The organism is Amorphus sp. MBR-141, from assembly GCF_053628695.1.
On sequence record NZ_JBRJGW010000002.1, the window covers coordinates 1 to 53,544 of the forward strand.

General features: G+C 67.6%; 60 protein-coding genes (1 of these 60 only partly in view). 18 read left to right on the plus strand and 42 right to left on the minus strand.

Annotated elements, in window-relative coordinates; genetic code table 11:
• Window positions 1-290 precede the first annotated feature (290 nt).
• Window positions 291-2,549, minus strand: a complete 2,259-nt coding sequence (locus ACSSVZ_RS02385) for a xanthine dehydrogenase family protein molybdopterin-binding subunit (protein ID WP_453968028.1) — start codon at window positions 2,547-2,549, stop codon at window positions 291-293.
• Window positions 2,550-3,133: 584 nt separating this feature from the next.
• Between ACSSVZ_RS02385 and ACSSVZ_RS02390 the strand changes: the two genes are divergently transcribed.
• On the plus strand, window positions 3,134-3,376 hold the full coding sequence (locus ACSSVZ_RS02390) for a putative hemolysin (protein ID WP_453968029.1): 243 nt from the start codon (window positions 3,134-3,136) through the stop codon (window positions 3,374-3,376).
• A gap of 91 nt (window positions 3,377-3,467) precedes the next feature.
• On the opposite strand, the gene ACSSVZ_RS02395 is transcribed toward ACSSVZ_RS02390, so the two are convergent.
• Window positions 3,468-5,795, minus strand: a complete 2,328-nt coding sequence (locus ACSSVZ_RS02395; RefSeq protein ID WP_453968648.1) for a transketolase-like TK C-terminal-containing protein — start codon at window positions 5,793-5,795, stop codon at window positions 3,468-3,470.
• A 128-nt stretch (window positions 5,796-5,923) separates the two neighbouring features.
• The gene (locus tag ACSSVZ_RS02400; protein ID WP_453968030.1) at window positions 5,924-6,943 is read right to left on the minus strand and encodes a 1-aminocyclopropane-1-carboxylate deaminase; all 1,020 of its coding nucleotides are present in this window, start codon (window positions 6,941-6,943) and stop codon (window positions 5,924-5,926) included.
• 155 nt (window positions 6,944-7,098) lie between these two features.
• Between ACSSVZ_RS02400 and ACSSVZ_RS02405 the strand changes: the two genes are divergently transcribed.
• The 3 genes from ACSSVZ_RS02405 (at window position 7,099) to ACSSVZ_RS02415 (ending at window position 9,668) form a co-directional block, all read left to right on the plus strand.
• On the plus strand, window positions 7,099-7,560 hold the full coding sequence (locus ACSSVZ_RS02405; protein ID WP_453968031.1) for an Lrp/AsnC family transcriptional regulator: 462 nt from the start codon (window positions 7,099-7,101) through the stop codon (window positions 7,558-7,560).
• A 216-nt stretch (window positions 7,561-7,776) separates the two neighbouring features.
• Window positions 7,777-8,235, plus strand: coding sequence for a GNAT family N-acetyltransferase (locus ACSSVZ_RS02410; protein ID WP_453968033.1), 459 nt, complete (start codon window positions 7,777-7,779; stop codon window positions 8,233-8,235).
• A 137-nt stretch (window positions 8,236-8,372) separates the two neighbouring features.
• A complete protein-coding gene (locus ACSSVZ_RS02415) occupies window positions 8,373-9,668 on the plus strand; it encodes an MFS transporter (protein ID WP_453968034.1) in 1,296 nt (431 codons plus the stop codon).
• Between the two features lie 67 nt (window positions 9,669-9,735).
• Here ACSSVZ_RS02415 and ACSSVZ_RS02420 read toward each other — a convergent pair whose 3' ends face one another.
• Window positions 9,736-10,632, minus strand: coding sequence for a LysR family transcriptional regulator (locus ACSSVZ_RS02420; RefSeq protein WP_453968035.1), 897 nt, complete (start codon window positions 10,630-10,632; stop codon window positions 9,736-9,738).
• A gap of 97 nt (window positions 10,633-10,729) precedes the next feature.
• Between ACSSVZ_RS02420 and ACSSVZ_RS02425 the strand changes: the two genes are divergently transcribed.
• The gene (locus ACSSVZ_RS02425) at window positions 10,730-11,605 is read left to right on the plus strand and encodes an aldo/keto reductase family oxidoreductase (RefSeq protein WP_453968036.1); all 876 of its coding nucleotides are present in this window, start codon (window positions 10,730-10,732) and stop codon (window positions 11,603-11,605) included.
• 30 nt (window positions 11,606-11,635) lie between these two features.
• Here the strand turns inward: ACSSVZ_RS02425 and ACSSVZ_RS02430 are convergent, their stop codons facing one another.
• Window positions 11,636-12,064 carry a helix-turn-helix domain-containing protein gene (locus ACSSVZ_RS02430; protein WP_453968038.1) on the minus strand — a complete coding sequence of 143 codons (429 nt, stop codon included), beginning with the start codon at window positions 12,062-12,064 and terminating at the stop codon, window positions 11,636-11,638.
• 120 nt (window positions 12,065-12,184) lie between these two features.
• Between ACSSVZ_RS02430 and ACSSVZ_RS02435 the strand changes: the two genes are divergently transcribed.
• Entirely contained in the window at window positions 12,185-12,922 is a 738-nt protein-coding gene (locus ACSSVZ_RS02435; protein WP_453968039.1) for a class I SAM-dependent methyltransferase, read from the plus strand.
• On the plus strand, window positions 12,880-13,047 hold the full coding sequence (locus ACSSVZ_RS02440) for a hypothetical protein (protein WP_453968041.1): 168 nt from the start codon (window positions 12,880-12,882) through the stop codon (window positions 13,045-13,047). The genes ACSSVZ_RS02435 and ACSSVZ_RS02440 overlap by 43 nt, the downstream gene beginning before the upstream one ends.
• A gap of 7 nt (window positions 13,048-13,054) precedes the next feature.
• Here the strand turns inward: ACSSVZ_RS02440 and ACSSVZ_RS02445 are convergent, their stop codons facing one another.
• The 9 genes from ACSSVZ_RS02445 to ACSSVZ_RS02485 all read right to left on the minus strand — a co-directional run bounded on the left by ACSSVZ_RS02445 (window position 13,055) and on the right by ACSSVZ_RS02485 (window position 22,429).
• The gene (locus ACSSVZ_RS02445; protein WP_453968042.1) at window positions 13,055-14,395 is read right to left on the minus strand and encodes a TRAP transporter large permease; all 1,341 of its coding nucleotides are present in this window, start codon (window positions 14,393-14,395) and stop codon (window positions 13,055-13,057) included.
• Window positions 14,392-14,961, minus strand: coding sequence for a TRAP transporter small permease subunit (locus tag ACSSVZ_RS02450; protein WP_453968044.1), 570 nt, complete (start codon window positions 14,959-14,961; stop codon window positions 14,392-14,394). The genes ACSSVZ_RS02445 and ACSSVZ_RS02450 overlap by 4 nt, the downstream gene beginning before the upstream one ends.
• 88 nt (window positions 14,962-15,049) lie before the next feature.
• On the minus strand, window positions 15,050-16,084 hold the full coding sequence (locus ACSSVZ_RS02455; protein WP_453968047.1) for a TRAP transporter substrate-binding protein: 1,035 nt from the start codon (window positions 16,082-16,084) through the stop codon (window positions 15,050-15,052).
• 118 nt (window positions 16,085-16,202) lie between these two features.
• Window positions 16,203-17,153: a DMT family transporter gene (locus tag ACSSVZ_RS02460; protein ID WP_453968048.1), complete on the minus strand. Its 951-nt coding sequence runs from the start codon at window positions 17,151-17,153 to the stop codon at window positions 16,203-16,205.
• Entirely contained in the window at window positions 17,150-18,850 is a 1,701-nt protein-coding gene (locus ACSSVZ_RS02465; RefSeq protein ID WP_453968050.1) for an FAD-dependent oxidoreductase, read from the minus strand. The genes ACSSVZ_RS02460 and ACSSVZ_RS02465 overlap by 4 nt, the downstream gene beginning before the upstream one ends.
• A gap of 28 nt (window positions 18,851-18,878) precedes the next feature.
• Window positions 18,879-19,631: an SDR family NAD(P)-dependent oxidoreductase gene (locus ACSSVZ_RS02470; protein ID WP_453968052.1), complete on the minus strand. Its 753-nt coding sequence runs from the start codon at window positions 19,629-19,631 to the stop codon at window positions 18,879-18,881.
• Window positions 19,632-19,756: 125 nt separating this feature from the next.
• Entirely contained in the window at window positions 19,757-20,542 is a 786-nt protein-coding gene (locus tag ACSSVZ_RS02475; RefSeq protein WP_453968055.1) for an IclR family transcriptional regulator, read from the minus strand.
• The gene (locus ACSSVZ_RS02480; RefSeq protein ID WP_453968057.1) at window positions 20,543-21,343 is read right to left on the minus strand and encodes an IclR family transcriptional regulator; all 801 of its coding nucleotides are present in this window, start codon (window positions 21,341-21,343) and stop codon (window positions 20,543-20,545) included.
• Window positions 21,344-21,481: 138 nt separating this feature from the next.
• A complete protein-coding gene (locus ACSSVZ_RS02485) occupies window positions 21,482-22,429 on the minus strand; it encodes a LysR family transcriptional regulator (RefSeq protein ID WP_453968059.1) in 948 nt (315 codons plus the stop codon).
• 94 nt (window positions 22,430-22,523) lie between these two features.
• On the opposite strand from ACSSVZ_RS02485, the gene ACSSVZ_RS02490 reads away from it, so the two are divergent.
• The 8 genes from ACSSVZ_RS02490 (at window position 22,524) to ACSSVZ_RS02525 (ending at window position 30,007) form a co-directional block, all read left to right on the plus strand.
• Window positions 22,524-23,546 carry a D-cysteine desulfhydrase gene (locus ACSSVZ_RS02490; RefSeq protein ID WP_453968061.1) on the plus strand — a complete coding sequence of 341 codons (1,023 nt, stop codon included), beginning with the start codon at window positions 22,524-22,526 and terminating at the stop codon, window positions 23,544-23,546.
• Between the two features lie 26 nt (window positions 23,547-23,572).
• Entirely contained in the window at window positions 23,573-24,781 is a 1,209-nt protein-coding gene (locus ACSSVZ_RS02495) for a DegT/DnrJ/EryC1/StrS family aminotransferase (RefSeq protein ID WP_453968062.1), read from the plus strand.
• Complete coding sequence (locus ACSSVZ_RS02500; RefSeq protein ID WP_453968063.1) at window positions 24,781-25,503, plus strand: aspartate/glutamate racemase family protein; 723 nt, start codon at window positions 24,781-24,783, stop codon at window positions 25,501-25,503. The genes ACSSVZ_RS02495 and ACSSVZ_RS02500 overlap by 1 nt, the downstream gene beginning before the upstream one ends.
• A gap of 117 nt (window positions 25,504-25,620) precedes the next feature.
• The gene (gene tauA, locus ACSSVZ_RS02505; protein ID WP_453968065.1) at window positions 25,621-26,619 is read left to right on the plus strand and encodes a taurine ABC transporter substrate-binding protein; all 999 of its coding nucleotides are present in this window, start codon (window positions 25,621-25,623) and stop codon (window positions 26,617-26,619) included.
• A 64-nt stretch (window positions 26,620-26,683) separates the two neighbouring features.
• On the plus strand, window positions 26,684-27,469 hold the full coding sequence (locus ACSSVZ_RS02510) for a taurine ABC transporter ATP-binding protein (RefSeq protein ID WP_453968067.1): 786 nt from the start codon (window positions 26,684-26,686) through the stop codon (window positions 27,467-27,469).
• Entirely contained in the window at window positions 27,466-28,356 is an 891-nt protein-coding gene (locus tag ACSSVZ_RS02515) for an ABC transporter permease subunit (protein ID WP_453968068.1), read from the plus strand. The genes ACSSVZ_RS02510 and ACSSVZ_RS02515 overlap by 4 nt, the downstream gene beginning before the upstream one ends.
• Before the next feature lie 11 nt (window positions 28,357-28,367).
• A complete protein-coding gene (locus ACSSVZ_RS02520; protein WP_453968069.1) occupies window positions 28,368-29,162 on the plus strand; it encodes an alpha/beta fold hydrolase in 795 nt (264 codons plus the stop codon).
• Window positions 29,163-29,218: 56 nt separating this feature from the next.
• Window positions 29,219-30,007 (plus strand): SDR family NAD(P)-dependent oxidoreductase, encoded by a 789-nt coding sequence (locus ACSSVZ_RS02525; protein WP_453968070.1) that lies wholly within the window; start codon window positions 29,219-29,221, stop codon window positions 30,005-30,007.
• Window positions 30,008-30,333: 326 nt separating this feature from the next.
• On the opposite strand, the gene ACSSVZ_RS02530 is transcribed toward ACSSVZ_RS02525, so the two are convergent.
• The 5 genes from ACSSVZ_RS02530 to ACSSVZ_RS02550 form a co-directional block, all read right to left on the minus strand.
• On the minus strand, window positions 30,334-30,792 hold the full coding sequence (locus tag ACSSVZ_RS02530) for a hypothetical protein (RefSeq protein WP_453968072.1): 459 nt from the start codon (window positions 30,790-30,792) through the stop codon (window positions 30,334-30,336).
• The gene (locus ACSSVZ_RS02535) at window positions 30,777-31,073 is read right to left on the minus strand and encodes a hypothetical protein (RefSeq protein ID WP_453968074.1); all 297 of its coding nucleotides are present in this window, start codon (window positions 31,071-31,073) and stop codon (window positions 30,777-30,779) included. Before ACSSVZ_RS02535 ends, ACSSVZ_RS02530 begins: the two co-directional genes overlap by 16 nt.
• A gap of 120 nt (window positions 31,074-31,193) precedes the next feature.
• Complete coding sequence (locus ACSSVZ_RS02540; protein WP_453968075.1) at window positions 31,194-31,466, minus strand: hypothetical protein; 273 nt, start codon at window positions 31,464-31,466, stop codon at window positions 31,194-31,196.
• Entirely contained in the window at window positions 31,463-31,699 is a 237-nt protein-coding gene (locus tag ACSSVZ_RS02545; protein WP_453968077.1) for a hypothetical protein, read from the minus strand. Before ACSSVZ_RS02545 ends, ACSSVZ_RS02540 begins: the two co-directional genes overlap by 4 nt.
• Window positions 31,700-31,708: 9 nt before the next feature.
• Window positions 31,709-32,413, minus strand: a complete 705-nt coding sequence (locus tag ACSSVZ_RS02550; RefSeq protein WP_453968078.1) for a glycoside hydrolase family 19 protein — start codon at window positions 32,411-32,413, stop codon at window positions 31,709-31,711.
• Window positions 32,414-32,672: 259 nt separating this feature from the next.
• On the opposite strand from ACSSVZ_RS02550, the gene ACSSVZ_RS02555 reads away from it, so the two are divergent.
• Window positions 32,673-33,302, plus strand: a complete 630-nt coding sequence (locus ACSSVZ_RS02555; RefSeq protein WP_453968649.1) for a GDSL-type esterase/lipase family protein — start codon at window positions 32,673-32,675, stop codon at window positions 33,300-33,302.
• Here ACSSVZ_RS02555 and ACSSVZ_RS02560 read toward each other — a convergent pair.
• From ACSSVZ_RS02560 to ACSSVZ_RS02600, 9 genes are all read right to left on the minus strand, one after another.
• A complete protein-coding gene (locus ACSSVZ_RS02560; RefSeq protein WP_453968080.1) occupies window positions 33,295-34,047 on the minus strand; it encodes a hypothetical protein in 753 nt (250 codons plus the stop codon). The two genes, ACSSVZ_RS02555 and ACSSVZ_RS02560, sit on opposite strands and share 8 nt — an antisense overlap.
• 3 nt (window positions 34,048-34,050) lie before the next feature.
• Window positions 34,051-36,198, minus strand: a complete 2,148-nt coding sequence (locus tag ACSSVZ_RS02565) for a hypothetical protein (protein WP_453968081.1) — start codon at window positions 36,196-36,198, stop codon at window positions 34,051-34,053.
• 3 nt (window positions 36,199-36,201) lie between these two features.
• Window positions 36,202-36,570 carry a hypothetical protein gene (locus tag ACSSVZ_RS02570; protein ID WP_453968083.1) on the minus strand — a complete coding sequence of 123 codons (369 nt, stop codon included), beginning with the start codon at window positions 36,568-36,570 and terminating at the stop codon, window positions 36,202-36,204.
• 11 nt (window positions 36,571-36,581) lie between these two features.
• Window positions 36,582-38,546 (minus strand): hypothetical protein, encoded by a 1,965-nt coding sequence (locus ACSSVZ_RS02575; RefSeq protein WP_453968085.1) that lies wholly within the window; start codon window positions 38,544-38,546, stop codon window positions 36,582-36,584.
• A gap of 74 nt (window positions 38,547-38,620) precedes the next feature.
• Window positions 38,621-40,738 (minus strand): fibronectin type III domain-containing protein, encoded by a 2,118-nt coding sequence (locus ACSSVZ_RS02580; protein ID WP_453968086.1) that lies wholly within the window; start codon window positions 40,736-40,738, stop codon window positions 38,621-38,623.
• 1 nt (window position 40,739) lies between these two features.
• Window positions 40,740-41,117: a DUF6950 family protein gene (locus ACSSVZ_RS02585; RefSeq protein WP_453968088.1), complete on the minus strand. Its 378-nt coding sequence runs from the start codon at window positions 41,115-41,117 to the stop codon at window positions 40,740-40,742.
• 3 nt (window positions 41,118-41,120) lie between these two features.
• On the minus strand, window positions 41,121-41,717 hold the full coding sequence (locus ACSSVZ_RS02590; protein ID WP_453968089.1) for a hypothetical protein: 597 nt from the start codon (window positions 41,715-41,717) through the stop codon (window positions 41,121-41,123).
• A complete protein-coding gene (locus ACSSVZ_RS02595) occupies window positions 41,717-42,349 on the minus strand; it encodes a hypothetical protein (RefSeq protein ID WP_453968090.1) in 633 nt (210 codons plus the stop codon). The genes ACSSVZ_RS02590 and ACSSVZ_RS02595 overlap by 1 nt, the downstream gene beginning before the upstream one ends.
• Window positions 42,346-44,898 (minus strand): hypothetical protein, encoded by a 2,553-nt coding sequence (locus ACSSVZ_RS02600; RefSeq protein WP_453968091.1) that lies wholly within the window; start codon window positions 44,896-44,898, stop codon window positions 42,346-42,348. Before ACSSVZ_RS02600 ends, ACSSVZ_RS02595 begins: the two co-directional genes overlap by 4 nt.
• A gap of 54 nt (window positions 44,899-44,952) precedes the next feature.
• Between ACSSVZ_RS02600 and ACSSVZ_RS02605 the strand changes: the two genes are divergently transcribed.
• Window positions 44,953-45,336, plus strand: coding sequence for a hypothetical protein (locus ACSSVZ_RS02605; protein ID WP_453968093.1), 384 nt, complete (start codon window positions 44,953-44,955; stop codon window positions 45,334-45,336).
• On the opposite strand, the gene ACSSVZ_RS02610 is transcribed toward ACSSVZ_RS02605, so the two are convergent.
• The 5 genes from ACSSVZ_RS02610 to ACSSVZ_RS02630 are packed head-to-tail and all read right to left on the minus strand — an operon-like array spanning window position 45,329 to window position 47,425.
• Window positions 45,329-45,613 carry a phage tail assembly chaperone gene (locus ACSSVZ_RS02610; protein ID WP_453968095.1) on the minus strand — a complete coding sequence of 95 codons (285 nt, stop codon included), beginning with the start codon at window positions 45,611-45,613 and terminating at the stop codon, window positions 45,329-45,331. The genes ACSSVZ_RS02605 and ACSSVZ_RS02610 overlap by 8 nt on opposite strands.
• A gap of 53 nt (window positions 45,614-45,666) precedes the next feature.
• On the minus strand, window positions 45,667-46,101 hold the full coding sequence (locus ACSSVZ_RS02615; protein ID WP_453968096.1) for a hypothetical protein: 435 nt from the start codon (window positions 46,099-46,101) through the stop codon (window positions 45,667-45,669).
• Between the two features lie 4 nt (window positions 46,102-46,105).
• Window positions 46,106-46,519 (minus strand): hypothetical protein, encoded by a 414-nt coding sequence (locus tag ACSSVZ_RS02620; RefSeq protein ID WP_453968097.1) that lies wholly within the window; start codon window positions 46,517-46,519, stop codon window positions 46,106-46,108.
• A 13-nt stretch (window positions 46,520-46,532) separates the two neighbouring features.
• Window positions 46,533-46,991 (minus strand): hypothetical protein, encoded by a 459-nt coding sequence (locus ACSSVZ_RS02625; protein ID WP_453968098.1) that lies wholly within the window; start codon window positions 46,989-46,991, stop codon window positions 46,533-46,535.
• A gap of 14 nt (window positions 46,992-47,005) precedes the next feature.
• Window positions 47,006-47,425 (minus strand): phage tail terminator-like protein, encoded by a 420-nt coding sequence (locus ACSSVZ_RS02630; protein WP_453968100.1) that lies wholly within the window; start codon window positions 47,423-47,425, stop codon window positions 47,006-47,008.
• Between the two features lie 20 nt (window positions 47,426-47,445).
• On the opposite strand from ACSSVZ_RS02630, the gene ACSSVZ_RS02635 reads away from it, so the two are divergent.
• A complete protein-coding gene (locus ACSSVZ_RS02635; protein WP_453968102.1) occupies window positions 47,446-47,655 on the plus strand; it encodes a hypothetical protein in 210 nt (69 codons plus the stop codon).
• Here the strand turns inward: ACSSVZ_RS02635 and ACSSVZ_RS02640 are convergent.
• The 9 genes from ACSSVZ_RS02640 to ACSSVZ_RS02680 all read right to left on the minus strand — a co-directional run.
• Window positions 47,652-48,134, minus strand: coding sequence for an HK97 gp10 family phage protein (locus tag ACSSVZ_RS02640; RefSeq protein WP_453968104.1), 483 nt, complete (start codon window positions 48,132-48,134; stop codon window positions 47,652-47,654). The genes ACSSVZ_RS02635 and ACSSVZ_RS02640 overlap by 4 nt on opposite strands.
• Before the next feature lies 1 nt (window position 48,135).
• Window positions 48,136-49,194 carry a head morphogenesis protein gene (locus ACSSVZ_RS02645; protein WP_453968106.1) on the minus strand — a complete coding sequence of 353 codons (1,059 nt, stop codon included), beginning with the start codon at window positions 49,192-49,194 and terminating at the stop codon, window positions 48,136-48,138.
• A gap of 3 nt (window positions 49,195-49,197) precedes the next feature.
• Window positions 49,198-49,605 carry a hypothetical protein gene (locus ACSSVZ_RS02650; protein WP_453968107.1) on the minus strand — a complete coding sequence of 136 codons (408 nt, stop codon included), beginning with the start codon at window positions 49,603-49,605 and terminating at the stop codon, window positions 49,198-49,200.
• Complete coding sequence (locus ACSSVZ_RS02655) at window positions 49,602-50,051, minus strand: hypothetical protein (RefSeq protein WP_453968108.1); 450 nt, start codon at window positions 50,049-50,051, stop codon at window positions 49,602-49,604. The genes ACSSVZ_RS02650 and ACSSVZ_RS02655 overlap by 4 nt, the downstream gene beginning before the upstream one ends.
• Before the next feature lie 4 nt (window positions 50,052-50,055).
• On the minus strand, window positions 50,056-50,400 hold the full coding sequence (locus tag ACSSVZ_RS02660) for a hypothetical protein (RefSeq protein ID WP_453968111.1): 345 nt from the start codon (window positions 50,398-50,400) through the stop codon (window positions 50,056-50,058).
• Window positions 50,401-50,458: 58 nt separating this feature from the next.
• Window positions 50,459-51,448: a major capsid protein gene (locus tag ACSSVZ_RS02665; protein ID WP_453968113.1), complete on the minus strand. Its 990-nt coding sequence runs from the start codon at window positions 51,446-51,448 to the stop codon at window positions 50,459-50,461.
• A gap of 11 nt (window positions 51,449-51,459) precedes the next feature.
• Window positions 51,460-51,909, minus strand: a complete 450-nt coding sequence (locus ACSSVZ_RS02670; RefSeq protein ID WP_453968114.1) for a hypothetical protein — start codon at window positions 51,907-51,909, stop codon at window positions 51,460-51,462.
• Window positions 51,910-53,052, minus strand: coding sequence for a hypothetical protein (locus tag ACSSVZ_RS02675; protein ID WP_453968115.1), 1,143 nt, complete (start codon window positions 53,050-53,052; stop codon window positions 51,910-51,912). It abuts the gene before it with no gap.
• Between the two features lie 103 nt (window positions 53,053-53,155).
• On the minus strand, window positions 53,156-53,544 hold the 3' portion of the coding sequence (locus tag ACSSVZ_RS02680; RefSeq protein WP_453968116.1) for an anti-CBASS protein Acb1 family protein. It continues 223 nt past the right edge of the window; the window shows 389 of its 612 coding nt (coding positions 224-612); the start codon falls outside the window, past its right edge; it ends in the stop codon at window positions 53,156-53,158.

Below are 53,544 nucleotides of genomic sequence, written 5' to 3' on the forward strand. Positions count from 1 at the left end.
GTGAAGGAGATGCCGCTGCGCATACGTCAGACTCGCACGGCCGCGCCGTCAGAGGAATCCCCAAGCGGACTCCTTTGATCCGATCAATCCACTAGATCATAGCGAAACGCCACAAACTACCCGGCCTCATGAGCGTCCACTTAATGGATTCGGGACCGTATGGCGCATTTCCGCCGTTCATCGAGATGAGCCCGAATGTCCGTTTCTGGGTAGGGCCAAATCGGGCCTGAACGACCGCAATGTATCCAATTGCATCCTCAGCCGAGCCACGGCCCCCGCCCCATCACGCATCAACCCACGCCGTCCCCCCGCCCCACCCTTAGCTCCTCCCACACCGCCAGCGGCGTCGCGGGCAGGCTTGTGATCGGCCCTGCCCCCGCCTCCGCCAGCGCGGCGTTGACGGCGTTGAGGATGGCGGCGGGGGCGGCGATGGCGCCGGCCTGGCCCACCCCCTTGGTGCCGAGCGGCGTATTGCGGCAGGGGTGGTCCTCGGTCAGCAGCAGCGTCGGCGCGCCCATGTCGGCGGCGCGCGGCAGGCCGTAGTCCATCAGGCTGCCGGTGACGAGCTGGGCGTCGGCGGCGGCGAACACCACGCGTTCGTGCAGCGCCTGCCCCAGCCCCTGGGCGATGCCGCCCTGAAGCTGGCCGGCGAGGCCGTCGCGGTCGAGGATGGCGCCGTAGTCGTCGGCCGCGACATAGGCGGCGATCGCCACCTCGCCCGTCTCCGGATCGATCTCCACCTCGCAGGCGTGGCAGCCGTTCGGGTAGGTGGTGGCGCCGCCGCCCTTCGCCTCGGCGGCAAGCCCGCCCGCCGCGCGCGCCAGCGCCGCCAGCTCGAGGCGGTGGTTGGTGCCGGGCACGACCAGGGCGCCGCCCTCGAGGCGGACCGCCTCGGGCGCCACCTGGAAGCGCTCCGCCGCCCGCGCCCGCGCCGCCGCCACCAGCGCGTCGCAGGCGTTGGCCACCGCCGAGCCCATCACCGCCATGGTCTTCGCGCCGTAGCTGCCGCCGCCTTCGGGCGCCGCATCGGAATCGCCCTGGGCGAGGCCGGCCACCGCGAGCCCGGTCCGCTCGGAGACGATGCGGGCGAAGGCGGCCGCGTGGCCCTGGCCGGTGTCCTGGCTGCCGGCCGTCACCGTCGCGCGTCCCTCGGTGTCGACGCTGAGCCGCGCCGTGTCGATGGGGCCGCCGCTGGTGGTGTCGAGCCAGCACGACAGGCCCCGCCCGAACAGCCGGCCGCGCCCCGTGGCGGCGGCGCGGCGCGCGGCCGAGCCGGGCTCGATCGCAGCCAGGGCGGCGGCCAGCCGGTCCGGAAAGTCGCCGCTGTCGTAGGTCTCGCCGGCCGGCGTCGCGTGCGGCAGCGCGGCCGCGCCGATCAGGTTGCGGCGGCGGATCTCGGCCGGGTCGAGGCCCGAGACCCGCGCCGCCTCGTCGACCAGCGCCTCCAGCACGAGAATCCCCTCGGGCTTGCCGGCGCCCCGGTAGGCGTCGGTCCACACCGTGGTGGAGAGACGGCCGGTCATCGCCACGTCGGCGTCGGGGATGGCGTAGAGGCCGGTGGCGACGCTCGTCGGGCCGTAGGTCATGGTGTGCGGCGCGTAGGTGGAGACATAGGCGCCGAAGTCGGCCTGGTGGCGCACCCGGACGGCGAGGAAGCGGCCGCGGGCGTCGAGCGCCATCTCGGCCTCCGAGCGCATCTCGCGGCCCTGGGTGTCGCTCTGCAGCGCCTCCGCCCGGCTGGCGATCCAGCGCACCGTGCGGCCGGTGGCGATCGCCGCCACCGCCAGCGCCACGTGTTCCGGATAGGGGTAGATCTTCATGCCGAACGAGCCGCCGACGTCGCGGGTGATCACCCGGACGCTGGCCGGGTCGCGCCCCAGCGAGGCGGCGATGGCGCCCGCCACCGCGGCGGCCCCCTGCGTCGGCAGCTCCAGCGTCAGCCGGCCGGTGGCGGGGTCGTGGGAGACCACCGCGCCGCGGGTCTCCAGCGGCGTCGGCGCCACCCGGGACTGGTCGAGGGTGATGCGGGCGATCCGGTGGGCGGCGGCGAACGCCGCGTCGGTGCGGCCGGGCGGGCGGCTCGCGAAGGTGAGCGCGACGTTGCCCGGCGCGGCCGGGTCGATCTCGGCATCGCCCGCCCGGTCGCCGGCGCCGGCCGTCACCGAGGCGACCGCCGGCAGCATCTCGTAGTCGACGGCGACCAGCTCGGCCGCATCCAGCGCCTCGGCTTCCGAGGCCGCCAGCACCACCGCCACCGGGTCGCCCACGTGCCGCACCGTGTCGGCGCAGAGGATCGGCCGGCCGATCGCCGCCAGCCGGTTGCCGGCGCCGCCGACGCGCACCGGCGAGACCAGCGGGGCGACCGGACCCAGGTCGGCCGCCGTCAGCACCGCGGCGACGCCTGGCGCACTGAGTGCGTCGATGGTGTCGATGGCCCGGATGCGGGCGTGGGCGAGCGGGGCGCGGACGAACACCGCGTGCAGGGCGCCCGGGTGGGCGACGTCGGCGACGAAGGTTCCGCGTCCGAGAAGGAGATCGTCCACACCCATGCCGGCGCTCACCCGCCTCCGCTTCGACTGTTGGTGCGCGCCGCGTGCGCAGCCGGCGTGCGCAGGCCGAAAGCGCAAAATAGCGCAGTTTGGACCCCCGATAGCGCAGATCCGTCCACCCGGATGCGACCACGCGCACGCCTGCGCGTAAACCCCTCATGGCGCGCATCGGCGCCCGCATCCGGCCGGTTTCCCGGCGCGCGGACCAGCGCGGCCCGGTGCGCCGCCCCGCCACCCGCAGCCCGGCAGGCCGGCCTCACCGCGCCTTCGAAGTCACTTCAACCGAGCGGAATTTCGCTCTCACAAATGAGATTAAACCTCATGCATAATGCACTGTTAACCATAAGCTTTTATCAAAAACATAAGACACTGATCGATGTCATTTAGCGGAAATTCCGCATCTCCAGGACGAGCGCCTTCGGGCGGAACATCGCAGCGGTCCGGGCCCCCGCCGTCGCGGCCGACAAGCCGGGCAAAGGCTCGCCACGATGCGCGAAAAGCCTTTAGATCGGGATAACGCGCGCACGCGCCGACCAGCTGCGCTGCGCACCAGCGCGCCCCCCGCCCGACGAAGGACAGCCCCCATGAAAATCTGCGCACCCGCCGGCCTCGCCCTGCTCGCCCTCGCGGCCTGCACGCCTACCCAGAACGCCCCGAAACCGGCCGCCGCCGTCGGCCTGGCCAACCCGGCCTCGGTCTATTGCGGGGACCAGGGCGGCCGCCTCGTGGCGGTAAAGACGGCCGCCGGCGTCGCCAACGACTGCCTGCTGCCGAGCGGCGAGCGCATCGACGAATGGGCGCTCTACCGGCGCGATCACAGCTCGTAGCGATCACGCCCAAGCCGTTCTGGCACCAGCCGAAATCGCTCCGGATTCAGGCGTCGCACAAGCCCGGCGCGCCGGCGACCGGGCGCACCACTCAGGCGTGCGCCGCCAGAATGCCGAGACTGGCGTGCCGGCCGGCCGTCAGCCCGCCGACGGTCTCCACGATCGCCGCCGCGTCGATGCCGTAGTGGGCGTAGAGGTCGCCGATGGTGCCGGTCTGGCCGAAGTGCTCGACGCCCAGCGGGATGGTCTGATGGCCGGCAACGCTGCCCAGCCACGACAGGGTGGCCGGATGGCCGTCGACCACGGTGACGAGGGTGCAGTGGCGCGGCAGCCCGCGCATCAGCTGCTCGACATGCGCCTCGGCGCCGCGGTTGCCGCGCGCCCGCGCCCGCTGCGCCGCCGTCCAGCCGGCGTTCAGCCGGTCGGCCGAGGTCACCGCCAGGACGCCGATGTCGCGCCGGCTTTCCGCCAGCATCCCGGCCGCCCGGATCGCTTCCGGCGCCACCGCGCCCTGGTAGGCGATCACCACCTCCGCGTTCGGGCCGGGCTTGCGCAGCCAGTAGCCGCCGTCGATGGCGCCCTGGCGGAAGGCGTCGTCGGAGCGCTGGCCGGGCTGCTCGATCGGGTTGGTGGTGAGCCGCAGGTAGAGCGATCCGCCGGTCTCGTCGCGCAGCCAGGTGCGCTCGTCCGGATCGGCCTCGCCGTCCCGCTGCAGGTAGTCGAAGGCCCACGCCATGATCACCGCCAGCTCATCGGCGAACGCCGGCTCGAACGCCGCCAGCCCATCCTGGGACATGCCGATGAGCGGCGTGCCGATCGACTGGTGCGCCCCGCCCTCCGGCGCCAGCGTGACGCCCGACGGCGTGCCGACGATCAGGAAGCGGGCGTCCTGGTAGCAGGCGTAGTTCAGCGCATCGAGGCCGCGGTTCACGAACGGATCGTAGACCGTGCCGATGGGGATCAGCCGCTTGCCGAACAGGCTGTGCGACAGCCCGGCCGCCCCCAGCAGCAGGAACAGGTTCATCTCGGCGATGCCCAGCTCGATGTGCTGGCCCTCGGGATCGAACTCCCATTTGGCGGTCGAGGGAATGCGGTGGCTGATGAAGGCGTCGGACTGGGCGGCGCGGGCGAACAGCCGGCGCCGGTTCACCCAGGGGCCGAGGCTCGTCGTGCCGGTCACGTCCGGCGAGGTGGTGACGATGCGCGCGGCGAGATCGCTGTCGCCCTTGGCGAGCTCGTCCAGGATCTTGCCGAATGCCGCCTGGGTGGAGATCTCGCGCTCGCCCGGCGCAGGGATCGGCGGCACCTCGAGGCGGGCATCGGCGAAGCGCCGCGGGCCGCTTTGGAAGAACGGCACCCGGCCGAGGAAGGCCTGCAGGCCGGCCACGTCCTCGACGGTGGCGAACGGCTGCCACTCCGCGCCCTCGGGCACGCCCATGTGGCGCTGCCAGGCGGCCATCTGGGTCTTGGTCATCAGGCCGCCGTGATTGTCCTTGTGGCCGGCGATCGGCGTGCCCCAGCCCTTGATGGTGTAGGCGAGGAAGCAGGTGGGGCGGTCGTGGTCGATCGCGGCGAAGGTCTCCGCCATGGTCGCCACGCAGTTGCCGCCGAGGTTCTCCATCAGCGCGGCCAGCTCGGCATCGCTGCGCCGGTCGATCAGCGCGGAGACGTCGCCCTGGTCGCCGAGATCGTCCATCAGCCGCTTGCGCCAGACGGCGCCGCCCATGAACGTCAGCGCCGCGTATTCCTGGTTGGAACAGCCGTCGATCCAGTCGCGCAGGCGGGCACCGCCCGGCTCCTCGAAGGCGGCGCGCTGCAGCGCGCCGTACTTCACCCGCACCACGTCCCAGCCGAACGCGTCGAAGATCTTCTCGATGCGCCCAAACAGGCCCTCGCGCACGATCCCGTCGAGGGACTGGCGGTTGTAGTCGATGATCCACCAGGTGTTGCGCAGGCCGTTCTTCCAGCCCTCCTGCAGGCATTCGTAGACGTTGCCCTCGTCGAGCTCCGCATCGCCCACCAGCGCCACCATGCGGCCGAGCGGGGCGTCGCCGCCCCACGCCTTGGCGTGGATGTAGTCCTGGATGATCGAGGCGAACGAGGTGATGGCGACGCCCAGCCCGACCGAGCCGGTGGAGAAGTCGACGTCGTCCACGTCCTTGGTGCGGCTCGGATAGCTCTGCACGCCGCCGAAGCCGCGGAACGCCTCCATCTTCTCGCGCGTCTGGTTGCCCATCAGGTACTGGATCGCGTGGAAGATCGGCGAGGCGTGCGGCTTCACCGCCACCCGGTCCTCGGGCCTGAGCGCCTGGAAATAGAGCGCCGTCAGGATCGACACCATCGAGGCCGAGCTCGCCTGGTGGCCGCCGACCTTGATGCCGTCCGCCTTCGGGCGGATGTGGTTGGCGTGATGGATCATCCAGTGCGACAGCCAGAGAAGGCGCTGCTCGATGGTCTTCAGGTGGGCGTTGGACAACGGGATCACTCCGCAAGCCTTGGAGAGCAAGAGGCCACCGCCGAGCGGCCCCTTCGGTGTCGGACGGACGCTCAGCCGTCCTTGTAATAGTAGCTGTAGCCGTTGAGCGCCGGCGCGCCGCCCAGATGCGCATAGAGCACGCGCGACCCGTCGGGGAAGAAGCCCTTCTTCGTCAGGTCGATCATGCCCTGCATCGATTTCCCCTCGTAGACCGGATCGGTGATCATCGCCTCGGTGCGGGCGGCAAGACGGATCGCCGCGTTGGTTTCCTCCGAAGGTACACCGTAAGCGGGATAGGCATAGTCCGGATTGATGACGATCTCGTCCTCTCGAACGGTGCGGCCGAGGCCGACGAGATCCGCCGCGTTGTCGACGATGGCGCGCACCTGGGCGCGGGTCTGGTCGAGCGTCCCCGACGCGTCGATGCCGATCACCCGGTCGGCGCGGTCCTGGGCGGCGAACCCGACGATCATGCCGGCCTGGGTCGAGCCGGTCACCACGCAGACGACGATGTAGTCGAACGTGAAGCCGAGGTCGGCTTCCTGCGCGGCGACTTCCTCCGCGAAGCCGATGTAGCCGAGCGCGCCGTACTTGTGCACCGAGGCGCCGGCCGGGATCGCATACGGCGTGCCGCCGGCCTGGCGCACCGACTCGATCGCGTTTTCCCAGCTCTTGCGGATGCCGATGTCGAAGCCGTCGTCGACGAGGCGCGAGTCCGCCCCCATCAGCCGGGTCATCAGGATGTTGCCTACACGGTCGTAGACCGCGTCGTAGTGGGGCACCCACTTCTCCTGGACGACCACGCACTTCATGCCGATCTTGGCGGCTGTCGCCGCGACCATGCGGGTGTGGTTCGACTGCACCCCGCCGATGGAGACCAGCGTATCGGCGCCGGAGGCGATCGCGTCCGGCACGATGTATTCCAGCTTGCGCAGCTTGTTGCCGCCCATGGCGAGGCCGGAATTGCAGTCCTCGCGTTTGGCGTAGATCTCCACCTTGCCGCCGAGGGCCTGAGTGAGCCGGGGCAGATGCTCGATCGGGGTGGGGCCGAAGGTGAGCGGGTAGCGGTCGAATTTCTCCAGCAGCGACATCGGCGGTTCTCCTCGTTGTCCTGCCGATCAGGCTAGCTCACGGCACCGGAAAGGTGCTTTCAAAGTTCGCCGCCATCTCAGGCGTTCTGGACATAAGGAAAGCGCTCAGGCCACAATCCTCCGCATCTGATGCCATCCAGACGGAAGATTCTTTCATGGCCGAGCTCGACCGCATCGACCGGAGCATCCTGCGCCATTTGCAGGCGGACGGACGCCTCACCAACGCCGAGATCGCCAAGGCCGTGAACGTCAGCGCCGCCACCTGCCACCGTCGCACCCAGAGGCTCTTCGACGAAGGCCACATCGCCGGGGTGCACGCTCGGGTCAATCCGAACTCCGTCGGGCTCGGCACGCTCGTCATGGTCGGCGTGGTCCTCGACCGCTCGACGCCGGAAAGCTTCGCCGAGCTGGAGGCCGCCGTCGCCGGCATGAAGGAGCTTCTGGAATGCCAGCTGGTGGCCGGCGACTTCGACTACCTGCTGAAGATCCGCGTCCGCGACATGCGCGACTTCAACACCCTGCACGGCAAGATGCTGATCGCGCTCCCGGGCGTCCGCCAGATCCGGACCTTCTTCGTGCTGAAGGAGGTGAAGGAGGCCACGCCCCTGCCGTTCTGACCGCCGGTGCCACCCCGGGGCCCGCATGTCCGGACAGGCTTTCCGGCCGCCGGGGGTGGCCAAGCGCCCGCCCCGCTTGCTAGAGGTTGCCCGCGCCCCGGGACCGCTGGCCATCGCCGCCCTCCGCGCCGCGCCGCCGATGGGGTCTCCGCCACCGGCAGGTTGCGCCAGCGCGCCCCGGCACCGGCAACAACCGATCACCGGGACCCCGCTCTCATGACCGACCTCCGCGTCCGGCCCAACGTGCCGTTCGAACTCGCGCCGCTGGCGCGCCTGCTCGCCGACGAAGCCGACCTCGCCCTCGTCAATCCCAACGCCAAGTTCCCGTTCGACCAGCTCGAATGGCGCGAGAAGTGGCTGAACGAGCCCGACGACGCCTCCTTTTATCTCGTCGACGAGACGGGCCGCGAGGTCGGTTTCTTCGCCCTCAGGGTCGGCATCGGCCCGGAGGTGCGCCACCTCGTCTACGTGTTCATCGAGGAGGCGGCGCGCGGCGGCGCCGGCAGGCAGCTGACCGAGATGGCCGAGGCGGCCGCCCGCGACCTCGGCGCCCTGTCGATCACGCTGAAGGCCGAGACCGACAACGAGGCCGCTATGCGGCTCTACGACGGAGCCGGCTATGAGGAGCTCGGCCGCCGCCGTGGCATGGCCACCATGCGCAAGGACGTGGCCTGACTCGCCCGGAACCGCAAGGCCGGGTGCCCGCGTCGCAAACAGTCGGGCATACGGCGCTGCAGCAAGGACAGACGTGACCGGCGCGTGCGAAGCCGGATGATGCACCGGGAGACGGCCGCACCCGAAAAGGACGCCTCATGATCCAGGTATTGTCGAGCGTCTGGGCCCTGCTGCTCGGTATCGTCCTCATCATGCTGGGCAACGGCATGCAGTTCACCCTCATCGGCCTGCGCGGCGGGATCGAGGGCTTCTCCGCGACGGCACTGGCGATCGTGACGTCGAGCTATTTCGTGGGCTTCCTGTGGGGCGCGCGGATGAGCCCGAAGCTCATCAAGCGGGTCGGGCATGTGCGGGTCTTCGCCTCGCTGGGCAGCTTCATGTCGGCCGGGTTGATCGCCTTTCCGCTGATCACCGACCCCCTGGCCTGGGCGCTGCTCCGGGTGCTTCTCGGCTTCTGCATGTCGGGCATCTACGTGGCCGCCGAAAGCTGGCTGAACGACGCCGCGACCAACGAAACGCGCGGCAAGCTGCTGTCGGCCTACATGATAGCCCAGACCCTCGGGATCATCGGCGCGCAGGGTCTGCTGACACTGGGCGATGCCGGGACCTCCGTGCTGTTCATCGGGGCCTCGATCCTCGTTTCGGTCTCGTTCGCGCCTATCCTGCTGTCCGTGTCCCCGGCCCCGGTCACCAGGGTCGCGCGCCCGATGCCCCTGAGGTCCCTGTTCAAGGGCTCCCCGCTCGGCACCATCGGCATCTTCCTGCTGGGGGGCGTCTACGCCACCCAGTCCGGCATGGGGGCGGTTTTCGGCACCCAGATCGGCATGACGACGGCGCAGATCGCGCTGTTCATCGCGATGCTGTTCGCCGGCGCGCTGGTGCTGCAATACCCGATCGGGTGGCTCTCCGACCGGGTGGACCGGCGCCGGCTGATCTTCTTCGTGTCCTCGATCGGCGCCGCATCCTGCGTCCTGGCATGGCTCACGGGCGGCGGTCTCTGGCCCCTGATGGCGTCCGCCTTTCTCGCCGGCGGGATGACGACGCCGCTCTATGCCCTCTTTCTCGCCTACACCAACGACTTCCTGTCGACGGAAGACATGCCGGCCGCATCGGGCGGGCTGATCTTCACCTTCGGGCTTGGCGCCATCGCCGGTCCGCTGGCCGCCGGCCAGGCGATGCAGACCTTCGGCCCCTTCGCGTTCTGGCTCGTTCTTGCGACGACCTTTGCAGCCATCGCGCTCTATGCGCTCTACCGCATGACACGGCGTTCGACCCCGCCGGTGGAGCAGACCGAAAGCTATCTGGGCGTGCTGCCCTCCGCCTCGCCCGTGGCGGTGGAGGCGGCGGGCGCATGGGCGGCGGACCATGCCGAGGCCGAACGCGAGTCTGTGCCGGAAGCCGAAGCGGAGGACGCGGCAGAAGCCCGGCCGTAGCGGCGCCCGTCGCATGGGTCGTCCCGGGCGGCCCACAGCGGCCGCGCGCTGCCAGACGCCCCGCCCCTCACCCCCGCACGAAGTCGACGAAGGCGCGCAGCGGCGCCGGCAGGTGGCGGCGGCCGGGGAAATAGAGGAACGGTCCGGAGAACGACTGCCACCAGGCCTCCAGCACCGGCTCCAGCGCGCCGCTTTCGAAATCCGGGCGCAGCCAGTCCTCGAACAGTGCGACCACGCCGAGCCCCGCCCGGGCCGCCTCGACGGCAAACTCCGTCCCCGTGCCGGCGGTCACCACCAGCGGGCCCTTCGGATCGACGACCACGGTCTCGCCATCGCGCTCGAATTCCCAGGCGGGATTGGCACCGCTCGGAAAGCGGCTGCGCAGGCAGGCATGCTCCAGCAGGTCGCGGGGATGCTCGGGCCGTCCGCGGGCATCGAGATAGGCCGGGGAAGCGCCAACCGCGAAGCGCTGGACGCGCGGCCCAATCGGCACCGCGATCATGTCCTGCTCGAGCCGCTCCTCGTAGCGGATGCCGGCGTCGCACCCGGCCGCCAGCACGTCGACGAAGCCCTCGTCGACGATCAGCTCCAGGCGGATGTCCGGATAGGCCTTCAGGAAGGCCGGCACGATCGCCGGCAGCACCAGACGCACGACACTGCCCGGCACGTTGAGCTTCAGCGTGCCGCGCGGCCGGTCGCGGAACGCGTTGACCAGATCCAGCGCCTCACCGATCTCGCCCAGCGAGGGGGCGAGGCGCTCGGCAAGTTGCACCCCCGCCTCCGTCGGCGCGACGCTGCGCGTCGTCCGGTTGAGGAGCCGCACGCCCAGCCGCGTTTCCAGCCGGCGCACCGCCGCGCTGAGGCTGGAGGCCGAGCCGCCGCTGGCGCGCGCGGCCTCGCGAAAGCCGCCGGCCTGCACGACGGCGACGAAGGCGGAGAGATCCTGAAGGTCCGGACTGCTCATTGTGCACGATCCTGCACAATCCTGTGCGCGACGTCACGGATTATCACGCATCCTCGGTGGCCCTATCTCCGGACCCGGCATTCAGAGGAGACTGGACATGACCGATCTTTCCCGGGCCGGGACGTTTTCCCTCGGCACCCGCACCGTGAAGCGCCTCGGCTACGGCGCCATGCAGCTCGCCGGCCCCGGCGTCTTCGGACCGCCGAAGGACAGGGCCGCCGCGGTTGCCGTGCTGCGCGAGGCGGTCGCCGCCGGCGTCGACCACATCGACACCAGCGACTTCTACGGCCCGCATGTGACCAACGAGATCATCCGCGAGGCGCTGGCCCCCTACCCCGACGACCTCGTCATCGTCACCAAGATCGGCGCCGTACGCGGTGCCGACGGCTCCTGGAACGCAGCCTATTCGCCGGACCAGCTCCGCAGCGCCGTCCACGACAACCTCCGCAACCTCGGCCTGGAGGCCATGGACGTGGTGAACCTCCGGATCATGGGCGAGAACCACGGCTTCAGTTCCGACCCCATCGCCGAACCCCTGTCCGTCCTCGTCGACCTGCAGCGCGAGGGGCTGGTCCGCCACATCGGCCTCAGCACGGTGACGCCCGCCCAGATCGCGGAAGCGCGCGAGATGGCCGACATCGTCTGCGTGCAGAACGAGTACAACCTCGCCCACCGCGGCGACGACGCGCTGATCGACGACCTGGCGGCGAAAGGCATCGCCTACGTGCCCTATTTCCCGCTCGGGGGCTTCTCGCCGCTACAGTCGTCCACGCTGTCCGACGTGGCGGCGGAGCTGGGCGCGACGCCCATGCAGGTGGCGCTTGCCTGGCTGCTCCAGCGCAGCCCCAACCTCCTGCTCATCCCCGGCACGTCCTCGACGGCGCACCTGCGCGAGAACCTCGCGGCCGCCGCCCTCGAGCTGCCGGCCGAGGCGATCGCCCGCCTCGACACCATCGCGTCGGCGGAGGCCTGACAGAAAGGGATCGGATCGCAGCCGGCCCGGTCATCCGCCCAGACGCGCCGGGGCCTTGCGCTCCGGCGCCCCGAACCCGCCTGAGGCGGCCTTCTTCAGGATGCGGCGGAAGGTGGGGCATTCCATGTGGCTCGGCGCGCCGCAGGCGGCCGCGTGGCGCAGGCCGTCGCGCATGGCGGCGAGGCGCCGGATGGTCCGGTCGAGATCGTCGGCCTTGGCCGCCAGCACCGTCCGGTCGAGGCTCGGTCGGCCGTCGGCGCCGAACATGCCGGCGATCTCGTCGAGCGAGAAGCCGGCGGCGCGCCCGAGCGCGATCATCGCCAGCCGCTCCAGCACGTCGTCGTCGAAGACGCGCCTCAGGCCACGGCGCCCGACGGAGGCGATCAGCCCCTTCTCCTCGTAGTATCGCAGCGTCGAGGCCGGAACGCCCGACCGCTTCGCCGCATCGGAAATGTCCATCTGCGGCGGTTCCCTCACTGCCCTTGACCTCAAGTCGGCTTGAAGTGGCACAGTGCGCGTTCCGCCCGGTTCGGGCAAGCGCCCGATCGCCTTGCGGCGGGCACATGGAGCCCCACGACGATGACCACCGCACCAGATCCCGCCCCCGCCACACCCGCCGCCGTGGACCAGGCGGCGCTTTGGAACGGCCCGGCCGGGCACGCCTGGGTCGACGCCCAGGACACCCTCGACCGCATGTTCCAGGGCTTCGAGACGCGGATCGCCGAAGCGGTTCAGCAGGGACGCGGCGCGCATGTGCTGGATGTCGGCTGCGGCACCGGCGCGACCACGCTCGCCGTTGCGCGCCAGGTGGGCGAGCGAGGAGCGGCCGTGGGCGTCGACCTCTCCGCCCCCATGCTCGCCCGCGCCCGTGAGCGCGCCGCCGCAGCCGGCCTGCCGGCGACCTTCGAGCAGGCCGATGCCGGCACCCACGCCTTCCCGCCAGCCCGCTTCGACCGGATCGTCTCGCGCTTCGGGGTGATGTTCTTCGCCGACCCGGCGGCGGCCTTCGCCAACCTGCGCGCCGCCGCCCGCCCCGGAGCCGCGCTGGACGCGTTCGCCTGGCGCGCGCCGGCCGACAACCCGTTCATGACCGCGGCGGAACGCGCCGCGGCCCCGTTCCTGGCCTCTATGCCGGCCCGCGACCCGCACGCGCGCCCGGCCAGTTCGCCTTCGCCGACCCTGACCGGGTCGCCCGCATCCTGTCGGAGAGCGGCTGGAGCGGGATCGAGCTTGAGCCCGTCGACGTGGCGTGCCGGTTCCCGGAAGCCGGACTGGTGGGCTACCTCACCCGGCTCGGACCCGTCGGCCTCGCCCTGAAGGACGCCGACGAGGCCACCCGCGCCCGCGTCGTCGACACGGTGCGCGCTGCCTTCGACCCGTTCGTGGAGGGCGACGAGGTCCGCTACGTCGCCGCCTGCTGGCGCCTGCGCGCCCGGGCGTAATGCCGCCTCAGCGCGACAGGTATTCCGGCAGCCACAGGGTCAGCTGCGGGAAGGCGATCACCGAGATCAGCGCCAGCAGCTGCAGCAGCACGAACGGGATCACGCCCTTGTAGATCGTCGAGATGGAGATCTCCGGTGGCGCGATGCCGCGCAGGTAGAACAGCGCGTAGCCGAACGGCGGCGTCAGGAACGAGGTCTGCAGGTTCACCGACAGCGCGATGGCGAACCAGATCAGCGTCTGGTCGTGGTTGAGCCCGAAGTCGAGCCCGGCCACCACCGGCGCCACGATCGGCACCACCACCAGGGTGATCTCGACCCACTCCAGGAAGAAGCCGAGGATGAACACCAGCCCCATGATCATGGCGAGGACCAGGTAGGGGTTGCCCTCGTGGACGGCGAAGGCGTCCTCGATCATGTCGTCGCCGCCGAGCTTGCGGAAGATGACGGAGAACACCGTGGCGCCGATCATCACGAAGATGATCATGGCGGTGGTCTTGGTGGTGTCGCGCAGCGCGGTCCCGATCGTCCTGAGGTCCAGCCGTCCGGAGATCAGCGCCAGCAGCGTCGCGCCGAGCGCACCGATGGCGGCCGATTCCGTCGGCGTGGCGATGCCGGCGACGATGGTGCCGAGCACGGCGGCGATCAGGATCACCGGTGCCAGCAGATCGAGGAGCAGCCGCATGAGGCTGGCGCCGAAGCTGCCGGCCGACTCGATCTCCGCGGGCGGCATCTTGTGGGGCTGGAAGATCGCGATCGCGGCGATGTAGAGGATGTAGAGGACGCCGAGGAACAGGCCCGGCCCGACGGCGCCCATGAACAGGTCGCCGACCGAGATCCGCATCTGGTCGCCCAGCACGATCAGCATGATCGACGGCGGGATCAGGATGCCCAGCGTGCCGCTGGCGGCGATCAGGCCGCTGGAGACCTTCGGGTCGTAGTTGTTCTTCAGCATGGTCGGCAGCGCCATCATGCCCATCAGCACCACCGAGGCGCCGATGATGCCCGTCGAGGCCGCCATCACCACGCCGATGATGGCCACCGCGAAGGCGTAGCCGCCCGGCATGCCGCGGAAGATCGCCGCCAGCGAGCGCAGCAGGCGTTCGGCGATGCCGGAGCGCTCCAGCATCAGCCCCATGAAGACGAACAGCGGGATGGCGATCAGCAGCCAGTTGGTCAGGATGCCGGAATAGATGCGCGAGACCGACGTGGACAGGAACAGGATCGGCACGCCGGCCACGAAGGCGGTCAGGATGCCGACGCCGGCCAGCACGAACGCCACGGGATAGCCGGCGAAGATGCCGGCCATCAGGGCCAGCAGCATCAGGCTCGGCCAGAGAACCTCGCTCATCGCTCGGAGCCCCTTTCGTCGGTTGCGGGGCTGATCAGGTCGAGGATCGTCAGCAGGGCCCGGCAGAGGCCGAAGATGCCGAGCATGGCGAAGGCTATGGGCACGCAGGCCTTGACCATCCACCGGTCCATCAGCCCGCCGTAGGTCGAGCTCTCGCCGCTGGCGAACGACGACAGGGCGAACCTGGTGCCGAACCAGACGATGATGACGGTAAACGGCACCAGCAGGACCAGATCGCCGATGGTGCGGATGATCAGGCGGGTGCGCGGGGAGAAGCCGGCGGAGAGAAAGTCGACGCTGACGTGCTGGTCGTCGCGCAGGGCGTAGACGCCGCCGAAGAGCACGACGAGCGCGAAGATCGACCATTGCAGGTCGAGCAGCGTGTTCACCGTCAGCGCGTCGCCGAGCAGCGGCAGCGGCTGGCTCCAGCTGGCGATCTGGTTGATGCCGAAGTGGGCCGCCACCACCGCACCGCAGACGAACACCACCAGCGGCAGGATCAGCCAGCCGACGTGGCTGCCGATCACGCAGCAGGCATCGATGAGAAACTGGAGCAGGCGTCGCATCGTCGTCCGTCCGGAATGGGAAGGACCGGCGCGCCGATGGCGGGCCGGTCCTGTCGCAAGCGGGATGCGCTCGAGGGAGCGCGGCTGACTAGTTCCGCGGGAGGGCCTGCAGGGTGTCCCACTCGCCGACGCGGTCGATATAGGCCGTCAGCGACTCGTAGGCTTCCTTGAAGATCGGATCCTTCGCCGCTTCCTCGTCGAGCACCTCCTTGGAGGCGGCGCGCAGCGCATCGAGCACCGGCTCGGGGAAGCGCTCCACCGTCACGCCCGCTTCGCGGATGGTGGCGATGGCGTCAGCCTGGGCGTTGATCTGGTCGGCCAGGTTGTCGGAGATGTTGGCCATGCAGGCCTCGACCATCTTCGACTGCTGGTCCTCCGAGAAGGCCTTCCACACATCCATGTTGATGATGATGGAGTCCCAGCTCGACGGCTGGTGCCAGCCCGGGAAGTAGTAGTGCTTGGCGACCTTCTGGAAGCCGAAGCCGAGATCGAGCTGCGGCGCGGAGAACTCGGTGGCGTCGATGCGGCCGGTCTCCAGCGACACGAAGATCTCGCCGGCCGGCACCAGCTGGGTGTTGGCGCCGAGCTTGGCCAGCGCCTTGCCGCCGAGGCCGGCGATGCGCATGTTGAGGCCCTTGAAGTCGTCCGGGCTGGTGATCTCCTTGTTGAACCAGCCGCCGGCTTCCGGCACCACCAGGTGGCACGGGATGACCTTCACGCCGAACGGATCGTAGGCCTTCTGGATGATCTCCAGGCCGCCGCCCTTGAACATCCAGGCGAGCGCCACGTCCGGGGTCGGGCCGAACGGCATCGAGCCGACCAGGTTCGCCACCGGGATCTTCTCCGCCCAGTAGCCGATCCAGTCGAAGCCCATCGGGATCGCCCCGGAGGAGACCGCGTCGAACACCTCGAACGGCGGCACGAACTCGCCGGCGCCGTGCACGTCGATCTCGACGTCGCCATCGGTCATCAGCTCGACCCGCTTGGCCCACTTCTGGGGGCTCGGGCCGATGGAGGGAACCTGCAGGCCGAACACGCTCTGCAGGTCGAATTTTTCCGCCGAGGCGGTCTGGACGCTGGCCACCAGCGCGACCACGCCGGCCGCCAAAAGATACTTCTTCATGTTTCCTCCCGTCCTTCCGGACGCTTATTCATTCTCGATGGACTAATTTATTCGGCATATACGAATTGCACCGGTCCATCAACCTCCACCCCCCTTCAAGAGGGCCGGAAATCCACGGCTAGCGCGGTCTTTTTCCCCGACCCAGCAACCTGCGTGCAAGATCGAGCGACGTCAGCAACCCGAGCGTGGCAAGCGCGATCCCCACCCACTGGGCGAACGTCGGCAGGCTGCCCGCAAGCGGGATCGCGAGCAGCACCGCCAGCGGCGGCACCAGCGCCGGAAACAGCCCGCCGAGGCCCGGCCCGATGGTGGCGATCGCCGCCGCGTAGAAGATGATGGCGAGGCAACCGCCAAGCCCGCCCTGGTAGACCACCTGCAGCGCCCAGTCGCTCAGCGGCAGGTCGGTCAGGCCGAACCAGATCAGGTAGACCGGCAGGAAGGTGAGCGTGGCGAGCAGCCCGACCGCTGCCGTCGTGTCGATTGGATCGAGCCGCCAGCGCCCGAGCAGGTAGGTGAACAGGCCCCACAGGAAGCCCGAGCAGACGAAACAGAGATCGCCGAGCCAGGTGGCCGTCGTCGGATCCTTCGGCGCCGGCTGGTCGAACGCGATGGCGGCAAGCCCGCCGATGAGGATGAGGATGCCGACCTGTCGGTGCAGCGGCAGCGGCCGGCGGTCGATGAGGACCGACAGCGCGTTGGCGGTGATCATCGTCATGCCCGGGCTGATGACCACCGCGTGGGCGAGCGGCGCGATGCCGTAGCCGGTGTTGAAGACGAACGCGAACAGCGGGCCGATCGCCACCGTCAGCGCCAAGGCCTTGGCGAAGCCGAGCCGGGCCGCGACCTGGCGCCGGCGGGCGATCAGCAGCGGCAGCAGCACCACCGCTGGCACGATGTAGCGCAGCAGCGTCAGGTCGGCGCTGGAGAAGCCCTGCTTGCGGCCGACCTCAACGCCAACGTTGTAGATCGCCCAGCCGAGCGCCGCCGCCAGCCCGAAGCCGATGCCCTTCAGCAGGACGGCCGTCGACAGCTCCGCCGCCGGTCCGGCCGGCGGCGAAAGCGGGCTCAATCGTTCGCTCCGGCCATGTGCCGCGCGGCGATGTAGCCGAAGGTGATCGCCGGGCCGAGCGTGATGCCACCGCCCGGATAGTTGCCGCCCATGATGCTGGCGGCGTCGTTGCCCGCCGCATAGAGGCCGGGGATCGGCTGGCGCTCGCCGTCGAGGACGCGGGCGTTGGCGTCGCAGCGCAGGCCCGCGAAGGTGCCGAGATCGCCGACCACCAGCTTCACCGCGTAGAACGGCCCCTTCTCAATCGGCGCGAGGCAGGGGTTCGGCCCGTGTTCGGGATCGCCGAGCGAGAGGTTGTAGGCGGTCGAGCCCTTGTGGAATTCCGGGTCCTCGCCCTTGCGCGCCGGCCCGTTGAAGCGCTCCACCGTCTTCTCGAGCTCCTCCGGATCGGCGCCGATCTTGTCCGCCAGGTCGGCCAGCGTCTGGCCGCGGATCAGGTAGCCTGACTTGATCTGCCCCTCGTAAGGCACCGGCGCCGGCTTGGCGTAGCCGAGACCGTACTTCCGGAACGTCGGGTGGTCGGCGATGAAGTAGGCGCAGATCTCGCCGCCCTCCTCATTGCACCGCTTCACCATCGCCTGGCAGAAGTCGTGGTAGGAGTCCGCCTCGTTGACGAAGCGCCGGCCCGACCGCGTCACCGCGATGACGCCCGGCTTCGACCGGTCGACGAAATGCGGGAACGTGCCGAGCGTCCCGTCCGGCCGCACCGGCCGCGAGATCGGCACCCAGGCGGCGGCGTTGGGCAGCGTGTCGTCGACGGTCGCGCCCACACCCTCGCCCAGCCGCAGCCCGTCGCCGGTGTTGCCGGGAGGCGCCGGCGAGGCATGCTCGTTGCCGGTCGGCGCATGGGGAAACAGCGCCTTGCGGCGGGTGATGTCCTGCGGAAATCCGCCCGCCGCGAGCACGACCCCCTTCGCCGCGACCACCTCGACCGGGCCGGTGGCCGTGTCGACGATCGCGCCGGTCACCCGTCCCTTCTCGTCCTTCACCAGCGTTCGCACCGGCGCGCGGGTCCAGATCGGCACGCCCTTGTCGAAGCAGGATTTCGCCAGCCGCGCGACCAGCGCGTTGCCGTTCATCAGCCGCATGGCGCGGCCGTGAAACGCCTTGTCGCGCACGAACTTCGAGAACAGCTTGGCGACGAAGAAGGCGGAGATCGGCGAGCGCGTCACCTTGAAGAAGTGGAGCAGTTCCTTTCCCGAGCCGATCATCATGCCGAGGAAGGTGATCTCGGCGAGCGGCGGGCGCAGCCGGCTGATCTCCTTGCCCAGTTCGCGGCCGTCGAACGGCCGCGCCACGATCGACCGGCCGCCGGGCATGCCGCCGGGCGCGTCCGGGTGATAGTCGGCGAAAGTCGGGCCGAGGTCGAACTGCAGCGCGGTGTCGGTCTCGAAGAAGTCGACCGCCTTCGGTCCGTTCTCGAGGAACGCGTCCACCCGGGCGGCGTCGAAATGCGCGCCCGCCTCGTGCTCCAGGTAGGTGCGGGCCTTCTCGGCGCTGTCGACGACGCCCTCGCGCTTGGCGGGGGCGTTGCCGGGGATCCACATCCAGCCGCCGGAGCGCGCGGTGGTGCCGCCGAACACCGGCTCCTTTTCCACGACCAGGACATTGAGGTTGCGGTGCGCGGCGGTCACCGCGGCCGACAGCCCGCCGGCGCCGGAGCCGACGATGAGAACGTCGCAGAGGTGCTGTTTCATCACTGTGTCTCTTCCGATGGAGCGGCGATCAGGCGGTGAGGTAGCCGCCGTCGACGGGCAGCAGGACGCCCGTCACGTAGCTCGACATGTCCGACACCAGGAACAGCACCGGCCCGACCAGTTCGTCCGGCTCGCCGACCCGGCCGAGCGGCGTGTGGCCCATGAAGCGGCTGATGGCATCGCTGTTGGCGCGGGTCGCCTCGGTCATCGGCGTGGCGATCACGCCCGGCGCGATGGCGTTGACGCGGATGCCGTCGGCGGCGAGTTCGTTGGCCATCGCCTTGGTGAACTGCAGGATCGCGCCCTTGGTCGCGGCATAGGCGGAAATGCCGGCGCCGGCCGTCACCGACATGATCGAGCCGAGGTTGACGACCCGGCCCTTGCGCGCCCGCAGCTGGGGCAGCAGCGCCTTCAGCATGTTGCGGGTGCCGTCCACGTTGACCCGGAACAGCGCGTCCCAGCCGTCGTCGAAGCCGTCCTCGAGGATTCGCTGGCGGCGGATGATCCCGGCGTTGTTGACCAGGATCTCGACCTCGCCCAGCCGCTCGCGGCAGGCGTCGGCGAACCCGGCGCAGGCGCGCTTGTCGGAGACGTCGACCGTCGCCGCAAACGCCCGCGCGCCGAGTGCTTCGATCTCCGCGGCGGTCCCGGCGGCCTTCGTCCCGTCGATGTCGCAGACCGCGACATGCGCCCCCTGTCGGGCAAGACCCAGCGCGATGGCGCGCCCGTTGCCCTGGCCGGCCCCGGTCACCACGGCCACCCTGTCCTTCACGCCTTCCATAGCGAACGCTCGTCCCTGATTTTTGCGATTATCTAATTCGTTCGCTTATAACAAATCCTGCCGGAGCGCAAACGGGTGCAGGCACCGGCGCGCCGCTGGTGATCGTGGGATGAGAGAAATCGGGTTCAGGCGGCCGGGTCTGCGCCGAGCTTGCGCGACACGTCGTGGGCGAAGCGCAGCAGCACCGGCAGGAACGGGCTTTCGGGCGACGTATCGAGCACGCTTTCCGCCCCGATCAGGGTGATGGCGATCTGGATCTGGCCGGAATGATCGAAGATCGGCGCCGACAGCGCGTTCACCCCCGGCACCGGCGGCGGCGACACCGTCGCGTAACCGTCGCGCCGAATCGCCGCGATGTCGGCCTCACTGAGCGTCGCGGCCGAGCCGACGCGGCCGGTCGAGCCGTTCTCGCTCCGCTCCTCCGTCAGCGCCCGTTCGACGATGGCCGGCGAATGGAACGCCGCGAACACCCGTCCGCTCGCCGTGCCGGTGATCGAATAGACGGTGCCGGCCTTGGTGTTGATGTGGATCTGGTCCGGCCCCTCCTCGACCTGGATCACGGTCGGCCCGAACGAGCCCCAGACGACCAGCGCCACCGACAGGCCGGTTTCCGTCGACAGCGCCATGGCGGCCTCCTGGGCCAGCCGGATCGGGTCGACGTTGCGCGTCCGCACGATGCCGAGGTCGAGGGTCGCCGGGCCGAGCCGGTAGCGGGTGGTGTGCGGCTCCTGCTCCACCAGGCCGAGCTTGCGCAGGCTCGTCAGGTAGGCGTGCGCCTGCGCCGGCGCCACGCCGGCGCGCTGCGAGAGGTCGCGCAGCATCAGCGGCTCGGCGCTGGCTGCCAGCACCTCCAGCAGATGCGCCCCCACCTCGATCGAGCGGACGCCGCGTCCTTCCTGCTTGGTCGGCATCTAGCGCCCCTTCCCGCCGGCCGATGCGACCGCCATCCGCCGCCCGGCGGCCGACAGCCCGCGGCTCACGTCGAGAAGCCGGTCGAGCGCCGGGTTGCCCTTCGTCGAGACGGACAGCCGCCCCACCGAGCCGATCAGCGTGATGGCCGCGGCGATATCACCCTCGACGTCGAGGATCGGCGCGGCGAGCGCGTTGACGCCCGGCACCGGCGCCTCGCGGGTGATCGCGTAGCCGCTCGCCCGGGCGTCCGCGATCCGCGCCATCGCCTGGGCGCCCGCGGCGGGGAACGCGTTCCTGCGCGCCTCGGGAGCGAAGGCCGCGAACAGATAGCCCGTCGCCGTCGCCTCCATTGCGAACATCGTGCCGACGCGGATGTTGACGTTGAGCACCTCGTCGCCGTCCTGGCGGTGGACGACGGTGGCGCCGTGCGGCCCCCAGACCGCCAGCGTCGCCATGATGCCGAGCTCCCGGCCGAGCGTGATGGCCGCCTCCGTGGCGGCGACCAGCTCCGGAACCGTCCGGAGCCGCGCCGTCGCCAGCCGCATGGCGAACGGGCCGAGCTGGTAGCGGCCGGTAGCGGCGTCCTGTTCGACCATGCCGCAGCGCCGGTAGCTCGCCAGGTAGCCGTGCGCCTGGGCCGGCGCCATGTCGGCGGCACCCGCGAGGTCCTTCAGCGACATCGGCGTCGCATGAGCCACCAGCGCATCGAGCAGACGGCCGCCCACCTCGATCGACTGGATGCCGCGCGGCTGCTTGCCGCCGGTCCCGATCTCCCGCTTGTCAGGCGCAGCACGCGTCACGTCGGTCTCCTGATGCCGTTTCCCCATCGGTCCGACGGGAACCGACATGCTCTAGATGCTTTTGCGGCGCGGTGGAATCACCCGCTCGAAAGGAAATGGGCCCGGATTCAGCCCGCTGGGCAATGCCTTCCTGAGGGATCATGCAGGTGCCGGCGGCACGGCGTCCGCGTCGGGCTGCCCGGGTCCGGGCGGTCCGTAGATGCGCTCGATCTCGCGCCACACCCGGTCGACCACCGGCGTCCCCTCCAGCCGGAGGCGCATCGCGACGATCTGCAGCCGGCCGGCGCCGAAGGCCGGGCTGAGGTCGCTCAATGCGCCCGACGCCACCTCGTCGGCCACCAGGCTCGCCGGCAGCCACGCCACCCCGACCCCGGCCGACACCAGCTGCTTCATCGCCAGCGTCAGCGCCGTCTCGGCGCGCTTGCTCAGGAACGCCGCACTGGCAAAGCCCGGCAGGATCTCCTGGTTCATCACCTTGCCCAGGAACACCTCGGCCGGATAGGCGACGATCGGGATCACGCCCCGGGCGTAGTCCTCGTTCAGCCGGTCCAGCAGCGCCGTGGGAAACACCGGGATCAGCGGCTCGGGGCCCATCTCGATGCGTTCGAGATAGGCATCTTCGGGCGGCAGCGGCTCCGTCTCCGACTGGTAGAGCAGCGCGATGTCGGCCTGCTTGGTCATCAGCTGGGCGTAGCACTCCTCCCGGTTGGCGGAACGCAGCCGGGTGCTGAGGTTGCGGTCGATCGACAGCTGCTGGACCAGCGACGGCGCGATCGACGTGGTGATGGCGTGCTGGCACGAGATGACGATGCGGTTCTGCACCTCGCGGTCCTGGCGGCGGAGATGGTTCTCCAGCTCGCGCAGGCGGGTGGCGAGATCCTGGATGCGCTCGCGCTCGTCGCGCACCGCCGCCTTCATCTGCGCCGGCTTGCGGCTGCGGTCGAGCAGCTCGACGCCGAGATGGGCTTCGATCGCCATGATCCGCCGGGAAAAGGCAGGCTGGGTGACGAAGCGGCGCTCGGCCGCCGCGGCCAGCGACCCCGCTTCCAGCACCGCCAGGATGTCCTCCAGCCAGTCCAGCCGCATGTCTCAATAATCCTCGAAGATTATGCACGATGCGCATGTTAGGGCGTAAATTTTGCATTTGCACCCGCGCATTTCTTGGTCATGATCATTGCTTATGCATATTTCGAAGTTTCCCAGGCTCCGCCTTGCCCATCTCCCCACGCCGCTCGAGCGGCTCGACAGGCTGACCCGCGAACTGGGCGGACCGGAGATCTGGATCAAGCGCGACGACTGCACCGGCCTGTCGACCGGCGGCAACAAGACGCGCAAGCTGGAGTTCCTGATGGCGGAGGCGGCCGAGCAGTCGGCCGACGTCGTGATGACCCAGGGCGCGACGCAATCGAACCACGCCCGGCAGACGGCCGCCGCCGCCGCGCGCCTCGGCATGGCCTGCCATCTGCTGCTGGAAGACCGCACCGGTTCCACCGACGCCAACTACACCGGCAACGGCAACGTCTTTCTGGACGGCCTGCACGGCGCCACCAGCGAGAAGCGCGGCCCGGGCCTCGACATGAACGCCGAGCTGGAGGCGGTCGCCGAGACCGTTCGCGCCGGCGGCAAGCGCGTCTACACGATCCCCGGCGGCGGCTCCAACCCGACCGGTGCACTGGGCTACGTCAACTGCGCCTTCGAGCTCGTCGGCCAGGCCAACGACGCCGGCCTGGTCATCGATACCCTCGTCCATGCCACGGGGAGCGCCGGCACCCAGGCCGGCCTGATCGTCGGCCTGAAGGCGATGAACGCCGGCGTGCCGCTGCTGGGCATCGGGGTGCGCGCGCCGCGGCCGAAGCAGGAGGAGAGCGTCTTCGCGCTGGCCTGCCGGACGGCGGAGAAGCTCGGCTGCGCCGGCGTCGTCGCCCGCGAGGACGTCGTCGCCAACACCGACTATGTCGGCCCCGGCTACGGCATGCCCGCCGACGGCACCATCGAGGCCATCGAGATGTTCGCCCAGCTGGAGGGGATCCTTCTCGACCCCGTCTATTCGGGAAAGGGGGCGGCCGGCCTCATCGACCTGGTGCGCAAGGGACACTTCAAACGCGGCCAGCGGATCGTCTTCCTGCACACCGGCGGATCGGCCGCCCTGTTCGGCTACACCTCGGCGTTCGGCTCCCCGTCGGCGCTGCAGAGCGCCGCGTGATCGGATCGGGAGACGACAGGCCCGCCATGACCGTCCGCCCCTTCACCCGCCCCTTCACGCAGCAGGAGCCGATCGGCGAAGACGGGATCGCCGCGGCGGTGGACGTGCTGCGCTCCGGCCGGCTGCACCGCTACAACACGCTTGCCGGGGAAACCTCGGCCGCCTCGGAGCTGGAGCGCGCCTTCGCCGCCTACCAGGGCAGCCGCTACTGCCTCGCCTGCGCCTCGGGCGGCTACGCGATGCAGCTGGCGCTGCGGGCATCGGGCCTGGCGACGGGCGAGCCGGTGCTCACCAACGCCTTCACGCTGGCCCCTGTCCCCGGCGCGATCGTCGCCGCCGGCGGCCGTCCGGTGCTGGTGGAGACGACCGACGACCTCGTCATCGACCTCGACGACCTGGCCGCCAAGGCGGAGTCCTCCGGCGCCCGCTTCCTGCTCGTCTCCCACATGCGCGGCCATCTGGCCGACATGGACGCGATGATGGCGATCGCCGAGCGACGCGGCCTGACCGTCATCGAGGACTGCGCCCACACGATGGGGGCCGCCTGGCGCGGCCGGAAGAGCGGCAGCTTCGGCCGGGTCGCCTGCTTCAGCACCCAGACCTACAAGCACATCAACTCCGGCGAAGGCGGCCTGCTGACCACCGACGATCCAGAGCTGGCGGCCCGCGCGATCATCCTGTCGGGCTCCTACATGCTCTACGAGCGCCACGGCGCGGCACCCGACGCCGCCGTCTTCGACCGGATCCGCCTGGAGACCCCCAACAACTCCGGCCGCATGGACAATCTGCGGGCCGCGATCCTGCTGCCCCAGCTCGACGCCCTCGACGCCAACGTGGAGCGCTGGAACGCGCGCTATCGCGCGCTGGAGGACGGCCTCAGCGGCGCGCCCAGGCTCCATCTCCCCGTACGTCCGCCGGAAGAGCACTATGTGGGCAGCTCGTTCCAGTTCCTGATCCCGGGCATCGCCGCCGATGCCGCCCGCCGGTTCGTGCAAGACGCCCTCGATCTCGGCGTCGAACTGAAATGGTTCGGCGCGGCCGAACCGCAGGCCTTCACCAGCAGCCATCACAGCTGGACCTACATCGAGCCACAGAAACTTCCCCGGACCGATCGCGTCCTCGCCGGTCTCTTCGACATGCGGGTTCCCCTGACCTTTGGCGTCGACGACTGCCGGCACATCGCCGAGATCATTGCGCACTGCGCGGGCCGCCTCTCCATCGCGGGGGCCGCGTGATGGCGGTCCGGCGACGCGTCGGCGTGCTCGGCGGCATGGGCCCCGAGGCAACCGTCCTGTTCATGCAACGGGTCATCGAGCTGACCGACGTCGCCGACGACCAGGATCACGTGCCGCTGCTGGTGGACAGCAATCCCCAGGTGCCATCGCGGGTGAAGGCGCTCGTGGAGGGCACCGGTGCGGACCCGGCCCCGGTGCTCGTCGCCATGGCGCGCGGCCTCGAGGCGGCCGGCGCCGAGGCGCTGGCAATGCCGTGCAACACCGCCCACCATTTCGCCCCGGCCATATCGGCGGCGGTCGGCATTCCCTTTCTCGACATGGTGGCGCTGTCGGCGGAGCACATGGTCGGCCTGGGCGCGCGCCGCGTCGGCATCCTCGCTTCGCCGGCGGTTCGCCTCACCGGCATCTTCGAGCGGCCGTTCTCCGATCTGGGCATCGTACCGCTGTACGCCGGCGGCGATGATCTCCTGCTCGAGGCGATCCGCGCCGTGAAGGTCCGCCACTATGAGCCGGCGCGGCGCACGCTCGCCGCCGCGGCGGCCGACCTGGAGCGCGCCGGGGCGGACGCCCTCCTCGTCGCCTGCTCGGAATTCTCGATCATCACCGAAGCGGCACGCAACGTGCTTCCCCTTGCGGACACCATCGACGTGCTGGCCGAGGAGGTCGTCGCCTTCTCCTGTGCGCCAGCAGGAATTGTACGAGGCTTCGCAAGGAACGCTTGAGGCGAGGACGGTCTGGAGGGCAAGCTGCGAAGCCTGCCGGACAAGGTCGTTCCCGTCTTCCACACCAGATCCCCGGACAAGGGGACACATCATCAGAAGAGAGAAGGAAAAGTCAGCATGAAGACCACCCTTGCAGCCATCCTCCTGGCCGGCGTGACGGCATCCGCCGCCTTCGTCGCCTCGGCCCAGGCGGAAACCGTCATCATCGGACATTTCGGCAACCCGACGCCGGACCAGTACGCCGCCGCCGAGAAGAAATTCGAGGACGCGACCGGCTGGGACATCGAGTGGCGCAAGTTCGCCTCCGGCACCGACGTCATCGCCGCCATGGCCTCGGGCGACGTCGTCCTGTCGGACCTCGGCTCGTCGCCGATGGCGATCGCCGCCAGCCAGGGCGTGCCGATCGAGATGTTCATGTTCGCCATGGTCATCGGCGACGCGGAATCGCTGATCGTGCGCGAAGGCTCCGGCATCAAGACCATCGAAGACCTGAAGGGCAAGCGCGTCGCCGTGCCCGTCGGCTCCACCGCGCACTTCTCTCTGATGGGCGCCCTCAAGCATGCCGGCATAAAGGAGAACGAGCTCACCATCATTTCCATGCCGCCGGACCAGATCGCCGCGGCCTGGGAACAGGGCGCCATCGACGGCGGCTTCATCTGGCAGCCGGTGCAGGCGAAGATCCTGCAGACGGGTACCCGTCTCATCAGCGCCAACCAGACCGCCGAATGGGGTTATCCGACCTTCGACGCCTGGGTCGTCAACAAGGAGTTCGCCGCCGCCAACCATGACGCCATGGTGGCCTTCACGAAGGCGATGAACGACGCCAACGAGGCCTACCTGAAGGACCCGTCGGCCTGGACCCCGGACAGCGCCGCCGTGAAGGCGATCGCCGAGCGCACCGGCGCCGAGCCGGACCAGGTGCCGGAGATCATCGAGGGCTTCACCTACCTGCCGCTCACCGAGCAGGTCGGCGAGATGTGGCTCGGCGGAGGTGCCGCCAAGGCGCTGAAGGAGACCTCGGAGTTCCTGAAGTCGGCCGGCCGCATCGACCAGCTCGCCGACGACTACTCCGACTACGTGACCGCCGAGTTCGCCAAGGCGGCCATCGAGAAGTAGGCTCTTCGACTGACAGTTCCGACCGCGGCGGGGTTGCCCGCCGCGGTCACCTTCGGGGAGAATCATGGCGCTACACATCGAAGACACGTCCGTCGTCTACCCGGCGGCGAACGGCCGCCCGCCGGTCGAAGCCCTGCGCAAGATCGACCTCACCATCGAGCCCGGCGATTTCGTCGTGGCGCTCGGCGCCTCCGGCTGCGGCAAGTCCACGCTGCTCAACCTGATCGCCGGCTTCCTGTCGCCCTCGTCGGGATCGATCACGCTGGACGGCGAGCCCGTCGACGGCCCCGGCGCCGACCGCTCGGTGGTGTTCCAGAAGCACGCGCTCTTGCCGTGGCTCAACGTGCTCGACAACGTCGCCTTCGGCCTGAAGCTGCAGGGCGTCTCGCAGCAGAACCGCAACGCGATCGCCGCGAAATTCATCGGGCTGCTCGGCCTGTCCGGCTTCGAGCAGTCACCGGTCTACGCGCTTTCCGGCGGCATGCAGCAGCGCGTCGGCATCGCCCGGGCGCTCACCTGCGAACCGAAGGTGCTGCTGATGGACGAGCCTCTCGGCGCCCTCGACGCGCTGACGCGGGAGAAGGCCCAGGAGCTCATCCTGCGCCTCTGGGACGACACCAAGAAGTCGATGTTCTTCATCACCCACAGCGTCGAGGAGGCGCTGTTCATGGGAACCAAGCTCGTGGTGATGTCGCCGCGGCCGGGCCGCATCGCCCACCGCTTCGACCTGCCGTTCTCGCGGCGCTTCTGCGATGGCCAGCCCGCCCGCAAGATCAAGGCGTCCCCGGATTTCATCGAGATCCGCGAGCAGGTTCTCAGCATCATCTTCGCCGACGAGGAGGCCGCATGAGCGAGCAGGTCGAGCCGGTATCCGACAGCCCGCCGCCGCGGAAGTCCGCCCTCTCCGCCGGCATTTCGCGGCTGGCGCGCGGCAAGCCGACCCAGCCCGGCGAGACCTACGGCGTGCCGGGCAGCGGCGACACCGTCATGCTCAGCCTGATCACCATCGGCCTGCTGATCTTCCTGTGGTGGCTGGTGACCGAGCTCGGCCTCGTCAAGCCGCTGTTCGTGCCGTCGCCGCAGTCGATCGTCCAGAAGTTCGTCACCGTCTGGCAGAACGGCTTCACCGGCACGCCGCTGTGGGAGCACATCGCGATCTCGGCGGCGCGGGTGTTCGGCGCCTTCCTGCTGGCCTGTGCGGTCGGCGTCCCGCTGGGCCTCGCCATGGGCATGAGCCCGACCATGCGCGGCATCTTCGACCCGCCGATCGAGTTCTACCGGCCGATCCCGCCGCTCGCCTACCTGCCGCTGATGATCATCTGGTTCGGCATCGGCGAGGTCTCCAAGGTGCTGCTGATCTTCCTGTCGGTGTTCGCCCCGGTGGCGCTCGGCGCCAAGGCCGGCGTGCGCTCGGCCGCCATCGAGCAGATCCACGCGGCCTATTCCTTCGGCGCGTCGCGCTGGCAGGTGATGCGCCACATCATCCTGCCCTCGGCGCTGCCGGAAATCCTCACCGCCATGCGCATCGGCATCGGCTTCGGCTGGACGACGCTGGTCGCCGCCGAGATGGTCGCCGCCACCTCGGGCATCGGCTACATGGTGCTGTCGGCGTCGCAGTTCCTGCAGACCTCCACCGTCATCATGGGCATCGTGGTGATCGCCGCCATCGCCTACGCCTTCGACCTCCTGATGCGCTTCATCGAGCGCCGGGTGGTGCCCTGGAAGGGCAAGATGTAGGGCCGCCACAGATGGCCGCCGAAGCGACCGGCGACCCGGCGACCGGGCTCGCCGGGCTGCGCCGGGGCAGCGGCGCCCCGCTGGTGCTGGTGCACGGTTATCTCGGCGGCGCCGGGATGTGGCGGCGCGAGGTCGAGCGGTTCTCCCACCGCTTCGACGTCATCGCGCCCGACCTCGCCGGCTACGGCGCCCGCGCGGCCGAGCCCAGCCCCGACACCATCGCCGGCCACGCCCGCGACATCATCGCCCGCCTCGACGGCCTCGGCATCGCCCGGTTCCACCTCCTCGGCCACTCCATGGGCGGCATGATCGCCCAAGAAGTCGCCGCCCACATTCCGGACCGCATCGACCGGCTGGTGCTCTACGGCACCGGCCCGCGCGGCGTCCTGCCTGACCGCTTCGAGCCCATCGAGACGTCGCGCCGGCGCCTCCGCGCCGACGGCGTGCCGGACACGGCGCGGCGGATCGCGGCGACCTGGTTTGTCGACGGAGAAGCCGCCGCCGCGTTCCCGGTCTGCGCCGCGCTGGGCAGGCTGGTCAGCGAGCAGACGGCACTCGCCGGCCTCGATGCTATGGAAACCTGGGACGGTCGCGCCGGCCTCGCCCGCATCGCCGCGCCGACGCTCGTGCTGTGGGGCGACCGCGACCGCTCCTACGCCTGGCCCCAGCCCGAGGCGCTGTGGCGGGGGATCGCCGGCGCCAGCCTGGCGGTGGTTCCCGGTTGCGCCCACAATGTCCATCAGGAAAAGCCGCACCTGTTCGAGGCGCTGGTGGCCGACTTTCTCCTTCCCTCCTCCAGCGTGTAGAGCTGTGCCGGGCGGTTCCGCGTGATCGGCTCGCAGAGATCTTTGAAGGAGACCCCATGTCGGACAAGAAGCTCGCCGGAAAGACCGCCCTCGTCACCGGCGCCAGCAAGGGCATCGGCGCGGCCATCGCCCGGCGGCTGGCCGCCGACGGCGCCGACGTGGCGCTGGTCGCCCGCTCCGCCGACACCCTCGCCGCGGCCGCCCGCGAGATCGAGGCCACACACGGCGTCCGGGCGGTCGCGATCCCGGCCGACCTCACCACGGAGGACGGCTGCACCGACGCCGCCGCGCGCGCCCTCTCCGAGCTCGGCCAGCTCGACATCCTCATCAACTGCGCCGGCGCCACCCGGGCCGGCGCCTTTCCGGCGCAGCCCGACGCCGACTGGACCGACGGCTTCGCCCTGAAGTTCTTCGGCGCGGTCCGGCTCACCCGCGCGCTGTGGCCGGCGCTGGCGGCGCGGCACGGCACCGTCATCAACATCGGCGGCGCGGCGGCCTACACGCCCGGCCCGACCTTCATGGTCGGCGGCGCGGTCAATGCGGCGCTCGCCCACTTCAGCAAGTCGCTCTCCAAGCAGGGGCTCGTCGACGACGTGAACGTCAACATCGTGCATCCCGGCATGGTCGAGACCGACCGGCTGGAGCAGCTCATCCACCAGCAGGCGGAGGCTGAAGGCGTGCCAGAGGACGAGATCCGCCAGCGCAACGTGACGAAGGCCGGCATCCGCCGCCTCGGCACCACCGACGACATCGCAGGGGTGGTGGCGTTCCTCTGCAGCCCCGCCGCGCGCCACGTCCAGGGCGTCGGCTTCGCCATCGACGGCGGCGCGACGCCGGGGATCTAGAGCCTTTTCCGATCAGCTGGCCTCGCGGTCGGCGGTTACCCTGTGAAGACGCTGCGCGGGGTCGGGGCGGGAAAGACTGCACGGCCCGGCGTTCGAAAAATCGGGGACGCAGCCGCTTTTGCCTTGCGCAAGCCCCTGATCCGAAATACCTCTCCCAGCCGAGTGGCGACGTGGCGGAGTGGTTACGCAGCGGACTGCAAATCCGCCTATAGCGTAATGGTTTCAACGAAACGTGGGAACAGTTCCCGTTTCGTGCCGGTTTTCAGCCCCATTGATTCCAAACGACTTTCCGGCGAGTTCCCACAAGGTCGATGGCGCGTCTGCGATCACCTCACGGCGAAGTCGATCTCAGGAAGCTTCACGGTCAAAGGCCAGATCCGATGGATCGGGTTGCAGACGAACTCCGCGATTCCGTGGTGCTCCGCCGGGCCCTTGGCCATGCGACGCGGCACCAGCACCTTGTAGATCACCGTTGCGTCGCTTGGATGGCTCGGAGGCGGGGTGGAGAGCTGCTGTAGCGGGAACCGAGCGCCGCTGCTGTCGGTCAGCACGGAGACCATGGTCGAGGCACAAAGCCGCTCGACCCGCACGTCATAGGCAATCTCCAGTGTGGCCCCGCCGCCGATGATGGCGCGACCCGGCGCGCCCGAATAGAAGCGCACAGGCGGCTCGCGATCGGCAATCCAGAACCCGAGAATGCCGGCGCTGCCGCAGAGCCCGGCCGCCGCGAACACCAGCAACGACCAGGTGAGAACGTTTTGGACCCACTTCATGAACCCCACCATGCTCGCGCCGCCTTCCATCCTTCACCGATCGACATGGTCGCGGCGAAGATCGCCGCGATCATGAAAAGGACCCACCTGCCGAACGCGCCCATGCGACGGGCGGCCCGGATGAACTCGACGCCTTCCCGGATCTCGGTCACCTCCTCAGCCCGCATTTCCGAGAGCCATTTCAAGGTTTCCGAGTTCATTCGCTCGAGGTAGTCCGCCTGCTCTGGTGATAGGTCTCGCAGCCAGTCGCGAACGTGCGCCGGCAAGGTCTCCCCGTTCTCAGGCCCAGCCATCAGTCCGGGCCACTTTCGCAGGTGGCGACAAACGCCGCATTGTGGCCCCGGATCTGCCGGACCGTCGGCGCGGTGTCCTGCGAGGCGTAGGTGATCGGCGAGAACACCGTGCAGGCCACGTCACTCGTCCGGACGGAGGAAGGGGTCGTCTGGCACGCGGCCAGCGTCAAAGTCGCGCTCAGCACGGCGCCGAGCCTCAAGAGCGGATTCCACCTTCGCATTGGTGCCCTCGCTGATTTCGGAGATGAGAGATGCGCGGGCTTCGGCCACGCGAGCGTCACAGGCGTTGGACTCGACCATGCGGCCGGTCCAGTGGGCCGCGCCGATGGCTGCCAGTACGGCGAGCGCGTACCAGACAGGGCGCGGGACCTGGGCGAGGATCGCGGTGATCATGCCGGGGCCCGATCGCGGGTCAGCCAACCGAAGGCGTAGGCCGTCACCGCCGGCACGACGAGATAGATCAGCGCCGATACGTCAGCACCGGCCAGCAACGGGACGTGAAGGTCGATAGCGTTGACCATGACCTGGGAGAGCGCGGCACCGGCCGCAGCCCCTATGGTGGATGCCGTCACCTTGCGCGTGGGCTTGGATCCGGGCTGATCGACGAGGGGCGGTTTCTCGGCCATGGCGGCCTCCTATTTCCGGAAGAGCGCGAGGATCGCGGACAGGAGCGCCTGCAGCAGCGAGCGGGATCCACCGCTAGCGCTCGGCGCAGCGTCCGCCGGCTCGACGTCGGGCAGCGGGGGGACGGGCGCCGGGTCAGGCTGAACCACCGGCGCACCGTATCCAGCCGCTCGTAGCGCCCTCTCAAAGACGAGCGCTAGCTTGCCGATTTCAGTCTGGCGATTGGTGCCGTTGACGATGCGGCGCGCGTTGACGAACTCCCGCAGATCCTCGTCGTCGCTCTCGTCGACGTCGTCGATGTAGTCGTCGAGATCCTTGCCGGTGAACCAGCCGTCCAGCATCCCGTCGAACAGGATCGCGACCGAGTGCTTCGGCTCCATCACCAGATCCGGATTGGCGACGAAATCGACCCCGTAGAGGTCGCTTGCCTTGCGGTAGTTGGCCTCCCATGTGAGCTGGACGAAGCCGCGACCATAGAAGGGGGAATAGCGCAGGTTCTTCCGACGCCACGCCTCGGAGAGCCAATAGGCCTCTTTCACCGGCTGCATTGTCTTGCCGGTCTCCCACCACGCGGTGGCGATGATGTAGGCAAGCTGGTTCAGAGCGGTTCGGCGGCGCTCTGCCTCGCTGAGCACTAGTTCGAATCCCACGACGTTCGCCTGCGTCAGCGCGCCAAGCGTCGGTCGCAGGGCGTCGTAAAACGCCTTGCGGTCCATTCTCTGTCTCCTGGAATCAAAAGCCCCGCTCGGGGCGGGGCTGGAGGGCTCAATTAGAAGATCCAAGACCGTCTAAAGCGATGCGGGTCCACCGCGAACGGGCGACTAGACTTCCATAGGCCCGCACGCTAGAATTGTGATTGATCTTTCAACTCAACACAGGCCGATGCGAACCAGAACAGTAGCCATCGCCGCGTGCGCTTTGCTGACTGGCGCCGTGGCGGGGGCGACGCTCGACGGCCCCCTCTACCGACGAGTCATGCCGCCTAAGCCACCTCCGGCTTTTGTTGACCGGTTGGCGTACCTGCGCGCCCACCTACCGACGGGGCCTATTCAGCTAATCGGCGACAGCAATATCTCAAGAGCGTCGGATGTCAGTGGTCTACTAGGCCCCAGTGTCGCGAACCTGGGGGTGCGGGGTGCGAGTTCTGAGACACTGCTCGAAAATATCGACATTTTCACCCACCCGGCAGCTGTGCGTGTCCTCATGATCGGAACGAATGACATCATGGGGGGCGCTTCAGTCGCGACAGTGGCGTCTAGAATCGGCGAAATAATCGACACACTTGCTCAGACGGCGCCCCTGATCGTTCTCTCCCCACCACCAACGGCAGGGCAGTATGGGTGGGCGAACCACCGAATGGCTGCGCTCTCTGCGGAGATTACGAAGCAGTGCAACGCGCGGTGTTCCTACCTCGACGTCCGCAGCACGCTCACCGACAGTGACGGGTTTATGGCCGCTGCTTACACATCGGACGGCATACACCTCAACACCGCTGGCTACACTGTGCTCGCTGCTGCGATATCCGATCGGCTTGAACTTCTCGACGCTCAGCACTCAGATTGTCAGCGCAGGCATCTGCTTTACCTTCGGAAGTCTGCTAGGTGACGGTAATCCCGGCTGCGGCCATTCGCTTCTTCGACCGGGCGTAGAGTGCGTTGATCTCGGCGATGCCCATGAACCGGTCGAACAGGATCGCCTCGGCAACGTCGAGCACGCCAGACCCGGTACCGGCGCCGGAGTAGGCGTTACCGAATGAGAAATACCGCGATGCCCCGGCCGGTGTGTACGTGTCACGGTCGAAATTGATATAACTGCCGACACCGCCCAGGTAGATCGACAACGACTTGGCCCCGTCACGGGCAATGCCCTTCGATGCGGCCACGAAAAACCAGGTTGCCGTCGGGAAACTAAGGCCGGGCGGCGTCACGAATCCGAAATCGCCCTGGCTGGAGCAAGTAACGGCGCCGGACCCAAGGGCCAGCCGGAACCCTCCTGGCGTTCCATCCTCATAAGATCCAAAAACGACCGAGTTGCCCGTGTTGATGCTGGCCCGCACCACGGCGGCCATCGTGACCTCAACGGTCGTGTCATTGTCCTCGAAATCGCTGATCAGCGCGTCGCCTTCGTACCGGAAATCAAGCGACACATAGTCCGCGGCATAAGTCGGGGTCGACTGAGCAACGAGCGCCCTGTTTCCGATGATGCTGGTCAGGCCACCACTGTCTCCGGCCTGAAACATCCAATGCCCATACGCCCCGACCTCGGCCTGGGAATAGGGCAGCGTGGCGGCCGTCTCGTCGATGGACGAGGCCGCGAACGTACCTCCGGCGATGCGATTGAAATTTTCCATCGGCTACGCCTCCAGGATGTTGATGTTGCGTTCGGTGCATTGCAGCGCATGAAAAGCCGGGTACGCCACACCGCCGATCATGAACGTCTCGATCGTCGTGTCGCGGATGTTTCCCGACCCACCGCCGAGTGGAGCGATCTTCGTCCGGGGCGGCCCCAGCGGGAACGAGTCGATCCCATAGCGGACAACCGGATTTTCGTCGAGTTCACGGTTGATGGTCATGGTAATCTCAGCGTCTCCGGTCCGGCGAACATTGGTCACTGTCAAGTCACCGGTATCGTCGCGGACCACGAAACCTTCGTTGACGATCGGGCCGCAGAGATCAGGGTCGATCACGGCGCGGCCGGACGGGGCGTGGATCCGGACCACGACATCGGTTCCCGCCGGTCCAACGACATAGGCATTGCTAATATAGCAACCGTCCGGGACCCTCTGCTCTATGAACAACTGCACCAATGCGCGGCCAAAATATCTCCCCATGCGCTGATAGGTTTCGACCGTCACATGCGTCGAATCGAAGTACCGCATAAAGTAAAGCGGGCAGATCATGTGCGCCAGAGGGTTCTCTTGGCACACTTCGTCCGTCGCTAGCAAAGGCCCGTCTCGATTCCCATCTGTAACGAGATAGGTGTTTTGATAGCAAAGAAAGTGAACATCCGTTGCCTGCCCCGTGATCAACTTCACATCGGCGTTGATGTCTGAAATGATCTGGTTAAGAGCCGATTTATATACGGCCTTGCTGGTGTTACTCTGAGCATCTTTTTCCATCTGAACCCACGCCACGGCCTGCAACGCATACGATTTACCGTCCGCCACGGCCAGATCGTAAGCACCCTGAACGTAGTTCATGAACCGCGTGTAATACGTTCCCGGTTTCGACAGCTGCGCGATGGAAGTGCCATCTTCGCCAGGAGAGGATGCGAACCAGACCAGGTCGCTCGCCGAATATCCATGGTCGCGAATCGCCCGCGTGACCGCCTCGTTGCAGGCCCCGGAGCATGGCGTCTCGCCGCCGCTGGTCCCGGTCGCCTCGAGCGGTCCGAGATTGTCTTCGACCAACGGCTTGGTATCTGTGATCCCGGTCGTTTCGTCGTCTGGATCGGCCTTGCATCCGCCGAGAAAGGTCAGGTTGAGGTAGGGCTGCGAGTCCGACAGCACGGTTCCGCCGAGCCACCCAAGCGACAGCGACTGGCCGTACGAGATGAATCCATTCCAATCGGCAAGCTCAACTCCCTCGATCGGCACCGCGTCGGGCCGCGCGTCGGCGTATCGGCCCGCGGCAAACTCGCCGACAAGGGTCCGCTCCAGCACATCGAAGCCGAGAACGATACCGCCATCATCCCCCAGGATGATCGGAATGAGGCTATCCCGGGCGACCTTTCCAGAACCTGCGGTGAAGTTCCTGAAATCGGCTTTGACCGGAGCCAGGGCCGCCGCATCTCCAGCCGGGGTCACGGCAACATCATCACGCACCCCGGCGACGACCTCGTTCTCCGTCGCGGCCGTCAGCGAAATGGCATTGCTCTGCACCCATGCATCGCCACCGGACGGGTAAATGTAGAGCCCGTTGTTCGATGCGGCGCCGTCGGCATAGACGTAGCCATAAGCCGGCAGCGGCGTAGGAGTGACCATGTCCATTGCCGATTTGGTCGCGTACGGCGTCGCGCCGAGCGCACCCGCCGCCGCCTCAGCGGCTTGCTGCGCCGCCTCCGCATTGGCCTGCGCCGCCTCCGCCGCGAGTTTCGCCGCCGTAGCGGCCGGCGTCACGTCGCCGATTGGACCCCGAACGTCGGCGGCCTCGGAAATATCCGCCGTGAGGCCATCTTCACCAACGTAAAGTCCAGCCGCCGGTTTATCCCCCTCGCCACCGACCCAATCGACCACTTTCAAGACCTTGTAGTCCGGGTCGGCCTCGACGGCGGCCAGAATGGGCGACCAACCGCTATATCCGGTCAATTCGATCCCTGCAGGCCACCCTGCGGCCGTCCTTGGCCCGTAAATGGTGGCAGGCCCCGTCGTGTCGACCCAGAAGTCCCCGACCCGTCCGTCGCTGTCCAAGGGCGCGCGAGCCCCGGACAGCACGGACCGCCCGTCGATGGCTCGCCCGGCCGACTGAAGATAGACGGGACTCGCGACCTTGCGCTGCGCCATGGATCAGGCCTCCGGATAGGTGACGCCGGCGACCACGACGAGCATGCACGTGTCCGTGCTCGTCTGGAACCGTCTAGCGGCATCGGTGTCTCTGCGGGTGAGATGGAAGTCGAAGACGTAGGAGCCAGGCGGCAGGGTGCTCACGAAGGTTTCGCGCGGCACAAAGACCTCGACACGCCCCTCGACAGGATCGACAATGACCAGCGAGCCGTCGGCAGGCGACAGCGTCACCAGCGCCGTGCCGGTGCCCGCGGCCGCCTTGATGTGCATCTCGACGTCGTAGTCATCGAGCCGCCACCGCTCCACGTCCTGTTTCAGAACAAACGGCTCCTGCCAGTCCGCGTTGGCGCGGACCGTGAATTTCTGCGCCATTGGGCCGCCCCTTAAGAAATCGTCAGAAGGACAATGTCGATAGACGCGCCGGTCCGGTTCTCGACATAAATGTTGCCGTCGGTGTGCGCCGAAACCGTCAGCTTGGCGTCGGAGCCGTCGGTGCCGGTGAGCGCCCCCGTCGTCACCTCGATATCGGCGGCCGCCACGAGGGCGGTGCAGGCGGGCGAGACGGCGTCGAAAAACACGTCTCCGGTCAGTGCGGCCGAGGGCCCGGAGATTGCGATCCGCCCGACTGTGTTAACCGGCGTGAAGCTCGTCGCCGCATCATCGGCGATCGTCAGGCGTTGAAGCGCCGGGCGGTCCGTGAACTCGGTGTCGATCCCATCAAGGCGGGCATCCAGCGAGGCTTCGCCGCCCCGCGCCGTCGTGATTTCCGATTGTGCGGTGTCGGCCGTGCCCTGGGCTGTGGTGACGTCGGAGGCGATCCCATCCAACCGAGTATCGAGATCAACCTCACCCCCACGGGCCGCGGTGACCTCTGCCGTGACCGTGTCGGCATCGGCCTGCGCATCGTCCGCAGCGGTCTGCGCCGTCGAGACGGCCGTGTCGATCCCATCCAAGCGCGCATCGAGATTTGCTTCGCCACCTCGCGCTGCTGTGATTTCGGCCTGCGCCGTATCGGCCGTGGTCTGGGCGCCCGCCGTGGCGGTGTCCATCCCGTCGAGACGGGTGTCGAGATCGACTTCCCCGCCGCGGGCAGCCGTCATTTCGGTTTCGAGTGCGTCGACGCGGGTCTCGAAGTCCGCATCCGTCGCGTCCATCACGTCGAGACGATCGTCGAGGGAAGCCTGGCCGCCCCGCGCGGTGGTGATTTCGCTTTCGACCAGGTCAAGACGGCCATCCAGCGCCGTGTCGGCATCCGCGCGCGCCGTCGCTTCATCCAAAATCGCGGTATCAATTCCGTCCAGCCTTGCGTCGAGGTTCGCCTCTCCGCCCCGTGCGGTCGTGATCTCCGCTTCCACGGCGTCGAGGCGACCGTCCAGGGCATTGTCAGCCGCAATCCGCGCCGCTTCCTCCGCGTCTACGTCGGCGGCGCGATCGGTGATTTCCTGCGCAAGAGCGGTGTCGATGCCGTCCAGGCGATCGTCGAGATTTGCTTCGCCGTTCCGGGCGTTCGTGACCTCCTCTTCCAGGTCGGTCGAGCGACCCTCGACCGCCGTCGCCCGATCTTCCAGGTCATCGATATCCTGCTCAGCCGTCGACATCCGGTTTTCGACGGCCTCGACGTCCGGCGACCAATCCACCGTGTCGTAGAGATCAACCACTTCCAGCACGTCGACGTCGATCTGCCCGGAAGCGGAGAACGTGCGGACGAACGGGCGCATGTAGACCGCACTCGCCGGCGGCACCACATCGACGCCGGTCGCAGCCGTCTTGGCCACCACGACAGAGGTGTTCGCCCGGCCGTCGGCGGTCGAGAACTCCAGGACGTTCGCCGCGACCGTCGTGGAAATCCCGGCCTTGTCCTTGTCCAGCCAGCGGATGCCGAGCTGCACCGTGTCGCCATCCGGGTCCGTCGTCGAATTGGCCCGATAGGCCGCCCGGATGCGATACTGCCGGCCCGGCTCGATCATCGTCGCGGCGATGGGCGCCAGATACTGCGCCCCGGTCAGACGCACCGCAGCGCCGAATGCGGTCGCCACCACCCAGGATTCCGAGATCGGCGTCAGCGCGGCGGGGGCCCCGTCCAGGGTAGACGTCCAGAATTTGCGCACCTCGCCCGGGCGGTCGCGATCGGCGGACGTCTCGCCATAGTTCGGATGGGTAACATCGGTCGCTTGCAGCGCCGTGATGGCGCTTTCCGCGTCGTCGATATCGCCTTCGGCTGCCGTAACCCGTGTGCGTAGATCCTCTACATAGGTGTCGACCTGGCCGAACACGGCGCGGATGGACGACTTCACCGAGGCGACGCCATCGACATAGGCAGCATTGGCAAGCGTCGCGATCTGACCCATGGGATTCTCCGGACAAGCAAAGCCCGGCGCGGTTGCCCGGCCGGGTTGGTTTGGCTCAAGATTTCAGGCTGTCTCTACGGGTCGGAAACGACCACCGACACGCTCGTCGTCGGCGCGGACTCCACGCCGGATGCGTTTGACGCCGTCCACCAGTAGTACCAGGTGCCGCTCAGGATCGGCTGGTGACGGTAGGAGATCGCCTGGTTCGGCGAGCCGTTGACGGTCTCGACCTGGACCGCTAAGGCAAACACGTTGCTCGACGACCGGTAGAGGATCGCCGCCTTGAAGTTGCGCGAGTTCGGCGCCGTACAGGTGAGCGTCGCTTCCAGTTCGCCGCCGGTTCCACCCGGGTTCGTCGGCGCTGACGGCGCGGCATCATCGGCGACGATGGTCCTGGTCACGCTATCCGACCAGGCCGACACCCGACCCGACACCGAAATCGTCCGGATCTGGAACTCGTATTCCGCCCCATCCTCCAGAATGCCGGTCTCCGTCTGCGATGCCCCCCGGAGCACACCAATCGAGATCCAGAAGGAATCTGACGTTTTTTTGAAGCGTGCCTCGCCCCGGAAATAGTCCGCCGACGGCGCGTCCCAGTCGAGGACGGCGAACGCGCCGGTCCCACCGTCTACGGTCGCCCGCTGGGATATCGTGACGTCAAGGCCGGTCGGCGCGTCGATGGTGTTGTCCGGCGCCGTGAACGTCGGCACCACCGGCCCTGTGCCCTCCTCGGTCGCGGCGTTCCAGGCGTAGGCGGCAGATGTCAGGGAGGCGACGCTGATTTGCATCCCCTGGACCCGGCTTTCCTCGTCGACGAGAAACTGCGGCTGATCCAGTATCTCGAACGTCCCGCTGATGCCGAGCTCGGAAACCTGGACGGTGATGAACCGCTCCCCCATCACCGGCAGGGCACGCAGGTTGCAGGTGAGCGTCCCGACCCATTCCGGATTGGCGCGGTGCGCCGAGATTTTCATCAGCCGGCGCGCCTGGCCATGGCTGGGAACCGGGAACAGCGCGATATCAGTGACGAACTCGCCGCGAGCCGTGACGTCTGCATCATCGATCCACGGGTCGGCGTCCGTCGCCTGATAGTCGAGACCTGGAAATGTGAACTGCGCCCGGATGGTGTTGGCCGTCGTGAGCGCGTCCCTGCCCCGCCCGATGTCCTCGAATGACAGGATTGCGCTGTCGTCGATCGTCACCGTCGGCGTGACCCATTTCCCGACGATCAGCGCGAGCCCTCTACCCGGTGTTGCGACCAGGATGCCGTCGCAGGCCGCAAGGAACCGCTGCAGAACATCGGCTGGCCTCTCGTCGAACCGGTAGGTGTTCCAGATCCGGTAGCGCTTCTCCGTGCCCCCGGCGGCGAGAGCCACATCCTCGTCGCAGATGCTCTGCGCCGTCTGCCAGTAGGAGAGCGCATTGGTGATCCATGACGGGTCGAGTCCCAGCCCATCCGGGTGGATCAGGTAGTCGCAGATGACGCGGGCCGCATTATCGGACCAGGAGAAGTTGCCGCCATCCGTGACGCCTGTCGCCCCGATCGTCGGGTTTGGCACCTTGGCACCCCGGTAGACCGCTCGATATTGCGTGTTGCCGCCGTTCGGGAACGTGTCGAGGAAGACCTCGCTCGGCACCTGCTCAAGCCGGACATAGGCGGACGGGATTCCCTTCCCGAGATGATCGGCCGTCCAGTCCGTGATGCCGGTGTACTGAGCCGGCGATGTCGTTCCGAGACGGCTCTCGATGTGGACGCGGGACTGCCCCTCGTGGACATATTTCCCGCTCGTGACGTCGCCGCTTCCGTCGATCTCCACGGCCAAGTCGTCGATCCAGTGCTCCAGGAACGCGTCGATCTCGCCAGATCCGAGAGCGAAGATCCGGTGCAGATACCCGCCCTGTGCCCCGGCATGCATCAGCACACCGCCAATCTTGACGATGCCATAGCCGCGAAACCGCGGCGCCGACGACGACTTGATCGTGACCTGCTGGTCCTGCGGCCTCGGCTGCGGCGTCTGCGATGAAGGCCGAAGAAGGCCGGAAAGATAGCTCAAGCCGAATGCGGCACCGGCCGACAGGAGAAACCCGCCAATGCCCGTCGCGGCAAAGGCCGATATCCCCGCGCCAAAGGCCGTGGCGGCACTGGAGATGGCCCCGACGATAGGTGCCAGGAGAGGAACGACCTGCGGCATGCTACAAGCTCCAGGCCGCGACAAGGCGTCCGTGCGTCGACAGGATCAGCCCGCGTTCCGATCGATAGACCCAGCGCCGCCCCGTCCAGATCGCGCACGCCAGAACGTCTGCGAACAGCACCACGGCCACGTCGCCGACCTTCGGCTCTCGCGTCATGCGGAACCCGGCCAGGCGCATTGCCCGTCCAACCACTCTGGCGAGCCCGCCGAAGCATGAGAGAGCGCGTTCCGCGGTCGCAGCGTCGTACCGCCCGCGCACGTCGGCCGCCGCATCGGTGCCGGTCCGAACTTCGATCCAATCAGCGATAAAGGTGACGCAGTCCGACCAGCCCCACGCGAACGGCTGGCTCGCCTGGTCCTGCAGATAGCTGGTGAGCATGGCTCAGTAGTTCGGCCAGGTGAGCGTGATGTTGACCATCAGCGCCGTGTTGTCGCAGAACTTGTCGCCTGCAAACCGGGACTTCTGGTCCACGCCGGTATATCGGCCGGCTGGGATGCGGGCCCGCTTGAAGAACACATTCTCGGCTGGGAGCCGGACAAGACGCTGCCCGCCCTCCTCCTCCGATACCGCGGTGCGCGAAATCCGCGGCGGTTGCATCACCCCGGCCCAGAGCGCGAACGGTGATCCCTCGGTCTGCCATTCGTCCGTCAGGAGTTGCCCGTTGACGGAAACCCCGCGCCCCTGGACCTGCGCCGGATCGGCAATGGCGATCTGCTGGATTTCCTGATCGATACCGGAGAGCGTGAACGTGGTCTGGACCGAGATCGGGCCGCGCGTCTCCTCCAACCCTTCGATGGCCCCGAGGCCGGCAATCCCGGTCCACGTCTGCCCGCCGGCCGACAGGTCGCCGAAGCCGTTCCAGAGCCGAACCGGATCGGACGCGCCTTCCGAGTCCGCAAAGTCGAACTCGACGAGCGTCGCCAGCCGGACATCCTTTTCGGCAAGAGCGTTCGCCTGGTCTGTCGTGAAAAAGCCCATCAGGTCGGATCCTCGATGAAGGAGATCGACGGGAATGCCATCTTGCTGGCGTCGAGCATCAGTTCCATCGAGTCGTCACGGAGCCGGCACTTGCACGCGGGCGTGTTGAGGTTGACCGCTGTTCCATTCGACGCGGCTGCCCTGAGAGGCGGGCGGGCGGTGACGGTGTTTACGGTGCCCGCGACACTGGTGATGGATCGGACCTGATAGAGGCGCTCGCCGATCGAGAAGAAATCCCCCGGTGCGAGCGCACCCCCGTAGGTGACGTTGATCGCGACCGTGGTCGCTCGGAGGGCATGATCACCCGAGAGCGTCGCGGTCGGCGGCGCGTCAACGTCGTGCCCGGTCCCGTCCGAAAAAAATTCATCCTCCGCCACGGGATAGGCCGGCCACACCGGAACCAGCACGGGATTGAGCCGACCTTCCAGAAGGAGCGCCATTTCGTACCATGCCCGGATTGCGGCCTGGTTCCGGACGGCGACGCGCTCCATCTTGATCAACCAACCGCCCGCATCGGAGGCGACCACCTGCCGAAACCCTGACAGCGCGATCGATCCCGACGTGGTGCGCGGCGTCCAGATGGCGGCGGCGCTTGCCGGCACGAGAACGTCACGCGGCCACACTGCGGTCATCCGTACCGACCCTGGGCCATGCCGGCCCTATCCACCAAGCGGCGCTGCGACTGACGGTCGTAGGCGCTGATGCCTGCCTGCGTGACGGCGGTCGCCTGTCGGCGCGACACGCTCTCCACGAACGGCATCAGGTTGCCATTGCTGTCCGCCGACACGCCGACGGTGACATGCAGGTTGTCGTTCGCCTGGCCCGTGTTCTGGTTCGCCGGCTGGACGTAGCCGCCCATGGCGTAGCCCCGCGACGCCGATCCACGGCCACGGCCATTGATCGCCTCGAGCAGCGGACGATGAGCCCTGGTGGAGGCCGCGTTGACGACGAACTCCTGACCGTGCACGACGCCAGCAACGGCCGACGCGGCACGGTTGCCGGTGTAGCCACCAGAGGCAAACCCGAGGAGCTTTCCGAGCCCGCCGAGCAGGCCACCGAAGATCCCGGAACCACCCCCGCCAGCTGCGCTCCCACCGATCGAGAACAGCGAGTCGACGAGGCTGCCGCTGATCCGCTCCACGATCTTGTCGATTGCGTTCAGCGCGGCGTTCTTGAAGCTGTCCCAGAAGCTCTCGCCGTTGGCGAGGCCCTGGCGAAGATCGGAGATGAACCCCTTGGTCGTGCCTTTGGCGAAGTCGATGGCATCCTTGAACCGCTTCGTCGCGGATTCGCTCGACGCCATCTGGTTGGCAAGTCCGGAGAGTTCAGCCGACTGGGTAGCCGTGAGCTTGATCCCAGCATCCTGCGCCTTGTTGACGAGTTCCTGCTCGTAGCGGAGCCGAGCGGCGGCCTCCTCGGTCATGAGATAGGACTGCCGTTCCAGATCCTGCGCAGCCACGAACTGGCGAGCATCCTGCACGATCTTCTGGTATGCCTTCGCCAGCCGTTCAGCCTCGCGCGCGGCCTTGCGCGCACCCTTCTCGACCTCGCTCAACGCCTTCTTCGCGACGTCTTCCAGGTCCTTGAGGGCGTTCTTGCGGGCGTTCTCTCCGAGGGTGGCGATCGGATCGCTGGCCCTGATTGCGGCGATGTCGGCGCGGTACTGGGCATAGGCCCCGGCCAATTGCGAGTTACCAGAATCCTGCTGCGTCGCGAGAGACTTCTTCATCGACCCATACTGACCGGCATAGGCGTTTTCGAGCTTGCCGAGCGCAGGACCCTCGCCGATATTCCCGAGGTCGACGCCGACGCTCTTTGCCTGATCGAGAAGCCAATTGATGCCGCTCGCCGCCGAACTGAGCATGTAGTTGATGCCACCGATGACGTTGTTCGCCACCTGATAGGCGATGTCCCCCATCGCTCCCGGAACCTTGCTCCAGATAGTGACGGCCTGATCCGCAGCGTTGCTGAAGATCGTCACGATGGCAGTGCCCGCGAACTTCAACTGCGCACCCATCGCCGCGATGGATTTGGACACGAAGGCGAAGGCGTCGCCGACGTACCCACCGAAGGCACTCCACGCCGCGCTCACTGGCCCTTTTATCGGGTCGATGATGTAGGTCTGGAAGCCCGCCCCGAACATCTGGAACAGCCCGACCGCGACGTCCCCGAACCCGATCGTCACGTCGCCCAGCTCGTTGATTTTGTCCCGAAGAGCGGCGGTCTTGACCTCAACCTTGTTGAGCCCCTCGCCGATCGTATCGCCGATCTTCACCGAGGCAGTCGTCGTGTCGTTCACGGCCCTGGTCAGGCCACCGAAGGCGACCGCTGCAACACCTGAGATAACGATGGCCGGAGCCAATCCCGCCGCGAACCGTCCAACCATCCCGACGCTGTCTCGCAGCGCCGCGTTGAGACCGCCCTGCCCAGCGTACTGCTGGCCGATCTGGGCAATCTGGAAGCCGAAGTTCTGCATCGCGTAGAGCGGCGACACAAACGCAAGCGGGATGGCCTGACCGATATCGATCAGCTGGAACGAGAGCTGGCGAGCGTTGTGCGACGCCATGCGCGAGGCGGTATTGTGCTTCTCCGTCATGGATGTCGCGACCTGGACGGCCCCGGACATCGCGGCGTAGCGCGCGTTCAGCGCCTCAAGAGCGGCCTCGTGCTCGCGCGCCGTGATCGCACCGAGCCGGTGAGCATGGTTGAGGTCGTTCAGTTCCCCCTCGTACGCCTGAGACGCGGCGAACAGAGGGTTGAACCGGGCGCGCATACGATCCATTTCGGCGCCGATGTCGGCAAGGGGGCCCTGCCACATCCGCGTTGCAGCGGCGACGCCGTTCTGCCGGTCGATGAAGTCCCGCAGCACCAGATCAGCCCGGCCATAGGCCTGCGCCATCTGCTCGGCGGAATCCTTCGCCTGCTTTGTCGCGGTATCGGCGCCCTTGGACGCGCGGGCCATCTTTTCGAGAGACGCCGACATGCCCCGGGTTGTGGCGTCGATCGACTTCAGGATCGCGTTCGCGGCCTGCAGCGATGCGGACATTTCACGGGAGGCGCCCGCAACATCCCGCTCGGCCCGCTCGGCTCGCTTCGACGCGTCAATGAGCGCGTCCAGATCGACCGAGGCGCCCTTCGCCTGCGAACTGTCGATCTCAAATCCGAGGCGGGCTGTCGACATATTGGCCTCCTCGGGGCAAACCGCTATCGTCCCCACTTTTTGGGGAGGACCGATATGCGTCGTTTCGTCTGGTTGATGTCTGCTGGAGCAGTTTTATTCGGCTGCGTTCCGCAAGGGAGCATTCCCACCGAGCGCGTCGCGCTTCTCGATCTGACGCCATCGCAAAGGGCTTCTGTCGAAGCCGGCGTTCGCGATGCGCTGAAAGATCCGGAATCAGCTCGCTTCGGCGAGATGTATGCAGGGCGAAGCCCCAGCGACCTCGTGACGGTTTGCGGATACGTGAACGCGAAAAACAGCTTCGGCGGCTACACGGGCGAGAAACCGTTTGGAGGCTCACTTGTCGATGACAAGCTGTTCGTCGTTTTCGGCATAGGCGGGACGGAATCCAGAGAAATAGCGGTGATCTCTGTGTGCCGGAAGAACGGCATCGCTATTTAGCCGCCTCCCCAAACATGGCGGTGAACAGCGCTGGCGTCATGGGCTGGGCAGACACCTGCGGAGCCGCTTCCGTCTCGCCACGGTTCAGGAACCGCAACCGGACCGTCTCCATGGCGTCGAGCGCTTCCAGTTCCCAGGGCCAGAGATTGATGCGATTGCGGGCCAGGAACCGGTCCACATCGGTATGGCTGATTGCGTTGGCGCCGAAACCGTTGCTGGAACGGCGCCCGTCGAGACGCCAGAAGGCACTCCAGACGCGTTCAGCGGCGGCGGGCACATCCGGAGCCGCGCCGCCCTGACACGCGCTGAGCGCTTCGCAGAGGCCGTCAATCAGCCCGGAAAAAAACGGGAGCGGTCACCGGCGGCCCGGTCGACCTGTTCCCGGATGAACGGCAGGCGCTTGTAGAGTTTCGCCGCGTTCGCCTCGGAGTAGCCCATCTCCTTATCGTCGAGCTTGACGGACGGGGTCCATCCGATGGTGATCTTCGCGAGGTAGCGAAGGCTGCGCTCGACGGCCTCCTTCGCCTTCGGCCGGTCGTTCGTACCGCGGTCGATCAGCTCGTCCGCCATCGCCTCCTGTGCGGAGCGGGCGCGCTCGCTGTCCGGCCCCGCGACCGTGATCGTGAGCCCGATCTCCGACTTGCCGTCCATCGACAGGATGGGCACCGGAATGCCTTTGTCCTGCCGCTTCACCGCGTCATCGAAGGAGCCCAGGTCGAGGGCTCCGGTGGACGCGGCCGGCGCCTTTGCCTTGCGGACGGTCATGGGCTTACGCTCCGACCGTTACGCCGGGGATCTGAATGTCGAGAGCGAGCACGCTCGCCGACTTCGCGATCCCGAGGAACACGATATCCTCCGACGCGAGATCCGCCGAAGGCTGGATGCCACCGGGCGTTTCCGAGGCAAAGTACCGCTCGCCGGCCGTGATGGTCGCGCCGATCGTGACATCGCCCTTCTTCACGACGGCAAGGGGCTGGCCATCGGAGGCGCCGTTGAGCGCGATCCCGTAGGCGGCTTTCACCTCAGCCGTGCCGCTGTTGCTGTCGCACAGGCCGAACTTGCCGGTCGCGGCCGCCTTGTAGACGACGGCGCCGGCGGTGATGGTCGCCCCCGACGTGCCGTGCTCGATGCGGGCATTCCCGCTCGCGACGACGTTCGCCGCGGTGATGGAGAGATCCGTCATGGTTCAGCCCTCCTTAGGCCGCGACGTTCAGTACGTTCGAGTTAACCTCGAGCGTGGTGTTGAGCATGGTGATCGTGTTGGCAGCGCCACCGGCTTCTTCGGCGCTCATCACGAGCGCGATGAAATAGCTCGTGGTCCCGCTCTCCCACTCGATCTTGAACGCGTAGTTGTTCTTGTCGGAGGGGCGGGCCGCCGCACGGAGTGCAGTCTGCCCCGCGTCGTCGCGGATGATCGCGAAGACATGCTGACTGGACCCGGCGTTGGCCGTGCCCTTCTGTTTCACATCGCGGGAGCGGTTGATCAGCGGAGTGGTGATCGTCTCCGACGTGTCGCCGAGCGGGCCGCACTGCTGCCAGCCATCGATCTCGGTCCACGTCTCGCTGGCGTAGTCGCTCTCAACGAAGTCGTCGGCCTGGTCGGACATGACGCCGCCCTTGTAGATTCGCGAGCCGGCCACGGGATGAAGCGCCATGACAGACCTCCTTTCTATGGGTACCAGTGATAGGGGACGATGGTGTGGGTCTCTCGGAAGGCCGACCCGGTCTCACCATCGATGACCGAGGGCTCGTCCACGATCCGGATGTGCCCGGTGGTCGTGTCGATTGATGTCGCAAAGCGGAACCGGTCCCGGATCTGCCCGGCGAGGTCCGACGCCTGTGTGATGCCGATTCCGGTTGGCCAGCAGACCGTCGCCTGGAACACGCCCATGCGCTCCGGCTCCATGTCGCCGCCGATGTCGTGATTGATCGGGGTGTTCCGCTGGATGTTGACCCGGACGTAGGGCACGTTCGCTTCAGGCTCGAAATTCTGCCCAGGCCACGCCACAGTCACTCCGGCCGGAAGCGTCATGCTGGCGAAGCGGCTCACCATCGCCTCGATGATTTCGGTTTCGATGTGCGCGGCCATCCGTGCTACCTCTTGCCCCGATGGCTGATGACGCGCCCCTCACCGATGAGCAGGCCTACGACCGCATTTACGCGGCGTCTCAGGCGCTCGGCTCGGCTCCGGGCGGCACGACACGCGCCGACACCGCGCTCAAGGCTGCGAGGCGGGCCCTGACGATCCTGCAGTTCGGGTTGGTTACTGCCATGGAGAACGACAGCGATCATGTGGAAGGGGTGAAAGACGAGGACTAGGAGAACGAAATGCGGGCAGACAGCCGCTGCGAGACCCGGTTGACGACGGCTGGCCAACGCTGAACGGCTCGTGTGACGAACAGGTTGCCCGGCTGCGAATAGTAGCGCCCAAGGGCATCCGAGCCGGTAAATCCAAACTCCATTCTGGCCGCATATGCTGCCGTGTAGCCCACGAAAAGCGTCTGCCCGAACTCGGCGCCAGCGATCACCGCCTCGATGTTCGATGCGTTCGATCCGAACGAACCCTCACCAGCGCCCTTCGGCGGCTTCGCGGCGGGGTTGATCTCCGGCATCATCGAAGTGGAGGCCAGCAGCGAAGCCCGCAGGAAGCCCGTCACGATCGGGACATTGCCGCCCTGCTCTTTGGTGACGTCGAGTTCCTTGATCATTTCGTTGGCGGACTCTCGCCAGATCGCTTCGAGCGCGCCTTCGGTCTCATGGACCCAATCGGCAACAGACGCGGCAAACGATGTGGCCAACTCAGCCTCCGGCCTGCTTCAGGCGCCTCGCCAGCGCTCCGGTGTAGTCCACGCTGATCCTGAATGTGCAATGGCAGCCGGCCGTGTGGTCGATCGGCGCGTCCGGATCGTGCGGGTATTTCATCCGCGTCCCGTCCGGCATGATGAAGTCTTCCTCGAAGCCGACCGACTTGCCGTGCATATGGACGTGCTGGACGCGGGCGTTCTCGGTCAGGCCGGAATGCCGCCACTCCTTGGTGATGTCCTGAACGTCGACCTTGCCGGCATCGATCTGCTGCCGCATGGCGTCGAACCGCCCCTTGGCCAGCGCCGTCATCGTCTCTTTCTGCGCCACGGTCTCGCCCCTCAGGTTGAGAAGCCCGTCAGCATATCGGCCGGTGATCTTTGTGACCATGTCGGCGGGGACCGGCTTGCCCTCGCGGATCGCCTTCATCACCGTCCGGTCGAAGCGCTTGTCCCGGCGCCCGCGCGTCAGATAGTGCTTGAGGCTCTCGGGGTCGCCCGACAGGAGTTCCTCTTTCGCCTTGAGGACGTACCCTGTCTGAGGCGTCGTCAAGCCAAGCGTGCCGCCCTCCCGGCTGTTGGTGGCCCTGGAGACGCGCCCGACGAGATCGAGGGCGGTCGTTCGCGGGTTCTGGCCACGCTGGAGACCTTCCTCAAGCACCACCTGCGCCGCCTGGATCTGGTCTGCCGTCACGCGAGTGATCAGCTGGGACGAATGTTCCTGGAGCCACTGTTCGCCGGCAAGGTTGCGGACACCGAACCTGAACACCACGCGAGCCCCGTCCGGATCACGAACCCTGGGCAGATTGTCGACCTCGAAGCGCCCACCCTCGCCATAGGCCTCCCGGATGGCGATTGAGAGCCGGTCAAACGCCTCCGGCTCGATGTTCAGAGCCTCGATGGCTCCGTTCACGTCGCCGCGCTCAAGCCTCTCCACCAGCACCCTGAGCGTCACGCCGCTCCGGATATCGATGATGGAGGCGAGGAAATAGTCCCGCATCGTCGGTTCAAGGCTGGCGAGCAGGTCTTCCAGCCGGCGGCGGAGAGAGCGGGCCATTCGCTACGTCTCCAAATCCAATTCCCAGAGTACAACACGTCCCGCCGGCGCCGTCGGTCGCACGGCCAGAACAGCAATCCACGCGCTGCTCTCGCTGGCGTCTGCCGCCGTAATCCCGAGTGCCACCTTGTCATTGTCCGTCGGCGTGATCCCGGACTCGGTCCCGACGAGGATCGTGTGCCGCACCTGCCCCGTGAGCGTTCCAGAGGCGTCGCGAAGCTCGCGCATCGTCTCCACAGCTCGGAGCGTGTGATAGGTCGGAGATCCCGTCGGCGGACCGATCGGGCTCGTCGGCGGGCCAGAGGCGGGCCGGCGGAGGGCCACAGGGTAGCCGCCCGGCTGAGACACGTCACCGACGGACCGGATGGCCTCGTCGACTTCGGCGGCGACCTTCGCCCAATCCTCGCTCACAGGCACGGACTCCTGCCCACGGCCATCAGCGTCGAGAACGGCGCCTTCCGGTCATAGGTGTAGGGTTCAAACATGGCGTCAATCCGGGTCGACACCGGAACCATGCCATAGGGCCCGCGCGCGTCTCCCGTGACCTGCCAGCGGATATTCTGGACCTGAATGAGGACCTTCTGTTCCGCCGGGGTGTAGGTGGTCGAGAAGAAGCCGGCCGTGCCCAACTCGATCCCGGCCGCGACGTAGGTTGCCTCCTCCACCAGCGGGTAGTCATAGCCCTCCGGCTGGAGGATCAGGTCGTAGCGGGGGAGCAGGTTGGCCACATAGCGATCGCGGATGTAGTCGGAGGCGCGGACGAGGGCCGCCGTCGCATCACCATCGCTGGCGTCGGACGGAGCGCTATCGCCCCGTGCCGTCGCCCATGTGCGCCAGTCTGCAATGGTGCCGTACATCGGATCAGCCTTCGGCCTTGTGAGCCTCGACGAACTCCGCCTGCTTCTCGGCGTCCAGGGCATCGAAGCCCTTCACGTCGTCCTCGCGGAGCGACTTGGTCACCTCGACGCCGTCCTTGGTCACGACAAACCAGCCGCGGCCCTTGTCGGCGACGGCATAGCCATCCACCGACTGCTGAACCGGGTTCTCAGCCGGGTTGGTGATCGCGGTCTTGCCGCCCTTCACCGCGACGGCCTTGTTCACCAGGTAGCCCGGAACCTTGTCGCCGGGAACGTCGATCATCGTGCCGACAGGCACCTTCTCACCCTTGGCGTCGAAAACGCCCTTGCGGGTCACTTCCATCTTCATGGTTCGCATCCTCTGCGAGAAATGGGAGGGGCGGAGCGATGGCCCCGCCCGGCTTCGACTAGGTCGAGTGGGCGATGCCGCACTGACCTTCCGCGTCGAACTTGATCTCGAGCGCAGCCGCGGCCATCGTCACGAAATCATAGTCGTCTTCCGGGTTCAGGCGCGTCTGCGCACGGGTGGTCATGGGCATGCCGTTGAGCACCTGGAGCACACGACGATCCTTGACCACAGCGATGATCTCGTCCGCTGCGACCTTGGACGACGGCACCACTGCGGCAACGCCCGAGTCCTCCATGATGCGCTGGGCGATGGTCTTCCCGGCGTAGGACGTGGAGTAGTCGGTCGCGGTCGCATACCGCCAGTCGAGCCAGTTCACGTAGAGCGTCGCCGGCGAGTAGAAGTTGTCGGCGTAGAGCAGGCTCAGAGTGGCGTTGACATCGGCCAGCCATTCCGGACCGGTGCACGCGTTCAGGTCGTTGGTGGTCGAGCGCGTGTTGCGGTTCGGATGGTTGCGCAGCCCATAGAGCTGATCGCCACCGACCACGATGGATGCATCGCCGTCGAGGGTCTGGGTTTCCAGCTCCTCAGCGACCTTGCGCATGGCGTTGGCGCGCGCGGCCGGGTCCAGGTTGAACCCTTCCGTTCGGGCCGCCTCGACCTGGCGCCACCCGTAGCTGAACGTCGAGTCCAGGATGGGCAGCGGCGTGCCGTGGTATTCGAACACAGGCTGGTCGGTGCGGGCCTTGGAGCGGCCGTCGAGCGACTTGTTGACCGAGCCGCTGTCGGAGATGGTCTGGAAGTGATGGACCAGCTTGCCGATCGGCATGGGCGTCGAGACGCTGGCGGACAGGTCGTTGAACACGGCAAGCACATCCCGCTGAACGGTGATGCCTTCCCGGTCCCACTGGCCCCAGACGTCTTTCGGGAGCGGCAGCGCGTTGCCGAGCATGGTTTCCCCATGCGCGTTGGCAAGCGCTGCCTGACGGGCGTTGAAGTCCCGGCGATTGGCCAGGATGAACGCCTGCTGTTCAGGAGTGAATCGCAGCATCGGAGCTCTCCTTATGCGGCCGGGACGGTGTAGGCGTTGGCGATGACCACGTCGGCCAGATCACCAGCGGAGTAGGCGCCGGGGGTGTCGCTGAAGAAGGCGACCACCGGAGTGGCGGCCGTGGCGGCCGTGAGCCGGCCGGCGGCGCCGATGGTGAGCGGCGCATCCTTGGCGTAGGTCGCCGCAGCAAGCCGGGCCTGATAGATCTGCCCCGGCTCCAGATGGTAGGCCACGCCGGTGTCGCCGGACGTGTAGGCCGTGTTGATGTCCTGATCCTTGAACTCCAGGTTCGACAGGATCATGGGCAGCTTGGCGAGCGCCGTGGTGAGCTGCACCAGCGTGGACGCGGCCTCCTCGACGAACGTGCCGGGCAGGTAGGCGCCGGCCACGGTCTTGTCGGAGACGGTGCGGGGCTGCCAGCCAGAAGTGACCGGCCCCCGATAGATGCGGTTTCCAGCCATTTACTTGGCCTCCATGTCGGCGTTGAGGTCGACGCCGTCGAACTCGTCGGCATCGTTGGTGAGCGCGGCCGCACCGTTCAGCCCAGCCGCCTTGCCGGGCTTGGCCTTCTCGGCCAGCTTCCGAGCCGCGTTGAGCGTCAGTTCCTTGGCCGTGTCCTCGTCCATCAGGTTGCCCTTGACGATGGTGTTGATCAGGCCGGCCAGTTCGGCGTCATCTTTCGCCTTCTGGTTCGCCTGGATCGAGGCCAGGTTGTCGGTGAGCGGCTTGACCGCGTTGGCGACAGCATCGCCGATGGTCTTGCCGAGCGTTTCCGCGCTGACGCTTTCCGAGAGGGCGTTCACCTTCTCGGACAGCGCCGTGAACTGCTCATCAGAGACAGCCATGTCGTTCTCCTGATTGTTGAGAGAGGATTCCCGCCCGGTGCCGTTGAAGGCCTCCACGATTGCGGACTTCATGCGATCCCACACACCGGCGTGTTCCCGGCGGGTGAGAGCTTCGACCAGGCGGTGTCCCGCGAAGTCGATCTCCTGGTCCATCATTTCCGTCAGAGACGAATTGATGACCTCGATTTCTTCGGTCTCGCCAGCGGCGTTCACCAGCATGCCGACGCCCTGATCGGGCGTGGCCGCGCCGTCCTCGTTGAGGAGGATGGCGTCGTGGTCGAACGTCATGTTGCGGACGATGAACTTGTGGTCGGAGGCGCCGTTGACGGCCTCCAGCTTGGCGACAAGGCCGGTCGACGTGTGAACCGGGCCGCCCGCCTCGATGGCTGCCAGCACGTCCTTTCCGCCCTGGGTTCGGTTCGCGACCTCGACGTCGATCACCTTGTCCAGAAGCACCCGCCCGCCTTCTCGGCGGACGTTCTCGTTCCATGCGCCGATGTAGCCGATGTTGATCCCCTCGGGATCGCGCGCCGACACGAACTTGCCGTTGACGATGGGGTGACCCAGCGGCGCCGGGGACCGGTTCAGCGTCATGAACGACGACTCAATCTCCGCGGCGGGATACTTGACCCCGTTCATGATCACGTCGTCGGGCAGCGTGGCACTGGGCACGATCATGAGGTCGCGGCCGTGGCGCTTTACCTTGCGCACGGCAGCCGCGTTCATGACCGAGCGAACATTCACTCGGACCGTCTTCACTGGCCTATCTCCGATTTCGTGAGCTATGCGGCGTTGGCCGGCGGGGTGACCGCTGCGGCGCGATCGTCGGCCGTGGTGTCGTCCCGGAAGCGCTCAGCATCCTTCAGAGGCTCGTAGCCGACGGCGCCGCGGATCTCGTCAGGCGTGAACACCCACTCTGCCCGCCCTTCACCGTGCGGCCGACGTTGGCCTCGTTGAACTGGAACATGGTCGGCTGACCGTAGGTCTCCGAATCCTCCTGATCGTCCCATTCCTCGACGGTGAGCTGGCCTTCCCATGCCGGGATAATCTCGACCAGCCCGTCCAGGCCGCCGGGCACCATGTCGACCGGCTCGCGAAACAGCTTACTGTCGCCGAGGCGCAGGATCAGACCGGAGTAGCCGCCCACCAGTGACCGACGGTCCGCCTCAGCCAGGTTCTGCCACAGGCGCAGATCATCGAACCGCTGGCGGATGTCCTGCTCGACACGGGTTTCGTCGTGCTCCTCCTCCT

Excerpts from the sequence above, each read along its gene's own strand:
- ACSSVZ_RS02405 (WP_453968031.1), top strand. The coding sequence starts at position 7,099 with ATGGCCGAGCTCGACCGCATCGACCGGAGCATCCTGCGCCATTTGCAG.
- ACSSVZ_RS02385 (WP_453968028.1), bottom strand. The coding sequence starts at position 2,549 with ATGGGTGTGGACGATCTCCTTCTCGGACGCGGAACCTTCGTCGCCGAC.
- ACSSVZ_RS02560 (WP_453968080.1), bottom strand. The coding sequence starts at position 34,047 with ATGGAAAATTTCAATCGCATCGCCGGAGGTACGTTCGCGGCCTCGTCC.
- ACSSVZ_RS02450 (WP_453968044.1), bottom strand. The coding sequence starts at position 14,961 with ATGCGACGCCTGCTCCAGTTTCTCATCGATGCCTGCTGCGTGATCGGC.
- ACSSVZ_RS02430 (WP_453968038.1), bottom strand. The coding sequence starts at position 12,064 with ATGGACATTTCCGATGCGGCGAAGCGGTCGGGCGTTCCGGCCTCGACG.
- ACSSVZ_RS02500 (WP_453968063.1), top strand. The coding sequence starts at position 24,781 with ATGGCGGTCCGGCGACGCGTCGGCGTGCTCGGCGGCATGGGCCCCGAG.
- ACSSVZ_RS02495 (WP_453968062.1), top strand. The coding sequence starts at position 23,573 with ATGACCGTCCGCCCCTTCACCCGCCCCTTCACGCAGCAGGAGCCGATC.
- ACSSVZ_RS02410 (WP_453968033.1), top strand. The coding sequence starts at position 7,777 with ATGACCGACCTCCGCGTCCGGCCCAACGTGCCGTTCGAACTCGCGCCG.
- ACSSVZ_RS02540 (WP_453968075.1), bottom strand. The coding sequence starts at position 31,466 with ATGATCACCGCGATCCTCGCCCAGGTCCCGCGCCCTGTCTGGTACGCG.
- ACSSVZ_RS02425 (WP_453968036.1), top strand. The coding sequence starts at position 10,730 with ATGACCGATCTTTCCCGGGCCGGGACGTTTTCCCTCGGCACCCGCACC.
- ACSSVZ_RS02475 (WP_453968055.1), bottom strand. The coding sequence starts at position 20,542 with ATGCCGACCAAGCAGGAAGGACGCGGCGTCCGCTCGATCGAGGTGGGG.
- ACSSVZ_RS02590 (WP_453968089.1), bottom strand. The coding sequence starts at position 41,717 with ATGGGCTTTTTCACGACAGACCAGGCGAACGCTCTTGCCGAAAAGGAT.
- ACSSVZ_RS02490 (WP_453968061.1), top strand. The coding sequence starts at position 22,524 with ATGCATATTTCGAAGTTTCCCAGGCTCCGCCTTGCCCATCTCCCCACG.
- ACSSVZ_RS02465 (WP_453968050.1), bottom strand. The coding sequence starts at position 18,850 with ATGAAACAGCACCTCTGCGACGTTCTCATCGTCGGCTCCGGCGCCGGC.
- ACSSVZ_RS02575 (WP_453968085.1), bottom strand. The coding sequence starts at position 38,546 with ATGGGTCAGATCGCGACGCTTGCCAATGCTGCCTATGTCGATGGCGTC.
- ACSSVZ_RS02530 (WP_453968072.1), bottom strand. The coding sequence starts at position 30,792 with ATGGTGGGGTTCATGAAGTGGGTCCAAAACGTTCTCACCTGGTCGTTG.
- ACSSVZ_RS02445 (WP_453968042.1), bottom strand. The coding sequence starts at position 14,395 with ATGAGCGAGGTTCTCTGGCCGAGCCTGATGCTGCTGGCCCTGATGGCC.
- ACSSVZ_RS02595 (WP_453968090.1), bottom strand. The coding sequence starts at position 42,349 with ATGACCGCAGTGTGGCCGCGTGACGTTCTCGTGCCGGCAAGCGCCGCC.
- ACSSVZ_RS02615 (WP_453968096.1), bottom strand. The coding sequence starts at position 46,101 with ATGACCGTCCGCAAGGCAAAGGCGCCGGCCGCGTCCACCGGAGCCCTC.
- ACSSVZ_RS02555 (WP_453968649.1), top strand. The coding sequence starts at position 32,673 with ATGCCGCCTAAGCCACCTCCGGCTTTTGTTGACCGGTTGGCGTACCTG.
- ACSSVZ_RS02485 (WP_453968059.1), bottom strand. The coding sequence starts at position 22,429 with ATGCGGCTGGACTGGCTGGAGGACATCCTGGCGGTGCTGGAAGCGGGG.
- ACSSVZ_RS02600 (WP_453968091.1), bottom strand. The coding sequence starts at position 44,898 with ATGTCGACAGCCCGCCTCGGATTTGAGATCGACAGTTCGCAGGCGAAG.
- ACSSVZ_RS02470 (WP_453968052.1), bottom strand. The coding sequence starts at position 19,631 with ATGGAAGGCGTGAAGGACAGGGTGGCCGTGGTGACCGGGGCCGGCCAG.
- ACSSVZ_RS02635 (WP_453968102.1), top strand. The coding sequence starts at position 47,446 with ATGGCTGATGACGCGCCCCTCACCGATGAGCAGGCCTACGACCGCATT.
- ACSSVZ_RS02525 (WP_453968070.1), top strand. The coding sequence starts at position 29,219 with ATGTCGGACAAGAAGCTCGCCGGAAAGACCGCCCTCGTCACCGGCGCC.
- ACSSVZ_RS02455 (WP_453968047.1), bottom strand. The coding sequence starts at position 16,084 with ATGAAGAAGTATCTTTTGGCGGCCGGCGTGGTCGCGCTGGTGGCCAGC.
- ACSSVZ_RS02550 (WP_453968078.1), bottom strand. The coding sequence starts at position 32,413 with ATGGACCGCAAGGCGTTTTACGACGCCCTGCGACCGACGCTTGGCGCG.
- ACSSVZ_RS02545 (WP_453968077.1), bottom strand. The coding sequence starts at position 31,699 with ATGGCCGAGAAACCGCCCCTCGTCGATCAGCCCGGATCCAAGCCCACG.
- ACSSVZ_RS02645 (WP_453968106.1), bottom strand. The coding sequence starts at position 49,194 with ATGGCCCGCTCTCTCCGCCGCCGGCTGGAAGACCTGCTCGCCAGCCTT.
- tauA (WP_453968065.1), top strand. The coding sequence starts at position 25,621 with ATGAAGACCACCCTTGCAGCCATCCTCCTGGCCGGCGTGACGGCATCC.
- ACSSVZ_RS02415 (WP_453968034.1), top strand. The coding sequence starts at position 8,373 with ATGATCCAGGTATTGTCGAGCGTCTGGGCCCTGCTGCTCGGTATCGTC.
- ACSSVZ_RS02520 (WP_453968069.1), top strand. The coding sequence starts at position 28,368 with ATGGCCGCCGAAGCGACCGGCGACCCGGCGACCGGGCTCGCCGGGCTG.
- ACSSVZ_RS02570 (WP_453968083.1), bottom strand. The coding sequence starts at position 36,570 with ATGGCGCAGAAATTCACGGTCCGCGCCAACGCGGACTGGCAGGAGCCG.
- ACSSVZ_RS02535 (WP_453968074.1), bottom strand. The coding sequence starts at position 31,073 with ATGGCTGGGCCTGAGAACGGGGAGACCTTGCCGGCGCACGTTCGCGAC.
- ACSSVZ_RS02655 (WP_453968108.1), bottom strand. The coding sequence starts at position 50,051 with ATGTACGGCACCATTGCAGACTGGCGCACATGGGCGACGGCACGGGGC.
- ACSSVZ_RS02605 (WP_453968093.1), top strand. The coding sequence starts at position 44,953 with ATGCGTCGTTTCGTCTGGTTGATGTCTGCTGGAGCAGTTTTATTCGGC.
- ACSSVZ_RS02435 (WP_453968039.1), top strand. The coding sequence starts at position 12,185 with ATGACCACCGCACCAGATCCCGCCCCCGCCACACCCGCCGCCGTGGAC.
- ACSSVZ_RS02665 (WP_453968113.1), bottom strand. The coding sequence starts at position 51,448 with ATGCTGCGATTCACTCCTGAACAGCAGGCGTTCATCCTGGCCAATCGC.
- ACSSVZ_RS02510 (WP_453968067.1), top strand. The coding sequence starts at position 26,684 with ATGGCGCTACACATCGAAGACACGTCCGTCGTCTACCCGGCGGCGAAC.
- ACSSVZ_RS02670 (WP_453968114.1), bottom strand. The coding sequence starts at position 51,909 with ATGGCTGGAAACCGCATCTATCGGGGGCCGGTCACTTCTGGCTGGCAG.
- ACSSVZ_RS02565 (WP_453968081.1), bottom strand. The coding sequence starts at position 36,198 with ATGGCGCAGCGCAAGGTCGCGAGTCCCGTCTATCTTCAGTCGGCCGGG.
- ACSSVZ_RS02620 (WP_453968097.1), bottom strand. The coding sequence starts at position 46,519 with ATGACGGATCTCTCCATCACCGCGGCGAACGTCGTCGCGAGCGGGAAT.
- ACSSVZ_RS02580 (WP_453968086.1), bottom strand. The coding sequence starts at position 40,738 with ATGCCGCAGGTCGTTCCTCTCCTGGCACCTATCGTCGGGGCCATCTCC.
- ACSSVZ_RS02400 (WP_453968030.1), bottom strand. The coding sequence starts at position 6,943 with ATGTCGCTGCTGGAGAAATTCGACCGCTACCCGCTCACCTTCGGCCCC.
- ACSSVZ_RS02395 (WP_453968648.1), bottom strand. The coding sequence starts at position 5,795 with ATGATCCATCACGCCAACCACATCCGCCCGAAGGCGGACGGCATCAAG.
- ACSSVZ_RS02420 (WP_453968035.1), bottom strand. The coding sequence starts at position 10,632 with ATGAGCAGTCCGGACCTTCAGGATCTCTCCGCCTTCGTCGCCGTCGTG.
- ACSSVZ_RS02625 (WP_453968098.1), bottom strand. The coding sequence starts at position 46,991 with ATGGCGCTTCATCCCGTGGCCGGCTCGCGAATCTACAAGGGCGGCGTC.
- ACSSVZ_RS02390 (WP_453968029.1), top strand. The coding sequence starts at position 3,134 with ATGAAAATCTGCGCACCCGCCGGCCTCGCCCTGCTCGCCCTCGCGGCC.
- ACSSVZ_RS02515 (WP_453968068.1), top strand. The coding sequence starts at position 27,466 with ATGAGCGAGCAGGTCGAGCCGGTATCCGACAGCCCGCCGCCGCGGAAG.
- ACSSVZ_RS02585 (WP_453968088.1), bottom strand. The coding sequence starts at position 41,117 with ATGCTCACCAGCTATCTGCAGGACCAGGCGAGCCAGCCGTTCGCGTGG.
- ACSSVZ_RS02660 (WP_453968111.1), bottom strand. The coding sequence starts at position 50,400 with ATGAAGATGGAAGTGACCCGCAAGGGCGTTTTCGACGCCAAGGGTGAG.
- ACSSVZ_RS02630 (WP_453968100.1), bottom strand. The coding sequence starts at position 47,425 with ATGGCCGCGCACATCGAAACCGAAATCATCGAGGCGATGGTGAGCCGC.